Annotated in this window: 49 protein-coding genes, 1 tRNA gene and 1 pseudogene (2 of these 51 running past the window's edge); 25 read left to right on the top strand and 26 right to left on the bottom strand. The window is 43.5% G+C overall.

The features are described from left to right. Nucleotides 1–96 carry the end of a polysaccharide biosynthesis protein gene (locus NNX04_RS13550; RefSeq protein ID WP_261946116.1) on the top strand. 1,815 nt of this gene lie to the left of the window's left edge, so 96 of the gene's 1,911 nt are visible here — the last part of the coding sequence; the start codon falls outside the window, past its left edge; its stop codon occupies nt 94–96. 66 nt (nt 97–162) lie between these two features. On the opposite strand, the gene NNX04_RS13545 is transcribed toward NNX04_RS13550, so the two are convergent. From NNX04_RS13545 to tviB, 23 genes are all read right to left on the bottom strand, one after another. Beyond that, a complete protein-coding gene (locus tag NNX04_RS13545) occupies nt 163–711 on the bottom strand; it encodes a sugar transferase (RefSeq protein WP_261946115.1) in 549 nt (182 codons plus the stop codon). A 43-nt stretch (nt 712–754) separates the two neighbouring features. Next, nucleotides 755–1,288 carry a type II secretion system protein GspG gene (locus NNX04_RS13540; protein ID WP_261946114.1) on the bottom strand — a complete coding sequence of 178 codons (534 nt, stop codon included), beginning with the start codon at nt 1,286–1,288 and terminating at the stop codon, nt 755–757. 153 nt (nt 1,289–1,441) lie between these two features. Then, on the bottom strand, nt 1,442–2,395 hold the full coding sequence (locus NNX04_RS13535; protein WP_261946113.1) for a UDP-glucose 4-epimerase family protein: 954 nt from the start codon (nt 2,393–2,395) through the stop codon (nt 1,442–1,444). A 12-nt stretch (nt 2,396–2,407) separates the two neighbouring features. Then, nucleotides 2,408–3,643, bottom strand: a complete 1,236-nt coding sequence (locus tag NNX04_RS13530; RefSeq protein ID WP_261946112.1) for a hypothetical protein — start codon at nt 3,641–3,643, stop codon at nt 2,408–2,410. A gap of 5 nt (nt 3,644–3,648) precedes the next feature. Continuing rightward, nucleotides 3,649–4,848, bottom strand: coding sequence for a hypothetical protein (locus NNX04_RS13525; protein ID WP_261946111.1), 1,200 nt, complete (start codon nt 4,846–4,848; stop codon nt 3,649–3,651). Next, nucleotides 4,845–6,071 (bottom strand): hypothetical protein, encoded by a 1,227-nt coding sequence (locus tag NNX04_RS13520; RefSeq protein ID WP_261946110.1) that lies wholly within the window; start codon nt 6,069–6,071, stop codon nt 4,845–4,847. The genes NNX04_RS13525 and NNX04_RS13520 overlap by 4 nt, the downstream gene beginning before the upstream one ends. A 19-nt stretch (nt 6,072–6,090) precedes the next feature. Next, the gene (locus NNX04_RS13515; protein WP_261946109.1) at nt 6,091–7,221 is read right to left on the bottom strand and encodes an acyltransferase family protein; all 1,131 of its coding nucleotides are present in this window, start codon (nt 7,219–7,221) and stop codon (nt 6,091–6,093) included. Then, nucleotides 7,218–8,363 (bottom strand): non-hydrolyzing UDP-N-acetylglucosamine 2-epimerase, encoded by a 1,146-nt coding sequence (gene wecB / locus NNX04_RS13510; protein ID WP_261946108.1) that lies wholly within the window; start codon nt 8,361–8,363, stop codon nt 7,218–7,220. The genes NNX04_RS13515 and wecB overlap by 4 nt, the downstream gene beginning before the upstream one ends. Next, nucleotides 8,360–9,619 carry an O-antigen translocase gene (locus tag NNX04_RS13505; protein WP_261946107.1) on the bottom strand — a complete coding sequence of 420 codons (1,260 nt, stop codon included), beginning with the start codon at nt 9,617–9,619 and terminating at the stop codon, nt 8,360–8,362. Before NNX04_RS13505 ends, wecB begins: the two co-directional genes overlap by 4 nt. Next, a complete protein-coding gene (locus tag NNX04_RS13500; RefSeq protein WP_261946106.1) occupies nt 9,619–10,746 on the bottom strand; it encodes a DegT/DnrJ/EryC1/StrS family aminotransferase in 1,128 nt (375 codons plus the stop codon). Before NNX04_RS13500 ends, NNX04_RS13505 begins: the two co-directional genes overlap by 1 nt. After that, nucleotides 10,743–11,207, bottom strand: a complete 465-nt coding sequence (locus NNX04_RS13495; protein WP_261946105.1) for an acyltransferase — start codon at nt 11,205–11,207, stop codon at nt 10,743–10,745. Before NNX04_RS13495 ends, NNX04_RS13500 begins: the two co-directional genes overlap by 4 nt. Continuing rightward, nucleotides 11,208–11,603, bottom strand: a complete 396-nt coding sequence (locus NNX04_RS13490) for a sugar 3,4-ketoisomerase (RefSeq protein WP_261946104.1) — start codon at nt 11,601–11,603, stop codon at nt 11,208–11,210. It abuts the gene before it with no gap. Then, nucleotides 11,600–12,472 (bottom strand): glucose-1-phosphate thymidylyltransferase RfbA, encoded by an 873-nt coding sequence (rfbA, locus tag NNX04_RS13485; protein WP_261946103.1) that lies wholly within the window; start codon nt 12,470–12,472, stop codon nt 11,600–11,602. Before rfbA ends, NNX04_RS13490 begins: the two co-directional genes overlap by 4 nt. An 8-nt stretch (nt 12,473–12,480) precedes the next feature. Next, nucleotides 12,481–13,542, bottom strand: a complete 1,062-nt coding sequence (gene rfbB, locus NNX04_RS13480) for a dTDP-glucose 4,6-dehydratase (RefSeq protein ID WP_261946102.1) — start codon at nt 13,540–13,542, stop codon at nt 12,481–12,483. 265 nt (nt 13,543–13,807) lie between these two features. Continuing rightward, nucleotides 13,808–14,350 carry a dTDP-4-dehydrorhamnose 3,5-epimerase gene (rfbC, locus tag NNX04_RS13475; RefSeq protein WP_261946101.1) on the bottom strand — a complete coding sequence of 181 codons (543 nt, stop codon included), beginning with the start codon at nt 14,348–14,350 and terminating at the stop codon, nt 13,808–13,810. Continuing rightward, nucleotides 14,347–15,282 (bottom strand): dTDP-4-dehydrorhamnose reductase, encoded by a 936-nt coding sequence (rfbD, locus tag NNX04_RS13470; RefSeq protein ID WP_261946100.1) that lies wholly within the window; start codon nt 15,280–15,282, stop codon nt 14,347–14,349. The genes rfbC and rfbD overlap by 4 nt, the downstream gene beginning before the upstream one ends. Before the next feature lie 96 nt (nt 15,283–15,378). Continuing rightward, a complete protein-coding gene (locus tag NNX04_RS13465) occupies nt 15,379–16,704 on the bottom strand; it encodes a UDP-glucose dehydrogenase family protein (protein WP_261946099.1) in 1,326 nt (441 codons plus the stop codon). A gap of 61 nt (nt 16,705–16,765) precedes the next feature. After that, a complete protein-coding gene (locus NNX04_RS13460) occupies nt 16,766–18,202 on the bottom strand; it encodes a phosphomannomutase (RefSeq protein WP_261946098.1) in 1,437 nt (478 codons plus the stop codon). Nucleotides 18,203–18,215: 13 nt separating this feature from the next. Then, nucleotides 18,216–19,622 (bottom strand): mannose-1-phosphate guanylyltransferase/mannose-6-phosphate isomerase, encoded by a 1,407-nt coding sequence (locus tag NNX04_RS13455; protein WP_261946097.1) that lies wholly within the window; start codon nt 19,620–19,622, stop codon nt 18,216–18,218. 97 nt (nt 19,623–19,719) lie between these two features. After that, nucleotides 19,720–19,796, bottom strand: a tRNA-Arg gene (locus NNX04_RS13450). A gap of 127 nt (nt 19,797–19,923) precedes the next feature. Next, nucleotides 19,924–20,850, bottom strand: coding sequence for an XrtA system polysaccharide deacetylase (locus NNX04_RS13445; protein WP_261946096.1), 927 nt, complete (start codon nt 20,848–20,850; stop codon nt 19,924–19,926). Between the two features lie 109 nt (nt 20,851–20,959). Then, nucleotides 20,960–21,967, bottom strand: a complete 1,008-nt coding sequence (locus tag NNX04_RS13440; RefSeq protein WP_007639465.1) for an NAD-dependent epimerase — start codon at nt 21,965–21,967, stop codon at nt 20,960–20,962. A gap of 15 nt (nt 21,968–21,982) precedes the next feature. Continuing rightward, nucleotides 21,983–23,257, bottom strand: a complete 1,275-nt coding sequence (gene tviB / locus NNX04_RS13435) for a Vi polysaccharide biosynthesis UDP-N-acetylglucosamine C-6 dehydrogenase TviB (RefSeq protein WP_261946095.1) — start codon at nt 23,255–23,257, stop codon at nt 21,983–21,985. Nucleotides 23,258–23,486: 229 nt separating this feature from the next. Here tviB and NNX04_RS13430 point away from each other — a divergent pair, with 229 nt between their 5' ends. From NNX04_RS13430 to NNX04_RS13315, 24 genes and pseudogenes are all read left to right on the top strand, one after another. Further along, the gene (locus NNX04_RS13430) at nt 23,487–24,887 is read left to right on the top strand and encodes a TIGR03013 family XrtA/PEP-CTERM system glycosyltransferase (RefSeq protein ID WP_261946094.1); all 1,401 of its coding nucleotides are present in this window, start codon (nt 23,487–23,489) and stop codon (nt 24,885–24,887) included. Nucleotides 24,888–25,014: 127 nt separating this feature from the next. Then, nucleotides 25,015–25,551, top strand: coding sequence for an XrtA/PEP-CTERM system exopolysaccharide export protein (locus tag NNX04_RS13425; protein ID WP_007639470.1), 537 nt, complete (start codon nt 25,015–25,017; stop codon nt 25,549–25,551). 78 nt (nt 25,552–25,629) lie between these two features. Continuing rightward, a complete protein-coding gene (locus NNX04_RS13420; protein ID WP_151054893.1) occupies nt 25,630–27,147 on the top strand; it encodes an XrtA system polysaccharide chain length determinant in 1,518 nt (505 codons plus the stop codon). Nucleotides 27,148–27,162: 15 nt separating this feature from the next. Further along, nucleotides 27,163–27,948 carry a tyrosine-protein kinase family protein gene (locus tag NNX04_RS13415; RefSeq protein ID WP_007639472.1) on the top strand — a complete coding sequence of 262 codons (786 nt, stop codon included), beginning with the start codon at nt 27,163–27,165 and terminating at the stop codon, nt 27,946–27,948. A gap of 27 nt (nt 27,949–27,975) precedes the next feature. Beyond that, complete coding sequence (locus NNX04_RS13410; RefSeq protein ID WP_261946093.1) at nt 27,976–29,274, top strand: hypothetical protein; 1,299 nt, start codon at nt 27,976–27,978, stop codon at nt 29,272–29,274. Nucleotides 29,275–29,316: 42 nt separating this feature from the next. Continuing rightward, on the top strand, nt 29,317–31,953 hold the full coding sequence (locus NNX04_RS13405; protein ID WP_261946092.1) for a tetratricopeptide repeat protein: 2,637 nt from the start codon (nt 29,317–29,319) through the stop codon (nt 31,951–31,953). Nucleotides 31,954–32,081: 128 nt separating this feature from the next. Next, the gene (locus NNX04_RS13400) at nt 32,082–33,512 is read left to right on the top strand and encodes an archaeosortase/exosortase family protein (RefSeq protein ID WP_261946091.1); all 1,431 of its coding nucleotides are present in this window, start codon (nt 32,082–32,084) and stop codon (nt 33,510–33,512) included. A gap of 11 nt (nt 33,513–33,523) precedes the next feature. After that, nucleotides 33,524–34,663: a glycosyltransferase family 2 protein gene (locus NNX04_RS13395; RefSeq protein WP_261946090.1), complete on the top strand. Its 1,140-nt coding sequence runs from the start codon at nt 33,524–33,526 to the stop codon at nt 34,661–34,663. Further along, complete coding sequence (locus tag NNX04_RS13390) at nt 34,660–35,760, top strand: glycosyltransferase (protein WP_315973050.1); 1,101 nt, start codon at nt 34,660–34,662, stop codon at nt 35,758–35,760. Before NNX04_RS13395 ends, NNX04_RS13390 begins: the two co-directional genes overlap by 4 nt. Further along, nucleotides 35,757–37,145, top strand: coding sequence for a hypothetical protein (locus NNX04_RS13385; RefSeq protein WP_261946089.1), 1,389 nt, complete (start codon nt 35,757–35,759; stop codon nt 37,143–37,145). Before NNX04_RS13390 ends, NNX04_RS13385 begins: the two co-directional genes overlap by 4 nt. Nucleotides 37,146–37,554: 409 nt before the next feature. Next, nucleotides 37,555–37,701, top strand: a pseudogene (locus tag NNX04_RS22915) (DapH/DapD/GlmU-related protein); the annotation flags it as partial. Nucleotides 37,702–37,715: 14 nt separating this feature from the next. Beyond that, complete coding sequence (locus tag NNX04_RS13375) at nt 37,716–38,702, top strand: glycosyltransferase (protein WP_261946088.1); 987 nt, start codon at nt 37,716–37,718, stop codon at nt 38,700–38,702. An 89-nt stretch (nt 38,703–38,791) separates the two neighbouring features. Beyond that, nucleotides 38,792–40,066 (top strand): hypothetical protein, encoded by a 1,275-nt coding sequence (locus NNX04_RS13370; RefSeq protein WP_261946087.1) that lies wholly within the window; start codon nt 38,792–38,794, stop codon nt 40,064–40,066. 131 nt (nt 40,067–40,197) lie between these two features. Beyond that, nucleotides 40,198–41,091 (top strand): glycosyltransferase family 2 protein, encoded by an 894-nt coding sequence (locus NNX04_RS13365; protein ID WP_261946086.1) that lies wholly within the window; start codon nt 40,198–40,200, stop codon nt 41,089–41,091. Continuing rightward, nucleotides 41,088–42,188: a glycosyltransferase gene (locus tag NNX04_RS13360; protein ID WP_261946085.1), complete on the top strand. Its 1,101-nt coding sequence runs from the start codon at nt 41,088–41,090 to the stop codon at nt 42,186–42,188. The genes NNX04_RS13365 and NNX04_RS13360 overlap by 4 nt, the downstream gene beginning before the upstream one ends. Further along, nucleotides 42,185–43,180: a polysaccharide deacetylase family protein gene (locus tag NNX04_RS13355; RefSeq protein ID WP_261946084.1), complete on the top strand. Its 996-nt coding sequence runs from the start codon at nt 42,185–42,187 to the stop codon at nt 43,178–43,180. Before NNX04_RS13360 ends, NNX04_RS13355 begins: the two co-directional genes overlap by 4 nt. Nucleotides 43,181–43,211: 31 nt before the next feature. Further along, nucleotides 43,212–45,287, top strand: a complete 2,076-nt coding sequence (locus tag NNX04_RS13350) for an HAD-IIIC family phosphatase (RefSeq protein WP_261946083.1) — start codon at nt 43,212–43,214, stop codon at nt 45,285–45,287. Between the two features lie 8 nt (nt 45,288–45,295). Further along, nucleotides 45,296–46,579: an O-antigen ligase family protein gene (locus NNX04_RS13345; RefSeq protein ID WP_261946082.1), complete on the top strand. Its 1,284-nt coding sequence runs from the start codon at nt 45,296–45,298 to the stop codon at nt 46,577–46,579. Further along, the gene (locus NNX04_RS13340; protein ID WP_261946081.1) at nt 46,576–47,694 is read left to right on the top strand and encodes a glycosyltransferase family 4 protein; all 1,119 of its coding nucleotides are present in this window, start codon (nt 46,576–46,578) and stop codon (nt 47,692–47,694) included. Before NNX04_RS13345 ends, NNX04_RS13340 begins: the two co-directional genes overlap by 4 nt. Then, complete coding sequence (locus NNX04_RS13335) at nt 47,687–49,195, top strand: lipopolysaccharide biosynthesis protein (protein WP_261946080.1); 1,509 nt, start codon at nt 47,687–47,689, stop codon at nt 49,193–49,195. The genes NNX04_RS13340 and NNX04_RS13335 overlap by 8 nt, the downstream gene beginning before the upstream one ends. 30 nt (nt 49,196–49,225) lie before the next feature. Then, nucleotides 49,226–51,112 carry an asparagine synthase (glutamine-hydrolyzing) gene (gene asnB / locus NNX04_RS13330; protein WP_410004057.1) on the top strand — a complete coding sequence of 629 codons (1,887 nt, stop codon included), beginning with the start codon at nt 49,226–49,228 and terminating at the stop codon, nt 51,110–51,112. Between the two features lie 2 nt (nt 51,113–51,114). After that, nucleotides 51,115–53,316 carry a GNAT family N-acetyltransferase gene (locus NNX04_RS13325; protein ID WP_261946078.1) on the top strand — a complete coding sequence of 734 codons (2,202 nt, stop codon included), beginning with the start codon at nt 51,115–51,117 and terminating at the stop codon, nt 53,314–53,316. Beyond that, entirely contained in the window at nt 53,313–54,320 is a 1,008-nt protein-coding gene (locus NNX04_RS13320) for a hypothetical protein (protein ID WP_261946077.1), read from the top strand. Before NNX04_RS13325 ends, NNX04_RS13320 begins: the two co-directional genes overlap by 4 nt. Nucleotides 54,321–54,355: 35 nt before the next feature. Further along, on the top strand, nt 54,356–55,234 hold the full coding sequence (locus tag NNX04_RS13315; RefSeq protein ID WP_261946076.1) for a glycosyltransferase family 2 protein: 879 nt from the start codon (nt 54,356–54,358) through the stop codon (nt 55,232–55,234). 60 nt (nt 55,235–55,294) lie between these two features. Here NNX04_RS13315 and NNX04_RS13310 read toward each other — a convergent pair whose 3' ends face one another. The 3 genes from NNX04_RS13310 to NNX04_RS13300 all read right to left on the bottom strand — a co-directional run. Beyond that, complete coding sequence (locus NNX04_RS13310; RefSeq protein WP_191966501.1) at nt 55,295–55,987, bottom strand: PEP-CTERM sorting domain-containing protein; 693 nt, start codon at nt 55,985–55,987, stop codon at nt 55,295–55,297. 186 nt (nt 55,988–56,173) lie between these two features. Then, nucleotides 56,174–57,214, bottom strand: a complete 1,041-nt coding sequence (locus NNX04_RS13305) for an acyltransferase family protein (protein WP_261946075.1) — start codon at nt 57,212–57,214, stop codon at nt 56,174–56,176. 75 nt (nt 57,215–57,289) lie between these two features. Next, nucleotides 57,290–57,671, bottom strand: the final stretch of a protein-coding gene (locus NNX04_RS13300; protein WP_261946074.1) for a fibronectin type III domain-containing protein. The gene runs 812 nt beyond the window's last position; only the last 382 of its 1,194 coding nucleotides appear in the window; its start codon lies beyond the right edge, outside the window; it ends in the stop codon at nt 57,290–57,292.

Raw genomic sequence — 57,671 nt, 5'->3', positions numbered from 1 at the left:
TTACTGGCTGCTCCTGCAGGATATCGCTCAACTGAATCATTAAATGATTCAGTTTGGGCAAAAAAAGAGAAGAGCAACAAGTTGAGACTTGTTTGATGGTGTGTGTTTGCTAAAAAATTATTAAGAGCGGATTTAGCAGTGAAGTAAAATATGCTATTAAAACTATTTAATAGCATCCCCGTAGCCACCACCTAATACGGTGATAAAAATATATTTAAAATACGCACTTAAATTAAGCGATTCCAACATTTTTCTATCTGTTTTGGCTAATAAATCCGGTGTCGACATATCAATGTTTTTGACTTGCGCAAGGCCGGTTATGCCGGGTCTTACATTGAATACTGCCAGTGCCTCGCGTGCAGATATTAGTTCCGTTTGGTTAAATAGACATGGTCTTGGTCCAACTAAGCTCATGTCTCCAACCAAAACATTCCATAATTGAGGTAATTCATCCAGCTTTGTTTTGCGCAGAAACTTTCCCAGCGGCGTGACCGAAGCTGCTGGTGCTAAATGACTAGCCACATCTTTTGTATCCACCGTCATTGTTCGGAACTTAATCAGGACAAAGGGTTTTTTATTTTTCCCTACTCGCTGCTGAAAGAAAAGTGGTGAGCCAGTATCAAACATACCAACAATAAAAATAATAATAAAAACAGGTATGCCTATTAGTATTCCAAAAAAAGAAAAAAGAAAATCAAAAACTCTTATCATAAATTAACCCTCCTAATTAGATCTTGTACTGCAGAGTCAACTGCTACCAAAGTGCCGCATTTTTTGTCCAAAAACCATAAGCCCAACAATCTCTTAGTGGGTCTATTAGGGTGGGGAATAGTTTTTTTACTTGCTCACAATCATTAGGGTTTAAGGTAATTAACTTATAATTCGCACCATTCGAGCGATAAATATATTGATGGTTTCCGGAGTCAGTCCTACGTGGATCGGATGGGAGTTTCTCCAGATATTTCGGTACCAGCCCTTTGATCCATTGTTCGCTTGCTACACCATGATCCGTATAAAGACCATCGTAGCCATTGGAGCTGATGGGGTATTGTCTATTGTCTAGTTTATATCTTTCCAGTGCATAGATAATCTCGGTTAAGTCCCTAATACGCTGAGGTGTTGATTCGTTAATCTCAGGAGCAGGATATTGGGTGACAGGAATAATCTGATCGGAAGTTTTATTGGAGCCTTTTTCACAGGCCGAAATAAAAGAAATCAGAAAAAGAATAAGCCAAAATTTTAGGGGCGGAACAGACATAATGTTGATTTTCATTAAGCGGAATTTCATAAGTGTGGGAGGCTCTTTGTTGGACCCCACTTGCTCTTGCGGTAACAAAGGGGGGCATATCAATAAATCCGGTTACATAAATAATTAAAACGAATAGAAAATCTAAGTATTCATCCTAGTGATGAAAATAAAATAGCATAAATATGTAATATGTTATTTTGCCTTGTTTTTATAAGCGTTAATGGTGTTCACTATACCCTCATTTATTGTAAAGGGGGGGGTCCATCCAATTAAGTTTCGCGCTTTAGCTGAGTCGATTTGCAAATTCCCAGTCAATCGATCAATAACATTGCGCTTTCCTGTAACTGTCCCGGCAAATTTAAACAAAAATACTGGGATAGGTATTAGAAGTGGAGACCGATTGAAGGCAGCACGCATTCTTTTCAATAAGGAAGTTAACGATAAGTCTTCACCATCAGAAATAAGGAAGGTCTGGTTTGCTGCTGCAGGATGATCAATACTTGTGATGATAAAATCAACTAAATTTCCAAGATATACCATGCTCCGCTTATTGTTTACAGCTCCAAAAGGCAAGGGTATTGGAAGGGCCGCAATCTTAATCAATTTAAGAAAATTGGCTTTAACTCCGGGACCATAAATAAGGGGAGGTCTAATGATTACAACTTCCATGCCTGTTTCTTCAGCAATAGCTCGTAAACCATCCTCCGCTTCCATTTTGGATATTCCATACGGATCTTCAGGCAACGCCTTATCCTGCTCGGTAAAAGGTTTCTCGTTAGTGGATTCTCCGTTAACTTTCAGCGAGCTGATAAATATAAAACGTTTTACTTTTTTACTTGCTGCTCTTCTAGCCAGCTCCAATGTTCCGTCCACATTTACTCGTCTAAATTCAACGATCGGATCACTATCATTATTTAGCATAATGTGAACGCGCGCCATTGTATGAATCACGACATCAATGTCTCCCAGCATTTCCGTAGCATCAGCAAGGTTGCTAATGTCTTCGACAATTTTTTGGGACGCACTTTCCTTAATGGACGGATTATACTTACGTGACAATGTAACAACCTGATGCCTCGCGCTTGAGCAAACCTTATTTGTCAAACACTCACCCAGGAAACCGGTGCCCGTTATTAAAATATTCAAGATAATCTCCAGTTATAAATTTATTTCACTTAAAAATTTCCCAACTATCGATTTGGCCGTGTAGCGATCCTTGATGTCTATAGATGGAGTGCAAGTTCTTAATAAATTTTCAATAGGTATATTCTTAATTGTTGGCTGATAATCCACGAAATAAGTGATACCCGCTTCTTCTAATAAATCTGTAGTTGCTCCTGTGTTGCTAAAATTAATGACAGGTTTATCATAACTAATATATTGAACAACTTTTGATGACAGAAACGGGTTTGGCGAAAAATTGGCATCTATATTAATAACAGCATCAAAATTTTCATCGATCAATTTGCTTACCACAGGCATCGGCATGAATGGCCAAATATGCACATTATTAAACGAATTTTTTACTGCAACTTCTTTAATTTTTTTTAGCCCGGACTCTTTCAGCATTCGATAAAAGAAACCTTTTTTCTCATATAAAATATTTCTTACACCTCCAAAAATATGAACGGACACATTTTCATATTGAGAGAAAAATTTAAACATCTGGTCTGGCTTTCTATCGCCATACAATGAGCCTAGAAAAGCGAAATTATACTGCTTACCTTTTGTTGAAGACGCAATGTTATTATATGCATCAACAATATTTTTAGGATAATTTGACTCGCTTACCGGTATTGTGGAGTTACCCTGTGAGGTATGTGCTATCGGGTTGGGCAAAACAAAAAATCTACTAACATCAAAACCATTCTGCTTGTATAAAGATATACTCCGGCTATTAGTTTGAGTAATTATATTTCCGGATGCAATAACTTCACGCTCAATTGCCCCCAAATTTTTCTTACGTAGCTGTGCAATCCCCATTTTAGAATAATAAGGATTCACAGAGCCTACGTCTCCAAAAGAGCAAACGCATCGTATTCCATATTTCTTATTTATATGAACAGCTATAGAGTGAATGGATACTGGGTCACTTCTTAAAAATATTACGTTATAGTCAGCTAAATTAATATCTTCCAATATTCCGCAACATTTTTTAAGGAAATCCCCCCCTTCCACACCTGAAATTTTTTTTTGTAATTTATTAAATAAAAATCCTGTACTGATTGTATAATGTTGGTTGATACCAAAATCTCTTGGATTTATCGACATGTGTGGCGAAATCAAATCAACAGTCCAATTGTTTTGAATAAATCCTTCAATAATAGATCGAGAGACGATTCCCTCCGGGCTGTTTTTTAAAGCCACCTCAGTTCCTATAAAAAGCAATTTCATGTAATTTATTTACCTGTGATTAATGAATAAAAACGACGAGTTAAAAAGTCTCGTTTAAATTGATGCTCTATATCGGAGTAGAAAAGTGTCGAGCTTTTCTCTAGAGAAATTAAGGTGTCAACCACTTTCTTTAGCGAGTGATTGCTTTCTACGTAATCTTTACAGGAATTCCTGAATTCCATAGAGTGAATGTTTTCTCTTAACTGTATTTGGTCAAAAGATTTGGATTGTGGATTTTTTTCAAAGCCGCCCAAGTCGAAGTTTTTCGTTTGAGGCAACGGAGTGTATGACTCAGGATCGCCCACTTTTAAATAGGTAGGAGCAACAATAAAAGACGGTATCCCATGCGCAGCAGCTTCCAAAACTGAGGTGCCCATGGCGAAGGCGGCATCAGCTCTTTCAATTAATAAACTCTGTAAGGCCTGGTTAGTAATTTGGCCATGTCTTACTATCGCGATTTTTTTAGGCTCTATAACTAGGCGCTCTTCTTTTCCACCCCCCACAATATGCAAGACAATTTCCGTTTGGGAATATGAGCTCCATGTGTCCAGGTCTTGAATTAATCGATTTAACGAGCCTATTTTAAAATCAACCAATCTTCCTATCCAAAAAATTTCAAACTTATTCTTAGGCTTTAATTTTTTTTCAAAATTTCCGGGCTTCACTTCGAAGGAAACTGGTATCGGGAGAAATGCCAGTTTTGCATTCCCCTGTAAAAATTGGTTTGCGGTAGTGTAATTTTCATTGTCCATAAATAAAAGAGCATTTCTTTCCGTCGCCATGTTGAAAAGAGACTTTGCAAAATTTATTTGGCTGCGGAGAAAAACCAGATCAATAAATTTCTTAATTTTTGAATATGGCTTTAGCTCCTTGTAGAATCTAAAGGGAAGAATAGGAATACAATTTAGTGGATGGATTGACCAAAACAGAATTTTAGTATTTCTCTTTAATTTCAAATTTGAAAGCGCTTCATATGAAAAATTTGGAGGAATAAATATAGCATCGCAATCTACTGTGCAAGATTCCAGAACGGAGGATATTGAAACTAAATCCTCTGATGATCCACCTAATTTTATGAATGCGCCATTTGAGTAGTCTATTATCTGACTTTGTATGCCTCTTGACTTCAATTCGGACTGCAATCTATAAAATAGAATTTCTGCTCCACCTATAATTCGGCTAGGATTGTAAAAGGCGATTTTCAATGGGCAGCCCTCTTGGTTGCGGCAACAAATTTTTCAATAATTATGAAGACAAACAGTTGAATTGGATTTACATACTGTGACTGATAAAAATAGAATAAAAATAGAATAAAGATGCCAGCAATAAATAGTAAATAGCTTCTTGATAGAAAAGTTTTCCCTAAAACGTATAAAGGATAAAAAATAAAAGGTAAGGACAGTATTCCGAAAACATACACAATATACGGAAATAATGCCTGGGGTTTTAAATTAACCCCCTCGTTATAGAGCGCACCAATAACTTCATGCCGAATAAGAATTTGCTCTAATCCATACCTGTCTAACAGATCCGGAAGAGCCTGTGAATATGAATCCCCTGGTAATAAAAATACTCTGTCGAGACCATCTAGAATTGCTACTGAATTTAGAATAACCCTGGTGCTGGCGCTAGGATAGTTTATTGCTAATTCTTGATAATCCTGGCTCTGAGAGAAAACTGCTTCAATTAGCGGAAATAACTCGTTTGCAAATCGCTCAACAGAAAATACAAATCCCATGATTGATGCGCCGGCAATTAAGGCGACATAAATTTTCTTTTTGGTGCTGACGTTTGAAAGGCTTATTAACATGATGATTAAAAAGTAAAAAAAGCTTATTAAGGAAAATGTACTTAGTAAAATTCCCAATAAAAATATCTGCGTCATCCTTGAGGTAAAATAACGCTGATTAAAGCCGAGTGTGTAGACGAGAGTTATGAAAAATATATATGTTGCTGCATAGGAGGGTTCACTTGATAGATATGAAAGGCCTCTTCCCCCTTCAAAGCTAACATATCGAGGAAAAATAAGGGATAACCAATCTCCTAATCCCAGTAGTGTCAAAGCGGCTATAGATATGTGAATAAGAATAAAAAATTTATAAAACCACTTTGTCCCATATCCTAGGGAGTTATAAAGTAGAAACGCTAAAAAAAGGACAAGTAGTAACTTAAAAAGCTCTTGAACAAACTCTCTCTCTAGCTGTGACTGCAATATGGCAGTTGCTGACATTAGTAAAAAATATATCAAAGCAACAAAGAAATAATTAACTGATACCTTCTTAATTGCAAGAAGAAAAAATCCTAGTGCAAGAAGAAAAATGGGCTGCGTTTCCGCTAACGGGGGAATTAGTGGTATATACATCAAAGATATGAAAAGAAGCGCCAGATTTTGATATACGAGAGAGCTGGAGGTTTTGATTGTAGCCATCTTGGCGCCCAATAAGTAATTAAACGCAATGTTTAGGTGATGAAGCTTTTTTTGAGCTTCTACTAATAATCGTATTGGTTAATATATTGGATAACTTGGCGCTTAATCTTTTTTCTATAAGCTCATATGTTAAGAACGAGAAGACAAGAATTATAAATATTAGAAATATAATGTAGCCGATGTTGTTGGTGTAAGAGCTCATTCCATAATTATTTAATACTCTTGTTATTGAGAGACCAATAACAGTGTGAGTAATGTAAATAGAAAATGATATGTTGCCCAACCACATGAGTATTGAATTTGGTTTCCATCCTGCGCCTGATTTTTCAGCTATTGCAAGGCCAAGCACTAATGCTATAGCTCCCAGCCCAAATCCAAATATTCCAGGGCGCCCTGCGAATCCACTTAAATATTGCCAGATAGAAAATGAAACAAGTATTGCTGTTAGCGATAGCCCTAAATGTTTTGGAATGGAAATATTTAATAGAAATAATTTACCTATAATTGCACCCAGAAAAAATTCGAGTACGCATGGGTGTGGTGCTTGCTGTATGTAAAGAGAAAAAACTGGAGCTTTGCTTGCAATCTCTAAATAATCAATAGTATTTGATTTTATTAAGAAAAATATGACGATGTAGAAAAATATTATTGTCCATCTAAACCTATTAGTTAGCAGGCATAGAGAAAATAATAAATAGAAAAATATTTCTAAGTTAAGTGTCCATCCCACATCTAAAGTTGGATGAGGCAATACTGGATAAAATAGTAAGCTTAAGGCCGCACGCTTTAACTCTTCTATGGTTAGCCAATCTAAAGTTAATAAAAATAACACATACAATATGGTGCCAAATGCATAAAGCGGCCAAATGGGAGTAAATCTTTTAGCTAAAAAAACCACAGCGCTAAGTTTTCCTCCTTGAAGTGAATCGGTTGAATAAACCATAATAAACCCGCTGATAACAAAAAATATATCAACGCCCGCAAACCCATTTGCAAAAAATAAATTTAATAGGGACAACTCAAATTCATCAGTTACTGTTGGCTTGAAATGCCAGAGCAATACAATTCCGGCTGCTATTGCTCGTAAGGCCTGTATAAAAAAAATTTGTCCCTTTACTTCTGGAACGGTTTTATTCATTGTTTTTGTCATAATATATTCGTTTTGCTGAGCAAGGAGGAGTGTAAAATTTTTGTAATAGTCTCAGATGCTGTTCCGTCTCCATAAGGATTATGCGCCATATTCATTTGCTTATATTTAACTTCATCTGTGAGTAAAAGCTCAACTTCACTAACTATCTTGTCAGCATCAGTTCCTACTAATTTTACAGTTCCCGCCGTGACAGCCTCGGGTCGTTCCGTTGTATCCCTCATCACTAAAACAGGCACACCTAAGGATGGTGCTTCTTCTTGTATTCCGCCTGAGTCAGTTAATATTAAATAAGATTTTTTCATTAGATATACAAACGGTAGGTAGTCTAAAGGCTCGATTAGATAGACATTACAAATGCCGGTCAAAAGTCTATTTACAGGCTCTCTGACATTTGGATTTAAATGAACGGGGTAGACTATATCGATATCAGGGTTGTTTTTTGCCAAGGCTGATAGCGCCTTGCATATTTGTTCAAACCCTTGCCCAAAACTTTCTCTACGGTGCCCTGTAACTAACAAGACTCGTCTTTGTGGTGAGAGAAAATTAAAAAGGGAAGAAAATTTTTCTTCTAATACGCTATTTTCATCAAGGCGTTTGCTTGTACTTAGTAGGGCATCGATAACAGTATTGCCTGTAACATAAATAGTACTTTCCGGCACACCCTCTTTCAGAAGATTTAATTTAGATGATTCTGTCGGTGCAAAATGAATGTTTGTTAGCGCGCCTGTTAGCTTTCTATTCCCCTCTTCTGGCCATGGTGAATAAATGTTACCAGTTCGGAGGCCTGCTTCTACATGCGCCACAGGAATGCGATGATAGTATGCGGCCAGGCTTGTCGCAAAAGTAGTTGCTGTGTCACCATGCACCAATACCACATCAGGTTTAAAATCTGCAAAGACGGATTTTAAACCGGATAAAATTTTGCACGTAATATCAGTTAAATCCTGGCCTGGCTGCATAATATTTAGATCATAATCGGGCTTTATTTCAAATAACTCCAAAACCTGGTCAAGCATTTCGCGATGCTGGGCCGTCACACAGAACTTCGCCTCGAAACTTTTATTTTGAGCAAGTGCAATCACAACGGGAGCCATCTTTATCGCTTCTGGTCTGGTACCAAAGACGCATAATGTTTTAATCATATTCTGACTCCATCAAATAATAATTTTCTAACGGCAATTGCCACAAAAATCCAATAAAACAGGTAGTTCACTGTATAGGCGATAACTACACCACTTAATCCTAACTCTCGTGTGAATAGCCATGAGAGCGCCAAGTATGACAACGAAAAAATTATTTCTAGGGTGATGTAGGATGACGACATCGCTTTGCTGAGCATTAAGTAAGCTAAAATCCAGCTTCCTATTTTTAATATATCCCCGATCAGTTGCCATGCAAAAAGATCTCGCATGGGTAAAAATTCAGAAGTAAATAAAAGTAAAATTAAGTAGTCTCGGAGCAGGTAAATAAAAACTACTCCGATTATTACGGAGGGAAGTATTACTTTATAACCCTGAATAATTTCAGATCTGATCTCGATAGAATTTCTTATCTCTGATAATCGAGGCAGATAATAAACGCTTAATGTTGTGGTAATTAACATTAAATAAGCACCGCTTAATCTCCACATCGCTTCTAAATATCCAGCAGATTGCCAGCCGAAGTTTTCACCTATATGTTCACGTAAAATTATTTGACTCAGCGGCACACATATAACAGACGTTAATGCCATTGCGGCAAACTTACTTAAGTTTAATGCTATCTCTTTATCTATTTTTCCAAAAAGGTGCTCAATCCTAAACCAACTGGTTTTATAGCAAAAGGTTAATGTTGCGAAAAAAGAAACAGATTGGTATAGAGCTAGCGCAATTAATGCACCGTACAACTTGAAATAAACTGCCAGTATAGTAGTGATAATTAACGCCAGGATACTTCCAGAAATATTGGCGAGCACATAGCGATTTATTTCTTTTTTTCCATTCAATATTGCTATGAGTAAGGTATTCAGAGTGAAGAGAACAAGTGCTCCGGAGAACCATAAAAACACACCTCCATAATCCTCGCTCTTTAAAAACCATGAGGCTAACGGTTTATTAAAGATTGCAATGATGATGGATGTCATCAGCGAGCCAAACAAAACAATCGACCCTGCGGTGCCCCAGACAAGGCGCTGTTTTGCCTCATCCTGATGATATTCAGCTGTATACTTCGTTACGCCAGTATTAATTGCACCGCTTGCAAAGGTTGTAATCATCTGCACGGCATTTTGAAACTGGCCAACTGCAGCATATCCTGCAGGGCCAACATAAATAGCTAAAACTTTATTAATGCCTAGGAGGGTTAGCATTTTGATAACTACGGCTAGCCCATTGAGTAGGCTTGTTTTAATAAGTGTCATTATGTAGCCAAAGGAGTAAAGTGATTACAAATTTGTACCACTTGTTCCGCCTCTTCCTGAGTTAATGTTGGCCCCATCGGTAAACTCAATACCTGTTTGTGTATGGATTCTGTGACGGGAAAGCTAAGATTTTCCCATGCTACATAGGCTTTTTGTTTGTGCGGTGGAATGGGGTAATGAATTAATGTTTGTATGCCATTTTCCGCAAGAAACTGTTGAAGATTATCTCGATCCTCACTACGTATAACAAATAAATGCCATGCATGGCTATTAAGTGTTAGTGGTGATGCTCCCTCTGCGAGAGGTAATTTGATTGCTGGATTTTTAATCCCGTCCATATAAAATTGTGCGATTTGGCGACGGTGTTGTGTTTGCACATCCAAATATTTTAATTTAACGCTGAGTATGGCAGCTTGGATTTCGTCCAGACGACTATTTACACCTTGATACAAGTTTTTATACTTTTCATGTGAGCCGTAATTGCGCAAAGCAAAGAGTGTTTTTGCAAGTTCGTCATCGTTAGTGGTTATTGCTCCTGCATCGCCCAGCGCACCCAGATTTTTGCCCGGGTAGAAGCTAAAGCCAGCAGCATGTCCCCAGTTTCCTGCTTTGCGGTTATCGAAGCTTGCACCGTGAGCTTGAGCGCAATCCTCCAGCATCAATAAATTATGGTTGTTAGCGATATCCATTAATTTTGGCATATCTGCTAACTGGCCATATAAGTGTACTGCTAAAATCGCGCGGGTTTTTGGGGTGATTGCCGCTTTGGTGTTAATCGGGCAAAGGTTGTAAGTTGCTGGGTCTGGCTCAACAAGCACTGGGGTGAGGTTGTTCTCTGTTATGGCAAGAATGCTGGCAATATAAGTATTGGCAGGAACAATAACCTCATCGCCGTCTTTTAATTTTCCTTGCTCTTTCCATGCGCGTAACGTCAGGATTAACGCATCCAGTCCATTTGCTACACCAATACAATATTTTGTACCGCAGTACTCTGCAAATTCTTTTTCAAATGTGGTTAGTTCGTTGCCGCAGATATACCAACCAGAGTCTATTACTCGTGTGCAGGCATCTATAAGCTCAGAGCGGGACTGGGCGTTTATTGATTTAAGATCAAGGAAAGAAATCATTCTGTTACATACCTAATAATTTTTGCAGGGTTGCCTACTACAACTGCGCGATCAGGGACATTTTTAGTTACTACTGCACCAGCACCTATCATGGCGTACTCACCAATTACTATGCCGGGTAGAATAGTTGCATTTGCACCGATACTTGCTCCTTTTTTTACAGTGATTCCTTTAAACGTATCGGGATACACCTTGGAGCGAGGCATGGCGTCATTGGTGAATGTTGCGTTAGGGCCAATAAAAACATCATCCTCTATGCGCGATCCATCCCAGATAAATACGCCGGATTTTACGGTTACATTATTTCCAATAATCACATCGTTTTCGATTAAGGTATGAGCGCAGATATTACAATTACTACCTATTTGCGCTTTTTCAAAAATGACACTGTATTGCCATATGCGGGTGTCGGTTCCGATATTGATGCTTTTTACATCAGAGTAATCATGTATTTGAGGCATTTATACCATCTCAATAAAATCTGAATAGTTGCGAATATAATCTGATTCATCGTAGTGTTCGCTAGCAAGAACCAGTAAAACGCAGTTTTCGCTGAAGTCGTGCATTTCATGCCAAACCATTGGCTCTATACGAATTGCTTTGTTCGGCGCATCTAACCACACATCTTCTTTTGCTTGTCCGTTATCCAATAGCATGCGGCATTTTCCTGCCACACATACTGCTACTTGCTCTAACTCTTTGTGTGCATGGAAGCCGCGCGGAACATCATGCTTCATGTTGGTCAGGTAATAGACTCGCTTTACAGAGAACGGGATATTTTTTTGCGCTTCCAGTATCGTGAGTTGACCTCGTTCATCACCTAAGGAATTTAAATCTATATGTTTTAACAGACTCATAAAGATTCCACCGCCAGATCCAAAAGATATTGTCCATAACTATTTTTACTTAACTGGTTGCCAACTTTCTTTAAAGCATCGGCAGAAAGCCACTTATTGTGAAAGGAAATTTCTTCCAAGCATGCAATTTTGTAACCCTGACGATGCTCAATGGTTTGTACAAACATTCCTGCTTCAAGCAAACTCTCGTGAGTCCCGGTATCTAACCACGCAAAACCGCGCCCTAGTAATTCTACGTGTAAATTTCCCTGTTCAAGATAAGCTTGGTTAACGCTGGTAATCTCAAGCTCGCCGCGGTGGGATGGCTTAACGTTTTTTGCGATTTCTATAACAGCGTTGTCGTAAAAATATAAACCGGTTACAGCAAAATTGGATTTGGGTTTTGCGGGTTTTTCTTCGATTGAAATGGCTTTTTGGTTTTTATCAAATTCAACCACACCAAAGCGTTCAGGGTCTTTTACCTGATAACCAAAAACAGTGGCGCCACTTGGTCTCGCTGCTGCTTCACGCAGCATAGGGGTGAAGCCCTGACCATAAAAAATATTGTCGCCAAGGACTAGGCATACAGAATCGTTGCCGATAAATTCTTCACCGATAATAAAAGCTTGAGCTAATCCATCCGGGCTCGGTTGCACTTTAAATTGTAGGCGTATTCCAAATTGGCTACCGTCACCTAATAATCGCTCAAAACTCGCCAGATCTTCAGGTGTGGTGATGATTAAAATATCTTGTATGCCCGCCAGCATGAGCACAGAGAGCGGATAATAAATCATCGGCTTATCGTATATGGGGAGGAGTTGCTTCGAAACTCCTTTGGTAATTGGATAAAGCCTTGTGCCGCTGCCACCGGCAAGAATAATACCTTTCATATATCTTCCTATTTTGTGCCTAAACGTTCGCGCTGATAACTGCCATCTTGAACGCGGTGTGCCCATGGCAGGTTTGCTAAATACCACATAACGGTTTTACGGATGCCGCTTTCAAATGTTTCTTCCGGAGTCCAGCCGAGTTCGCGTTTGATCTTGCTTGCATCAATAGCGTAGCGAAGGTCGTGGCCTGGGCGATCTTGCACGAATGTTATGAGTTCTTTGTAGGATTTAATGTTTAGATTTGTAGCCGGATTTAATTCATCCAGCAGCTCACAAATTTTATTCACCACGTCGATATTTTGTTTCTCGTTATGGCCACCAATGTTGTAGGTCTCGCCGACTTTGCCTTCGGTAACGACTTTGTAAAGTGCGCGGGCGTGATCCTCGACAAATAACCAATCGCGGATTTGATTGCCTTTGCCGTATACCGGCAGGGGCTTGGCTTCCAGTGCATTGAGGATTACCAGTGGGATGAGCTTCTCGGGGAAGTGATAGGGGCCGTAATTGTTGGAGCAGTTGGTTACCAACGTTGGCAGGCCGTAAGTACGACGCCAGGCGCGTACCAAGTGATCCGAGCTGGCTTTGCTGGCAGAGTAGGGCGAGCTTGGCGCATAGGGTGTTGTTTCGGTGAACAGATCCACTGGCCCTTCCAGGTCGCCATAGACTTCATCAGTGGAAATATGGTGAAAGCGAAAGGCGGCTTTGCGTGTTTCCGGCAAGTCCTTCCAATAATTGCGGCTGGCTTCCAGTAATTGATAAGTGCCCACAATATTGGTTTCAATAAAGGCGGCGGGGCCATCGATAGAGCGATCCACGTGGCTTTCGGCTGCGAGGTGCATAACGGCATCTGGCTGGTATTGGTTAAAAATTCTATCCAGTTTGTTGCGATCACAAATATCTACTTGCTCGAAGCGGTAGCGCTCATGGCTATCGATACTGCTTAGGGATTCCAGATTGCCGGCGTAGGTGAGCTTATCAAGGTTGATTACTTCATCCCTGGTGTTGTTGATAATGTGCCGAATGACAGCTGAGCCGATAAAACCGGCGCCGCCAGTAACAATAATCTTCATTGATTAGATCCCACTGATAATTTGCTAATCCATACTTGAGCGGTGTATTACCCGCACAGTATTTGCGCTGACTTCCATAGGTATAGGCAATGGCAAGCAGTTCGCTGATTGATAGCGCAGAAAGGTATGATTTGAGAAGGCGCATTCTAGCAGGTTTAAATAATTTCGCAGCCAGTAAAGCTTTTGAACCTCTGTTTTTCAATGTTGAAAAATGATTGGTAGGCTCATTGCAGTGGCGGGTTGACGGTTTTTAATGCGGCAGGGGCTAATTATCCATGCTGGTCATTATCTTGGCGTTTCGATCCTTGTCGGATAGGTTCGGTGCTCCGTTTAGGGGCCAGTTAATATTCAGTTGCGGGTCGTTCCAGGCAATAATTCGCTCATGGTTTTTAGCGTAATGATTGGTCGCTTTATAAAGGCACTCAGCGACATCGCTCAGCACATAAAAACCGTGTGCAAAACCCTCGGGAATCCATAACTGCTGGCGGTTTTCTGCCGATAAATAAGCGCCCACCCATTGTTGGTATGTGGGGGATGCTTTTCTCAGATCTACGGCTACATCGAACACTTCACCGCGTGTGACTCTAACTAACTTGGCTTGTGCCATAGGTGCTAATTGGTAGTGGAGGCCGCGCAACACCCCTTTATAGGATAGCGAGTGATTGTCTTGTACAAAATTGACCTGCTGACCTAGTGCAAGCTCAAATTGCTGTTGATTGTAGCTTTCATAAATGAATCCACGCTCGTCCTCAAATAGTTGCGGCTGAATAATTATGACATCGGGTATAGCGGTGTTAATTATTTTCATGATGATTTATCGCTGCAGCTTATTTCATTGTCTGTACTGAATGTCTGTACTAAATGCCTGAGCCCATTGCGCCATTGGCTGGGTTCTATCCCAAAAAGCTGTTGGATTTTAGTGCAGTTGAGTGCTGAGTTTGCTGGCCTCGGCGCACTACCGATGTAATAGGTATCTGTAGTGGGGGCAAGTATTGGCAGGCGTGTGATAAGCCCGTGTGTCTGCGCAGTGGTCAGAATTTCCTGTGCCCATTCGAGGCGTGATATGGCAGGTTCCCCGGCGTAGTGATAGGTTCCCCATGGCAGTGTTGCTTTTGAAGCGTAGGTTTGCAGCAGGTGGACAATGGCGCTGGCTAGATCACTTGTGTCGGTCGGACAGCCATACTGGTTGGCGGCTATGCGTAATGTGGGGTTGGGTAAATCGAGTTGCTGTTTGGCTGCCGTAATGAGTTTCTTGGCAAAGTTATCGCTGTGCTCATCAAATAGCCACGCCGTGCGAATAATAATATGGTGGGCATTCGCGTTGCGTACGGCTTGCTCGCCGGCAAGTTTACTTTTGCCATAAACACTTGCGGGTTCTGTTGCATCGTCCTCTACGTAAGATTGCGCTAGTGGTTTATCGCCTGAAAATACATAGTCTGTTGACAGGTGAATAATCGGGATTTGTTGGTTGGCTGCTGCTTGTGCAAGCAGTTCTGCCCCCAGCGCGTTTGCCCTGTAGGCTTCTTCTTGCTGCTGCTCGGCAATATCTACCTGAGTAAAGGCTGCGGTATTGATGATGATACTGGGGCGGTATTCGTGCAGGCGCTGTTTAATGGCTGCGCTGTTGGTAATGTCCAACTGGGCGTGGTCAAGCGCGATATAGGCTAATTTTCTACTCTTAAGTTGTGCTGTTAGCGCCGTACCCACTTTGCCATTTGCACCGCTAATAAGAATAGTCATTGCTTTTTGTTGCCTGTTTTTGTGCGGCGTGTGCGTAGGTTATTGCCAGTAAGCCTGAGCATTCGGCTCGCTGGCAATAATCCCAAATAGCGGCTGTTACTGACGACCAACAGAATAATAGGTGAGGCCGCGTTTTGCTAAGCGTTTAGGGTCGTACATGTTGCGGCCATCAAAGATGGTTGCTTGGCTGAGCATCTCTTTGATTAAGTCAAAATCCGGTGCACGGAACGCTTGCCATTCGGTGACAATAACCAGGCTATCGGCATGTTTCAGGGCGCTTTCTTTGGTGCCGCAGAGCAGCAGGTCATCGCGATTGCCGTAGATGCGTTGGGTTTCGTTCATCGCTTCGGGGTCAAATGCCTGTACTTTGGCGCCAGCTTCCCAGAGTGCTTCCATCAGTACGCGTGCGGGGGCTTCGCGCATGTCGTCGGTATTGGGTTTGAAGCTCAGCCCCCACAATGCAAAGGTTTTGCCTTTGAGGTCACCATTGAAGTGCTTGTTAATTTTGGCAAACAAGGTGGTTTTTTGTTCGTTGTTACGTGCTTCTACCGCTTTTAAGACTTTGGCATCGAACTTGATTTGATCGGCAGTCTGGATCAGCGCCTGAACATCTTTGGGGAAACAGGAGCCACCGTAGCCAACACCAGGGTAAATAAAGTGGTAGCCAATGCGGGGGTCGCTGCCTATGCCGTGACGTACCGCTTCAATATCGGCACCCAGAATTTCGGCGAGGTTGGCCATTTCATTCATAAAGCTGATTTTGGTGGCCAGCATGCAGTTGGCGGCATATTTGGTCAGCTCGGCGCTACGCACATCCATCACGATAATTTTTTCGTGGTTGCGGTTGAAGGGGGCATAGAGTTCACGCATCACATCTTCGGCATCTTTGTTGTCAGTGCCGATAACGATGCGATCTGGCTTCATGCAGTCGGCAACTGCCGAGCCTTCTTTCAGGAATTCCGGGTTGGAAATCACATCAAAGGTCAGTTGCGATTTGCCCTTGCTTTCAAGCACCTCGGCCATTTTGGCTTTGACTCTGTCACCAGTACCGACCGGAACGGTGGATTTATCCACCACAATCTTGTGCGACTCCATGTGCTCGGCAATGGTGCTGGCAACCGCGAGTACATATTTCAAATCGGCGGAGCCGTCTTCATCGGGCGGTGTACCAACAGCGATAAACTGTACTTCACCGTGTTTAACACCCAATGCGGCGTCGATAGTGAAGCTCAGTCGGCCTGCGGCGAAGTTTTCTTTTACTAAGGGTTCCAGGCCTGGCTCGTAAATAGGGATCTGGCCTTTCTTCAAGGCTTCCACTTTGTCAGCATCCACATCGACGCAGACAACATCGTGGCCTACTTCGGCGAGAATTGCGGCTTGTACCAAGCCAACATAACCAATTCCAAATACGGTAACTTTCATGGTGAGTTTATTCCTTGTAAATAAGATGCTTTATAAGACAAAGAGAAAAAACGGTTCATATTCAGGTCGATGTTTGGGTCAATCTAACCTGAAGTTTATCAAGTACGTTTTTCACCAATGTGGCAGCGGTCTTTTGGTTGTCCGCCTCGGCATAACAGCGCAGCTCCGGGGCGTTACCCGATGGGCGCAGGTGGATAATCTCACCTGCGCGAAAGCTGATGCGCAGGCCGTCGGTAGTATTGATGGAATCGACAGTTTTACTGTTCATCTCCAGCAGGTTTAACAGGGCTGACTGATCCTCACTGGCTTCAGCCAGAAAAGCTTTGCTATTGCTGGTGGGGATGTTTTGGATTCTATCGCTGGCGGTGAAGCGCGCTGGCAGGGTGGCAACTTGAGCTGAGATTTTGGTGTTGGCCGCTGCCGCAATCAAGGCGATGCCCGGCAATAGGGCATCGCGGGTGGGCAGGGCTTTCAGTAGTTTGCCATTGAGTTGCACATCCGAGCCTAATAAAAAGCCGCCGTTCGCTTCAAAGCCGGCAATGGATGCGAAGTGCGGCGCGAGTTCTTCCAGCGCTGCAATCACATAGGGCGAGCCAATTTTGGTGCGAGTCACCTTGGCAAAGGCGCCACATTTCTCGATGGCGGTATTGCAGCTAACGGGAACGGCCAAGGCGCTGATCTCTAGTTGGCGCGCGCAGAGCAATCCGACAATGTCCCCGCGCAGCCACTGGCCATTTTCATCGGCGATCAGTGGTCTATCGCCGTCACCATCGGTGGAAAAAAGCGCATCAAACCCATATTCCTGTGACCAACGGCGGCCTTTTTCTACATCGGCCTCCGCCACAGCTTCGGTATCTATGGGCACAAAGGTATCGGTGCGCTCCAGGCTAGTCACTTGCGCGCCCAAGCTGCGAAATAGGTCGGCATAGAGATCGCGCCCGGCGCTGGAGTGTTCATAGAGGCCGATATGCAAACCCTGCATAATGCCGGGGGCAAAAACATCGCGGTAACGCTGGATATAGTTCGCGGCCGCCAGCGGGTTGATTGCGGGCAATACGGCTGTATAGCTCGTCAATTCGCTATCAGTGCTAACGATTGCCAGCTCATCGGCCTTGGTAATTTCACCGGTGGGTCGATAAAACTTCAGGCCGTTGCGATCAAAAGGGATATGGCTGCCGGTCACCATAATTGCCGGCACACTGTTTTGCATTGCCTGATAGGCCAGTGCTGGCGTGGGCAGAATACCGTAGTAATCCACGGCGATACCTAATGCCTGGGCAGCACCCGCGCAGGCGGCGGCCATGGCCGGACTGCTGGGGCGATTATCAATACCAATCGCGACACGGCTAACCTGAAATTCGCCCTGCATGACTCTCAGGAAACTTTGTGCAAAGCTTGCGACAACATCGTCGCTAAAGTCGCTCACCAGACCGCGCGCACCGGAAGTGCCGAAGCTGATGCCGCTCTCGCCAATAATCTGTTCTAGTGATTTTGTCATAATCAAGCCCGCCTCAACGTTCAGAGAAACGCACAATGTCGTCTTCGCCTAAATAGGCGCCGGATTGAACTTCAATCAGTTCAAGGGGAATCTTGCCGGGATTTTCCAGTGCATGCGCAGTACCCAAGGGGATGTACACCGACTGATTTTCAGACAGCAACGCCTCTTGTCCATCAATGCTCACCTTGGCGGTGCCGGATACCACAATCCAATGCTCGGAGCGATGATGGTGCATTTGCATGGAAACTTTTTGTTCCGGCATCACCGTGATGCGTTTTACCTGATAGCGATAGCCGGTATCGATAGAGTCCTGCTTGCCCCAGCGGCGATAGACTTCGCGATGCACGCGATGTTCCGGGCGACTGCTTTTTTTCAGGCTATTTACGATGGCTTTTACATCCTGGACGTGGTCTTTTGAGGCCACCAGTACTGCATCTTTGGTTTGCACCACAATGGTATTTTCCAGGCCGACCGTAGCGACCAGGCCAGTCTCGGCAAACACATAATTGTTGTGGCTCTCAAACGACAGCACATCGCCCTTGTGTGAATTGCCGTCGGTATTTTTTTCCGATACCTCCCACAACGAAGACCAGGAGCCGACATCACTCCAGCCTGCATTTAGGGGGATAACAACTGCGCTGTCGGTTTTTTCCATCACCGCGTAATCAATGGAGTCATCGGGGCACTGTAAGAAAGCTTCTTTATGGACGCGGATAAAGTCCAGATCCGGATCGACATCGGCCATCGCCAGGTCGCACGCCGTAAAAATATCCGGACGGTATTGTTTGAGGTTGTCCAGATACACGCTGGCTTTAAATAAAAACATGCCACTATTCCAGTAGTAATCGCCACTGGCAAGGTATTGCTCGGCGGTCTGCAAGTTAGGTTTTTCGACAAATTGTTTAACCGCATAAGCGGTCTCTTCACCGGCAATTGCCATGGAGCTTGACGCTTGGATGTAGCCATAACCGGTTTCGGGGGCGGTCGGCACTATGCCAAAGGTAACCAGTTTGTTTTGCTGTGCGCATGGAATGGCGGCTGAAACAATACGCCTGAACTCCTGCTCATCCACAATAATATGATCGGCAGCCAGAACCAGCAGCAGTGGATCCAAGCCTTTTTTCAGCGCAGCCATAGCCGCCAGGGCGATGGCAGGGGCGGTATTTCTACCGGCGGGTTCAAGGATAATATTGTTGTTGAGTTGGTTAATTTGGCGCAGTTGCTCGGCCGCAATAAAGCGGTGCTCTTCGTTGCAAATTACCAGCGGTGGCAGGGTATCCAAGCCATTCAGGCGTTTGACTGTCGCCTGTAGCATGGTGGATTTGCCATCCAGATTTAAAAACTGCTTGGGCATTAAATCGCGGGATAGTGGCCATAAGCGACTCCCTGAACCACCAGCCATTATTACGGGTAATATCATCACTGCCTCCTTGGGGGGGTTGTGTATGCCCGACACCTTGTTGTGTGTGGGCAGACAGAGCCAAACGGTGCCTAGAGTGTAAATGAAGAATAAAAAGTGGCGCACCCGACAGGATTCGAACCTGTGACCAACGGCTTCGGAAGCCGCTACTCTATCCAGCTGAGCTACGGGTGCTGAATGAAATAACTCTGTTCTTGCAGTTTTCGACCTGTCAACGACGACTTCTGCGCGATATTACCTGCAAATAATCGTCCAACCTTACCGTGAGGGGCGCGATTCTACTGTTGTTGATCAACGTCGTCTAGGTCGACGCTGGCGATTGTTTATTACCGGTGTTGGCGGCGAGCTCATGAATAGTAAGTATTTTGTGCACTTTGGCAGTGCCCAAGCTCTCGCTCATAGTGCCAAATTGGAAATCGCTAATCATTTGTTCCAAGCGTGGCAGGCAGCGTTTAAGGTTGGTGTAGTGGCGAAAGTTGCTGAACCAGCTGGCGTTAGGCACGCGTGGTTGTTCCGGGTCTATTTCCCAGGGGTGCAGATAAAAAATTTGTGGTTTGGTCTGATTCAAACTGGCGCGCGCAAATAACCATTTGGATAGTGCGTAAGGGTACTGACGAAAATAACCGCCACCTGCAGCTGGAATGGCTTGGCCCATTACTTTGGCGGTAGTAAGTGGGAATTCAAGCAGGCTGGCGCCGTTGGTGGTGATAATCCGGTAGGGCTCTTCGGGGCTCCCGGGAATGCCGTAGTTGTCATGGCGCGTTGGGAAAATGCTGGAGTCCCAGGTGAACCCCAGTTCGGCCAATATATCCAATGCCCATAGTGATTTGCGTGTGATGGAGTAGCTGGCAGCGCGATAACCGGTAATTGGGGTTTGCGCTAAGTCTTCCAGAATTTGTTTGGATTTTTCGGTTTCAGCGCGAAACACTTCCGGTGATTGGTTATAGATAAGTTGATGGCTGAAACCGTGGGATGCTATTTCATGACCCTGTTGTCTGATGGTTTTTACCAGCTGTGGGTATTTTTCCGCCACCCAGCCAAGAATAAAAAATGTAATTTTTATATTGTGATTTGCAAAAAGCTGCAATAACCGCTCAGTGTTCTGTTCAACCCGGGATGGCCAGTTATCCCAGTCACTGGGCTTTATCACCTTGGCAAACGCGGCGACGTGATAGTAATCCTCTACATCAACGGTCATTGCATGGGTGATGGTGTTTTTGTTCATCATTGGCTGCTCTTGGGTTGCAGTGGTATCCGGTCAGCAAAACGGCATCTTGCGATGCCGTTTTGATTTTTTAAGCCTCGTAGTTCTTCATTTAAACCTTGTGGCTCTTTATTTAGACCTTGTAATAATCTCTATACCACTTCACAAAGTTTTCAATGCCCACTTCTACCGGCGTAGTTGGTTTGTAGCCCACATCTTCAATCAGTGCATCCACATTGGCGTAGGTGTCCGGCACATCGCCCGCTTGCAGTGGCAGCAAGTTCTTGATCGCTTTTTTGCCCAGGCAATTTTCCAGCACTTCAATGTAGCGCAACAATTCAACCGGGTTGTTAGAGCCGATGTTGTAAATGCGGTACGGCGCGCTGGAGGTGGCGGGGTCGGGTTGGTTGCCGCTCCAGTTGCTGTTGGGTGTGGCAACGTTATCCAGGGTGCGCACTACGCCTTCCACTATGTCATCAATGTAAGTGAAGTCGCGGCGATGATTGCCGTAGTTGAATACATCAATCGGTTCACCGGCAAGAATCTTTTTGGTAAAGATAAACAGTGCCATGTCCGGGCGGCCCCAAGGGCCGTAAACGGTAAAAAAGCGTAGGCCGGTGGTGGGGATCTTAAACAGATGGCTGTAGGTATGGGCCATCAATTCATTGGCTTTTTTGCTGGTCGCGTAGAGGCTAACGGGGTGGTCGACGTTGTTGTGCACATCAAATGGCATGGAGGTATTCATGCCATAGACCGAGCTGCTGGAGGCATAGACCAGGTTGTCAGTGCCAAAGTGGCGGCAACCTTCCAGAATATTCAAAAAGCCGGTGATATTGGCATCAATATAGGCTTGGGGGTTTTCCAGTGAGTAGCGCACGCCTGCTTGAGCGGCGAGGTTAACAACGCGATCCGGCTTATGGGTTTTGAACACATTATCGATAGCGGCTTTATCTTCCAGATTGCAACGAATATCGGTAAACGCGCTATTGCCGGTCAGGTGTGCCAAGCGGTCTTTTTTGATTTGTACATCATAGTAGTTGTTGAGGTTATCGATTCCGATAACCTCGTCGCCGCGAGCGAGTAAACGTTTGGCAAGTGTGGAGCCGATAAAACCGGCGGTGCCTGTGACCAATACTTTCATGAGTTTTCCTTGAGCTTAGAGACGGGCATCTACCGCGTCTTTAGGGAGAATATGTTTTACATCAAACAGCACGTGGTTATCTTTACCTAGCGCGCGGATTTCCGCGGCGCCCATCGCACGAAATTTATCGTGGCCGACACACAAAATAATGGCGTCATAGCTGTTGGCTTTGGGTGACTCAATCAAGTCCAGGCCATATTCATGTTGTGCTTCGGCAGCGTCGGCCCAAGGGTCGAATACATGGACATTGGCGTTGTAGTTTTTGAGCTCATTAATAATGTCGATTACGCGAGTGTTGCGCAGGTCGGGGCAGTTTTCTTTAAAGGTCAGACCCATGATCAGGATGTTGGAGTCCACCACGTGGCATTTGCGTTGGGTCATCATTTTCACGACTGACTCAGCCACAAAGGTGCCCATGCCATCGTTAATACGGCGGCCAGCGAGAATCACTTCTGGGTTATAGCCCACTTGTTGTGCTTTGTGGGTCAGATAATAAGGGTCAACACTGATACAGTGGCCGCCGACCAAGCCGGGACGAAAGGGTAGAAAGTTCCATTTGGTCCCTGCGGCTTCCAGCACTTCAATAGTGTCGATATCGAGACGCTTGAAAATCAGCGACAGCTCGTTAATCAGGGCAATATTAATGTCGCGCTGGGTGTTTTCGATCACCTTGGCGGCTTCGGCAACCTTAATGCTGCTGGCTTTGTGGGTGCCGACTACTACAATTTTGCGGTATAGCTGATCGACGAACTCTGCTACTTCCGGTGTTGAGCCTGAGGTGATTTTGGTGATGTTGTGTACGCGGTGTTGTTTGTCGCCCGGGTTGATGCGCTCGGGGCTGTAGCCGGCAAAAAAATCCACATTGAATTTCAGCCCGGAAACTTTTTCGATGATCGGTACACAAATCTCTTCGGTGCAACCGGGGTAAACAGTGGATTCAAACACCACCACGGCATTTTTGCTGATGACTCGACCTAGCAGTGCGGAAGCTTTTTCCAGTGGTGTCAGGTCTGGTTGTTTGCTGTCGTTGATGGGGGTGGGAACTGTGACTATATATACGTCACGGCCTTTAATATCTTCTTCACGGGTGGTGTAGCTGATGAGAGTGGCTTCTGCCAACTCTTCGGCATTCAATTCAAGTGTGCTGTCAACGCCTTGGTGCAAAGCCGCAACCCGCGTTGGATTAATGTCAAAACCTATGGTGTTGAGCTTTTTGCCAAACTCCACGGCGAGTGGTAGACCGACATAACCTAAACCGATAATGCAAAGCGAAGGGTTGCTTGCGAGCATGGGAAAATTCCTTAGCGAAGGGTGAATCCAGAGGTGCGCTAAGTTACCACATTTGAGGTGAATTTTTGCATCACTCTACATGTATCCTGACACTTGTTGGGTTTGCCGTGAGGTGTTTGGTTGATGTGACAAAATGCCGTCACTATTGGTCGAGCTTTTGTAACACAATGTCGCTATAATGCGCGGCTTCAAAAGATTTACCCACACAATTCGCCTGAAGGAATCGCATTTGTCTTACATCAGACTTAATAAACATTATATTCATCTGCCTTATCTCTTCCTCGGTATTGCTGAAGCTATTTTATTGGGTTTGTCCTTTTGGGCGGCAAGCCAATTAATAGCGTCTGCCGATCCGGCTCGTGAGTTGGAATATTCGCCCTTGGCGCTGGTGATTTTCGCGGCGCTGTTGAGCTGTTGTACTTTATCGATGGGGGTCTATACCGCATTGGTGCGAGAGGGATTCTCGAGCATGGTATTGCGCACACTGGTTAGTTTTTTCCTTTTGGGTAGTTTGGGTTTATTTGTTATCAGTGCGCTATTGGGGGGACTGATCCCGCAGGCATTGATTTTTTGGGGGGTATTGATTTCAACCGCGGTTGTCATAGTCACCCGCTTTATCTTTGTAAAAATGGTTGATGCTAACCAACTCAAGCGTCGGGTCATCATTTACGGTGCAGGCGCCCGCGCGCAAAAGTTGCTCGAAGACCTGGCGCCAGAGGTCAATGCCTTAGGCGTGAAAATTGTGGGCTGTGTGCCTAGTGCCAGTGAAGTGCTGGCAGTGAACTCTGAATTGGTTATCGCCGAGCCCTCTGATTGGTTGGCCTATGTAAAAGCTGCGCAGATATCCGAAATTGTTATCGCCCCGGACGAGCGTCGTCGCAGCGGTGGTAATGCATTCCCGCTGAGTGAATTTCTCGATTGCAAATTGGCTGGTGTACCTTCCAGCGATGCACTGAGCTTTTGTGAGCGCGAGCTGGGCAAGATTGATATCACGCTGTTGCAGCCCAGTTGGATGCTGTTCTCCGACGGTTTCAAATACTCCAAACGACGCTCGATTGCCAAGCGGATTTTTGACCTGACACTGGCGTCACTATTTTTTCTGGTGTTGTGGCCCTTTATGTTGCTCACCGCCATTGCGGTACGTTTGGAGAGCCCCGGGTCTGTACTCTATTTCCAGACCCGCGTCGGGCTTAACGGGAAAAGCTTTCGCATTTACAAGTTTCGCAGTATGCGTCAGGACGCGGAAAAGAACGGGGCGGTATGGGCGAAGAAAAATGATGCGCGCGTTACTCGCGTCGGCGCTTTTATTCGCAACACCCGTTTGGATGAGTTGCCCCAGCTTTACAACGTACTCGTGGGCGAGATGTCTTTCGTCGGGCCGCGCCCTGAGCGCCCTGAGTTTGTGGTAGATCTTGCAAAGCAGATCCCTTTCTATGAAACTCGTCACAAAGTGAAGCCCGGGTTAATGGGGTGGGCGCAGCTTAAGTATCCCTATGGCGCCTCCGTCGAAGATGCCAAGAACAAGCTTCAGTACGATCTCTACTACACCAAAAACCACAGTTTTCTCATGGATATGTTGATCATGATCCAGACGGTGGAAATAGTTTTGTTAGGCAAGGGTGTGCATTGATCGATCTGCACCGCCATTATTATCGCAACTACTGCGAAGGAGATGTCTCGTGAGAAAAATCGTCTGGTTTGTTCAGTTAATAAGTCTGGTAGTTCTTGCGGGCTGCAGTAGCAGCAAGCCTTCCGATATGCCACCCCTCTCGGAGACGGGTTTACTTAGCGAGTACCGCATTGGTGTAGGCGATTCTATTCAGATTAACGTCTGGCGCAACCCCGAGTTATCGCTGGCAGTTCCGGTGCGCCCGGATGGCAAGGTCTCCATGCCGCTAATCGGTGATATTTTGGCAGCCAACCAAACCGCCACCGAACTTTCGGCAGCGATTACCACGGGTTTGTCTTCTTATGTACGCAATCCGCAAGTGACGGTGATTGTGGCCAATCCCAGCAGTTCTGATTTCCAGCGTCGCGTGCGTATTACCGGTGCGGTCCGGGCGCCCCAGTCTATCCCCTATCGCGAGGGTATGACGGTGCTGGATCTGGTACTTATGGCGGGCGGCCCGAACGAGTTTGCGTCGGCCAACAATGCCAAGCTCTACCGCCGTATCAACGGTGAGGTAAAGGTTTACCGCATTCGTCTGGATGACCTGATGGCCGATGGCGAGGTGGCAACAAATTATGATTTGCAGCCCTCGGATATTGTTAGCATCCCGGAGCGCGCCTTTTAATTTTCCTGGTTTTCTACTGTGTGAGTCAGATAACTAAATTGGTGAGCGCTCCGGTGCTTGCATATCAAGAGATGTTTCATGGATAAAGCCTATCTCAAAGACTTATTGAATTCATTGCGGGCGGAGTTGGTCAGGTTTCGCTACATCTGCGTGGTGCTGTTTATCGCCGTCAGTGCTCTGGTGTTACTGCTGGGGATTACCTGGCCTAAAAAGTTCACCACTTCAGCGGTGTTGTTTGCCGACCAGACAACCATTATTGAGCCGCTGCTGAAGGGCTCTGCTGAAATGACCAAAATTGATCGCTCTGAACAGGCGCGTGAAATTATCTGGACGCGCGGCATTATGCTGGCAGTGGCCAGAGAAGTCGGGATGGTCGATAAAAATGCAACCCAGGAGCAGGAAGAACAGGCAATTCGCCGGATTCGCAGTGGCCTCAGCGTGAAAGCGGAAGGCAATCGCTCCTATTTCAGAATCAGCTACATTGCCAATGATCCGGATCGTTCCTTTGAAGTCCTGAACACCGTCGTTAATGTGTTTATGGAAGATACGGTGAAGAAAAAGCGCGCAGAAAGTTTGGGTGCCTATAACTTTATCGATGCCCAGGTGCAGTCCTATAAAAAGCAGTTGGAGCAAGCGGAATCGCGCCTGAAAGATTTCAATTCGCAAAATACCGATGGTACCGAGGCTGAGGTTGCGTCGCGTATTGCGGGGCTGCGACAAGAAATTGAAATGTTAAATATCACCATTGAAGAATCCCAGGCGCGCTACAAGACTATCCAGCAGCAATTGGGTTCAGAAGGGCAATATTTACAGGCCAAGGGTCAGGTAGATGATTTGCGTCAGCGCCGCCAAACCCTTGCACTTCAGTTGGAGCAGCTACTGCTCAGCTACGAAGAAGGTTATCCGGATATTATTTCCATCCGCACGCAGATCGCTGAGTTGGATACAACTATCGCTCGCCTGCAAGGTTCTGGCGATATGTATGCCGACACGCAAAAAGCCGAAAATCCGCTGTATGAAGAATTGCGCAAACAGCTCGCCAACGCCGATGTGGAGTTGCGCTCACAAAAACGCCGTATGCAATCGCTGATGGCGTTGCAAGAGCAAGAGTTCGCTCGTCAACAGCGCGTCGCCGCCAATCAGGCACAACTTTCTGAATTAACGCGCGACTACGATGTTATTCGCAAAACCTATGACGATATGTTGCAGAAAAAAGAAGCTGCACGTCTGTCTATGACGCTCGATATAGAAGGGCAGGGCGTTAGCTATCGTATTCAGGAGCCGGCCACTTTCCCGCTCAAACCTTCAGGATTACATTTTATTCACTTCGCACTTCTCGGCCCGCTGCTTGGATTGTTATTGCCTATAGGTTTGTTGGTTGCCTACGTTATGTTTGATCCGCATTTACGTTCGGCGCGCACCTTGCAAAAACAATTGCCGGACGATATCCAGTTGATTGGTGTTATTCCCCATTATCGTTCACCACTGGGTGATCGTTTGTTGAAGAAGGATATGTTGTTGATATTGGCCGCCAGCGTACTCGCAATGACCTTGTATGTTGCAATCGCTGTCTATTGGCAAATAACCACAGGTTAATACCGGGTAGGTAACATGGAACAGGCAAAAGAGCGCAGTCTTAAACAGTTGATGGCAGGCGTCGACGCGTTGGTGGAGACGAGTGATCAATTAGTCAAAACCGCCGTACTTGAACATCGCAAGCGTGAAAAAATTAAAAACATGGAGCTGCCTTGTTTATGGACGCAAGACGAGCTTTATGAAAAGAAAGTTATCTTCACCGGTATGCGCCAACGCGAACTGCTAAATGCATTTCGTGAAGTCCGCATTCGTTTGTTGGAGCGCAGCAAAAGCGACAACATGGTGGTACTGGTCAGCTCTGTGTCTACCCATGGCGGTTCAAGTTTTGTTGGTTTTAATCTCGCTGCTACTTTCGCACTGGATCAACACAAGACCGCGCTTTATGTCGATTGCAATCCCTACTCATCGGCGGCAGACAAATATGTCACTCAAGAAGTAAATGAGGGATTAACCCAATATCTCACTGATTACACTGTGCCGTTAAAAAACATTATTTATCCCAGTGGTATTGAGCGGTTGCGGGTAATTCCTTCCGGGGGTTCCAGTGAATCAGCCGCTGAGTTTTTTAACTCAAAACGCATGGAAGTATTTGTGGCAGAAATTAAATCGCGCTATCCCGATCGTTTCATCGTGCTGGATGCTCCTTCGGTACAGCAGTCCACAGAGGCGCGAATTCTCGCCAAATACTGTGATCATGCGCTTCTGGTAGTGCCTTACGGTTCTGCTGTGACGGATGAGGTTCTCGCTGCAGTAGATGCAGTAGGGAAAGAGCGTTTTGCAGGGCTGGTGTTCAATAACTAACGCAGTAATTGTGTGAGGGATGCTCAAATGAACAAATCGCCAATTGCTTTTCTGGTTGCCGCCTATGCCAGTGCATCTGCACTTGCGGCACCAACTGAGGTTGCGGGCAGTGATTTTGGTGCAACTATATCCCTGAGTGCGCAGCAAACGGATAACGCGCTCAAAACCCAAACTGATGAACTGTCAGAGCAACAAAACCAGCTGATGGCAAGTGCGTTTGCGCTCTATAACAACGAGTATATTACGCTCAACTCGGACTACGCCGTAAGTCAAATGCGCTATGAAAAAGACAGTCAGGAAGAGCGAACCACAACTATTGGTAAAACCGATTTTGTTTTGGGTAAACCACACAATCCGTTTGATTTAAAAATTTCACACAGTCTGCAAAAGCTGCCCAAGTCATCCGCCGCACTTGAGCTGGAATCCAATACAGATGAAAAACAAATATTAAGTGTTCAACCGGGCTTTCGCACACGTATTACTGGCGCCGATAATTTTTTTATTAACGCCAATGCCACCGAAGTTGAATACCGTTTTGAAGAGCAAAAAAACTCATCGCGTACAGGCGGTAGCACTGGTGTAATTCACGCATTCTCGGCGGTCGATTCGCTCTCGGTATATCTCACCCAAAGCGATGTTGAATTTGAATTTAACCCTGATGTTGATTACAGCCAAACCATGGCTGTCGTGGCTTTGGAAACGCGTCTGCGCAAAATAAATTATCGGATTGAGTTAGGGCAGAGTCGTACAGACTCATCTCGTCTCGGCAAAAGTGATGATCCCTATTACGCCGTGCAAATGAATTATGACGCCGGTCATCATCAGCTCGGGCTAGCGTTTAATCAGCAAATTACTGATTCATCGCGTGGTTTTGATGCCAATGCGGCGCCGGGTGAAATCCCCGGTGGCAGCGATGTAACTGCTGATCAATTGGATCAGGTGTTGTTGCGCCATGCAGAGTTGCGTTGGTCTACTTCGGTGCTGTGTGAGCGCTGCGATTTTTACCTGAGCGTGTATCGCGATGAGCACCAATTCCAATCCCTGGAGCGCGATGAAGAGCGTTTAGGTGGTGCCTTGGGTTTGGGATACCAATTATCGCGCAGCGCAACACTGGGGTTTAATGCCAGTAGGGTCGAGAACAAATTTGCAGCCACGGTGAACGACAGCGAGTTCACTCTTGATCAAATAACGGTGTACTACAACTATGCATTTGCGGGTGGCTTTAACCTGCGGTTATTTGCCGCCGAATACGAGCGTAGTTCTGTAGATGCCAGCAACGAATATCAGGAGTTAAGAGCTGGAGCCACAATTGGCTACAGGTTTTAATCGCTTCACCAACCTTCATTAACAATAGGAATGGTAAATTCCATGAAAAAAATTGCACAGATTGCAGCCATTACACTGGGTGTTGCATTGATAGGATGTGGTGAAGACAAAAGCGAAAATGCAGAAACGGCATTGCGCCATCAAAATTCTGCCAAAGTCTATCAACAGCAAGGGCAGTTGCGTGCGGCGATGCTTGAAGCGCGTAACGCGATCCAGTTGGCTCCAGATTCGGCGGATGCGTACATTTCACTCGCGCGCATACTCAATACCACAGGCGCTTATTCATCCGTTGTAACCATGCTCGACAATGTGGTGGCAGAGTTGCCGGGCGTTTCAGCAGAGCTTGCCAGCGCCCATATTGAGATGAAAAAGTACCGTACAGCGCTCGATGTAATGCAAACGCATCCGGCCGCAGTCAGCGATGCTGCACTTCACTATCAACAATCTTATTTAACTGTCAAAGCTAATATTGCCCTGGGTGAGAAGGATGCTTACGCCAAAGCACTGGAGTCATTCAAGTCGCTGCCGAATAGCGCGCAGGATGCAAAATATCTGGAAGCCAGTATTCTGCTCGCACAAGGTCAATCCGAAGCTGCACTTCTATTATTGCAAGAAGTTGTAGCGCAAGATGAAACACATTTTGAAGCGCTGGTTTTGCTGGGTAATTTATCGCTTTATGAAAATAAATTAACCGCTGCAGAAGAATACTTAACCAAAGCGTTGGCGCTGGTTCCAAACACCGACGTCATCACAGTCGATCGCGCAAAAGTATTAACGCAATTAACAGAAGTGCTTATCCAGCAGGGTCGCACCAGCGAAGCTTACACCTATCAAAAACTGTTAGCGGATGCCAACCCTGAGCGTAATGTTGCCCAGCAAAAATTTAACGATGCGATGGAATTGTATCAACAGGGTAAATTCAGCGACGCCGAAAAGCTGTTGAAAGAATTACGTAAAGACTATCCAGATGACAGAAATACAGCGACGCTGTTGGGAATGGTTGAATTTCAACAGGGCGCAGATCAAAACGCGATAGATTTGTTTGATCAGTTTATTGACCCAGAAACTGCAGCGCCGTCAGTTATCCAGGCCGCCGCATTGGCAAAATTCCGCAGTAATCAAATGGATGAGGCGATTACCCTATTAAAAAATGCGGCCGAGCGTCAACCAAACAACCCTACTATTTTAGCAACCTATGGCTTGGCTCTGTTGGATCGCGACCCTGCCAGTGCTGATGGCGCTATCGCGCTGGAAAAGAGCCTCGCATTGGAGCCAAAACAGCAGCGCATTCGCATTGCCTTAGCTAAGCGATATATGGCGATAGAGCAGCCCGAACAGGCAATTGCACAACTGCAAAAAGCCTTTGAAGAGCAGCCAATGGATTTGATGGTGCAACAAACCTATTTTAAAACTCTGCTCGCAAATGGCTTTGATGATCGCGCAGAAGAAGTTTTAAAGGAGTTTCAGCGTCAAAACCCGGGTAGCCCGCGCGGTGCATTTTTGCAGGGCTGGTTTTCTCTGTATAAAAAAGATTACAAAGAAGCAGAAAAATTCTTTGAGCAGGCGTTATCTATTAAAGGGAATAACGAAAAGCAGTTGTCCTTTGCTGGTCTTGCCCAAGTTTACAATGAGCAAAAATTGCCGCACAAAGCAGTTGTTGCATGGCAATCTATCATTGAGTTAGATCCTAAAAACTTAAATTCATACCGTTTGTGGTTAGTTCAAATGGTGCGTTTGGATCGTATTAAAGAGGCGGTCAGCTTCTTGGAAAACCTGGAACAAAACAGCAGCGACTGGCAACCGTCCGCTGTGCTGGCTCAGTTGTTATCCTCGCAGAAACAAAATAAAGCGGCGCTGGTTCATTTGGAGCGTGCTCTGGAAAAAAGTAATAACGCGCAAAATGTGCAGCAAATAGCAGCCAATCTGTACACCACCTATGCTGGTGAATTGCTTGCGGCTGATAATGTTGGGGAAGCGAGAAATTATCTGCTCAAGGCAAGTGCATTATTTCCCGACAACATCACCTATCTTGCCGGATTAGTCGAGACAGAAATTGCAGCAGGTAATTATGCAGAGGCACAAAAACTGCTCGATCAATTTGAAAAAAATAAACAAACAGAGTCAGGGTTGCTTTATTTACAAGGGATGATCCGCAGTGCAGAAGGTAAAGCAGATGAAGCCTTTACATTTTATCAACAGTCCTGGCAATCCAAGCCAACTGAATTGGCGGCTGATTCTATTTATAAACATTATCTGGCACAGAATCAAAAAGAGCAGGCAGAAAAATTTGTTGGGGAATGGTTGGAAAAGTTCCCACAAAGTTACCGGGCCAGTTTATTGAAAGCTTTGGATGCCCAGGAAAACAATGACGTTCCCGCCGCTATTGAAGGCTATGAGAGTGCCTTACAAAAAGCACCCAATTCCCCCGTTATATTAAATAACCTCGCGTGGAGTTATTACCTTGAAAAGGATTCGCGCGCAGAAGAAACGGCAAAAAAGGCTTATGAGCTGGCTCCAAATTCCGCAGCGGTATTAGATACCTACGGATGGATTTTGGTAGAGAATGGCAAGGTAAGTGAAGGAATTAGTTATTTGGAACGCGCTGCCAATCTCGCTGCAGATAATACCGAGATCCAGGAGCATCTTACACAAGCGCGTGAAAGGCTTAAAAACCAGTAGGTATTTTTATATTAAGTTGTATAAAACACTGGGCCAGTTTTGGCCCAGTTTTGTTTATAACAAAAATCAAATTCCCGCTCTCCGAACAGATATAGGTATTACATTATGGACACTGAAGGATAAATGTGATGGAGGTTAAATTGCAGAAGCAGGACGTATGGCAGCGCGTAGCACCGTTTATGGTTATTGCTATTATAGTTGCTATTTACTTGCCAACATTCGTCGGTCTTTCAGCACAATGGACTCAATGGGATGAGTCGCTTTCGCATGCCTATCCGTTATTACTTTGGTTTTTGGTGTTGCTGTATAAAGTTGGGCCTCTATGTCATGCACGGCAGAATTTATGGATAGATTTATTGTTGGCGATTGGATTAGTCGTCGTATCCATTTGTTGGTTTTTGTTTAACACCATCCAGATAAAAATTCTGGAACAGTTAATTCTTTTGCCGATACTCTTTCTGGCTTTAGCTTTCGCTTTTGGCGTTAAAACATTATGGCAATTACGATTCCTGTTATTAATGCCTGTGTTCGCTCTTCCTATTTGGGATTACCTAAACAATGCTTTGGTTGAACTTGCCAGTGCTGTTGTAGGTGAAATGGTGCGCATGATTCGCATCCCGGCATTGATCGATGGCAGTAGTATTTTTATTCCTTCCGGTCACATTATGATTGCCGATGGTTGCTCCGGGCTGCGGTATTTAATTATATCGCTGGCGCTGGGTTACACCATTAGTTACCTCAATGGTTATCGTGAAAAAGGTCTGATACTTTCTCTGTTAATTGCGGGTGCATTGGGGTTGTTGGCAAACTGGATAAGAATATTTGTCCTGATTCTGGTGGGCTACTACACCGAAATGCAAAGCTCGTTAATGGAAGATCATGAAACCTTTGGTTGGATTGTTTTTGCGCTGATTTGTTTTCCCGCAATTTATTTCGCGCCCGTTATAAAGAGAGTGCAAGCAACCACAGGCGTTGCAGGTGAGTCTCTTGGGTTCAAAAGAGTTTTGCTATTAACTTTGTTATTAATGCCCGGTTTTTTAATGGGGAAATTGGTCGCTGCTACTAATGACACTACAGCGCCCACTTACAGTTTGGGCGATATAGGGTTTGTATCACATACATCGAGTTTACCTTTGCCTCCTTCGTTGCCTGCAGCAAGGCTTACGCAAAAATTTATTGCTCCGAATAATATTTATCTACAAATTAATCAATATATTCCTCAAACGCCACGGGATCGTTTGGTGCCCTACATCGCGCGCCAATACGATAGCCAATTTTGGTTACAGGAAAGCATAAAGGTTATTGTCGTTGGTGGTAAAAAAGTTCGCGTTGAACAGCTGCGACAAAAGTCCGGATTAAAGCGGGTTATACAGGCACAGTGGTTTGATGTGGGTGGATATACAACAGCAACAGTGGCGCAGGCCAAGCTGCTCCAAATTCCGGCTGTACTGAGTGGAAAGCAATATTTTTCGGTATTTACGTTACAAGCAGAATGCATGCAACTTGATTGTGATAAAACCCTCCAATCCCTGCTGCATTTTAGCGAATCAATTCAATAGAAAGGTAATTTATGGAACTGCTTTTTTGGTTGTCAGCATTGTTGATAGTTTATATCTACATCGGCTATCCGATTTTATTGCGCTATCTACCCAGGCGCCCACCTGTGCAATCGGCGGAGTTAAATGAGCTTCCTACTGTGACTATACTGATTCCGGCGTTTAACGAAGCCGCAGTAATTGGTCAGACCATTCAAAATAAGTTAAGCCAGGATTACCCCAGCGATCGTTTGGAGATTATTGTAATCTCCGATGAATCCGAAGACGCCACCGACGACATAGTGAAAGAAATCGCCGCACAAGATTCTCGTGTTCGCCTTGTTAGACAAGTGCCGCGTCAAGGAAAAACCTCCGGTCTAAATTTGGCAATGCCTCACGCAAACGGTGAGATAGTTATTTTTTCTGACGCCAATAGCCACTATCAGTCCGATGCCGTGCGTCAATTGGTCAACTGTTTTAACGACCCGGAAGTAGGTTACGTAACTGGAAAAATGGTTTATGTAAATGAAGAAGGTAACGTAATTGGCGATGGTTGCAGTGCCTACATGAAATATGAAAATCATCTGCGCAGCCTGGAAGCCAATGTGTCTTCCGTAGTTGGTGTGGATGGTGGTATAGACGCGATTCGTAAATCGTTGTATCAACCAATGAGTGCTGATCAATTGCCCGATTTTGTTTTGCCATTAAAAGTGATTACCCAAGGCAAGCGTGTTATCTATTGTGAAAAGGCGTTATTAAATGAAGAGTCACTTAGCAGTTCACAATCTGAATTTCGCATGCGGGTACGTGTTTCACTAAGAGCGTATTGGGCGATGTGGGATATGAAACACTTATTTAATCCGTTTAAGTACGGTTTATTCTCCTTGCAAATTACCTCGCATAAATTACTCCGCTACCTCGCTTTTATTCCATTGTTCCTTGCGTTGGTTAGCAATGGCCTTATTACCGGTGAGGGCTGGTTATATCAGTTGACATTCCTCGCGCAAATTATTTTTTATTCTGTTGCGGCATTCGTATCGCTGAACGATGGCACTAAAAACCGTTGGCTCGCGCTGGTTAATTATTTTTGCCTCATCAACATTGCAGCAGCCATGGCGTTCATCAAATTTATAAAACGCGAAAAAATTGTTATGTGGAAGCCGCGGGTAGGATGATGAAAGTAGCCCATCTTATCGATAGTGGTGGTTTGTACGGTGCTGAACAAGTACTGCTTACTCTCTGTAAAGAGCAACAGCAGCAAGGCCTACACCCGATAATTGTCAGCTGTGGTTTGCCGGGGGAAGCGCTAAAGCCTTTGGAGCACGCCGCGAATGATCAACACATTGATTTAATCGTATGGCGAATGCCGGCAGGTTTAAATCGTGCAGGCACCTTATTGTTATTGAATGAATTGAATAGTCGTGGTGTTCAATTGCTTAACTCCCACGGCTATAAGTTCAATATTTTGTTGGGAATGCTGGGCAAGAGCAAAATTGGTTTGCCGCTTGTCTCTACGGTGCATGGTTATGTAAAAGCAAAGTTCCCTAAAAAAATGTGGGTCTACGAATTTTTAGATCGCATTTTTCTTAAACGCTTCGATGCAATAGTGCTGGTCAGTGAAAAAATGCGTGAAATTCCCGCATTTCGTAACAGCAAAAAAGTGCATGTAATTAAAAATGGCATAAATTCCAAAGAGGCCTCGTTGCCCTCAACGCTTGAGGGCAATCCTTACCAATTGCTAGCTATCGGTCGGCTCTCACCGGAAAAGGGGTTCGATTACCTTATCAAAGCTGTTGCTGAAATAAATAAAACAGAAACTATTTGCCAACTAACTATTTATGGCGAGGGCAGTTTACGCAACTCGCTGGCAGAATTAATTAGTAGCCTTAGCCAACAAAACAATATAAAACTTGCAGGTTTTATTGCTAATGCCCAACAACATTTTCACCGTTACCAACTAATCGTAATGCCCTCTTTAACAGAAGGTATTCCCGTAACTTTGTTAGAAGCTATGCGCAATAAAACCCCGATTATCGCTTCAGCAGTAGGCGGTATTCCAGAAGTGTTGGGAGTTGACAGTTATGGTCTGCTAACTCCTGCGTCCACAGATTCTATAGTGAATAAGCTTCGCCAATGGTTTTCATTATCTAATGAAGAAAAAGAAGCATACGTTGAAAATAATTATCAAAAATATTTTTTGAATTTTAGTGCGCAAGGTATGGGTCTGCACTACCTAAGTCTCTATTCGGCCTTGAAAGGAGCGCATAAATGAAACCTTGGATGGAGTCTATTTATTACAAGAGTCCTGTATTTATCCAAAACATTGCAGTATCTGCAATGGGTTTTAAACTGCGTAGCGAGCGATACAAACCCGTAGGTCAATCTAAATTGACCGAGCTGTTAAAAACACAGAATTTTAATCAGGAGCAGATGCGCGAATATCAGTCACGTGCATTTGTTGCCATAGCTAGGCATGCTATTAACAATACAATTTTCTATCAGCGTTGGGCTCAGGACAAGGGACTTGAAGCTGGTGATATAAAATCGATAGAGCAGATCAATCTATTTCCGGTAATAGAAAAAGCATACATTCGTGAAAATTCACACGAGTTTAAAGCTCAACCTAAAAACCAAAATGCAAAACAAATCAAGCTGCACACCAGTGGAACAACAGGTACTCCTCTAACTGTATATACCGATGAGAACTCCCGCAGCGAACACTATGCGTTTTTCTCGCGACTGCGCTCTTGGTATGGGCTGCAACCAGTAGACCGCCGTGCAACTATGTTTGGGCGAATCATTATGCCTGCTGCAGATAAAAAGCCGCCCTTCTGGCGCTATGATGCAGTAAATAAAAATTTGCTAATGTCCTCATACCACTTAAAAAAAGAAAACCTGCTTTCCTACTATCGGAAGTTGGTAGATTTCAAGCCTCAGGAAATCTTTAGCTATCCCTCCAGTATTGTGCAGCTTGCAGATTTCATTATTCAAAATAATCTCCCGAAGCTTGATCTCAAATTATTAATGACAACTGCTGAGCATCTTCATTCCTTTCAGAGAGAGAAATTATTAGCAGCCTTCAATGCTCCTGTGGTCAACCAATATGGTTGTACAGAGATGGCGTTTTTTGTTTCTACCCTGCCGAACGGTGAATTTTGCTCACACCCGGAACATGCAGTACTAGAGGTAAAAACATCTGACCAGAGTATTCATAACATTGGTGAAGGTGAGCTTGTCACTACAGGCTTAATAAATTTTTCAATGCCCGTCATCCGGTATCTTGTAGGGGACAATGTAGTATTGGGTGAAGAAAACAAAAATGGCTTCAAAATACTCCAAGATGTTCAAGGAAGAGTAGACGACCTGATATACATGAAAGATGGAACACCAGTAGGAAGGTTGGATCCGATTTTTAAAGGTGGTACTGGTATTAAAGCTGCTCAGATTTTCCAAAATAAAGAAGGAGATATTGAGTTGCGTATTATTCCGGATAGTAGTTATTGCGAGTCATTAGGGGCTGCTTTAAAAGCAGAACTTATCAAAAGAGTTGGGGGTGATTGTTCGATTGATTTGATGTTGATTGATGAAATTGAAAAATCTAGCAATGGGAAATTTAAATCGGTAATTAGCAGATACAAAAATTATGTTAAAGCTTAAGAAAGTAATTGCTGTCGTGCTCGGTTCTTTCTACTTTAAATCTTATTCATATTTTAGAAAAATTAAATGTGAAGATGTAAAGGTTATTGGTGTCCCCCTGTTGAATATCGCGAGAGGATCGCAGCTTTCATTGGGGGCGAGGGTAACTCTTAATTCTTTTAATGACGATTACCACATTAATATGAATTCATCAGTAAAAATATTTATTGAGAATCAAGGGAGCGTGGTTGATATCGGAGAAGATACTCGAATTCACGGTTCTTGCATCCATGCATCAAAAAAAATCAGTATTGGGAAGCGCTGTCTGATAGCAGCAAATTGCAACATTGTGGATTCTCATGGACACAGAGTTGTTTTGGATGAGCCTTCTAAGAGGTACCGAACAGTTGATGAGCCGCGTGAAATCAATATAGGTAATGACGTATGGATAGGTATGAATTCCATAATTTTACCAGGCGTAACAATAGGCGATGGAGCCATTGTTTCTGCAAATAGCGTTGTTAATAAAGATGTACCGTCTAAAGTTATCGTTCGTGGAAATCCCGCAGAGATAGTTGAGGCTAAAGTATCATGAATTATGAAACACCTTTGAAGTGGGAGCCATTTGTATCAATTGTTATGCCTGCTTTTAATGAAGAAAAATATATAGAGTTGTCCCTAATAGCCGTTATGCAGATGGATTATCCGAAGCATAAACTGGAGATTATTGTCGTTGACAATGGGTCAACAGATAAAACAGTTGAAATAGCTAAACGTTATGCTGACAAGGTTATAGTTCATCCGAATGTAAAGGTTGGCGGTGTGAGAAATGAGGGCGTTCGTCAATCAAACGGAGAAATAATTGCATTTATAGATTCTGATTGCCTGCCTGCAAAGGGTTGGCTTCGTGATTCTCTGGACTATATGAAAGAAAACTCATGCGATGCCGTCGGCGGAATCTATCTGTTGCGAGAACACCCCTCTTGGGTAGAAAGTGCATGGTTGATAAACCCTAAGCCAAAAGATGGCGTCACTAATAGACTAGTGGGCGGTTCTATTTTGATTTCTAAAGATAGTTTCATATCTTGCGGAATGTTTGATGAAGCACTAAATGCTGGTGAGGATTATGCTCTTGCTAGAGCATTGAAAGAAAAAGGCTTTGTACTACATGAAGCTAAATCTTGTGCATTGGTGCATCTTGGGTATCCGACAAACTTACTTTCTTTCATGGCTCGCCAGTATTGGCATTCATCGAGCTATCTTAAAAGCAAGAAAAAAGGGGGGGCTGATTTCCTTTTTTTGATTGTTGCTGCTTACGCGGTTGGTATTTTATTGTTGCCACTATCCGCTTTGGTAATTCCGTCCATGCTGCTACCGGCAATTTCAATAATCTTCTTATTTCCTGGGATTCTTTCTGTAAAGCGCATCGTTGCATCAGGTTATAAGTCGCATAGGCTTGATAGTTATTTAAAAATCTATTTATTAGATTTTTGTTATCTCTTGGGTCGAGTCGGTGGGCTATTGAAAAGCTTGATGACGGAACTTAATTTAATTCCTGATAAAAAGTCACATTATTAGAAATATCGGATGTATCTTCATCAAAATTAGCTACTATGCTTCATGAGTTAGGTATAGCTCCGAAATATTTGTTAAAGGGGGGAGAAAAAATGAGAGCCCTACTGTTGGTTCTGCTAATAATTCCAGCCTTGAGCTTTGCTCAGGCAGTTAGTCAGGTTTCAGTTGAAAAAAACGCTGAAGGTCAGATTTCAAATGTCAGTATTAAGGGTAGCGGTTTTGGTGTTAAGGCTGTTCCAATTTTTTATGATCAGGCGGGTACTACTTATGAGAAGGGGGTTGCGAATTCATACTTCAATAGCTTTCTGCCTGATCGCATGATTACCCAGCAAGACACAATGGGAAGTACTAGTTCTCCTTGGAGCAACTCCTATGGCTCACTATATATTCGTAATGACCCTGCAATAGTGCGAGGGCCAGCGACTGGTAAGTATTATAATGGCTTAGGGGTTAAAGTTAATCTTCAGAATCCTCGTGTGCATCCCCGTGCAGGTACTCCGCAAGAATCAAAAAAAGTTTATATCAGCTGGTGGTTCCGCCAGCAAAATGAAACCCGCAATTATTTCCAGTTCGAGTTGAGCAGCATAGACCCTGAATTTAATCCAAAAGAAGGTGACGAGTTTACAGTTAATGCTGGTGAGCACTGGTCTGGTGTGACTACCATCTATGGCCGTGTTATTGCCTATTATCCTGCCACCAAAATTCTTCATGCTAACTATTACGGGCAGTACAACACTAATCGATTAACAGGGAACCGTTTAACGCTCAATGTGAGTAACAAGTCTGCAACCTTGGCGGTAAATACGCGTGGGCCTGGCTCTAACAAATATTTGCGTGTCTGGGAGAGTGATGGTACTGACGGTACCTTCAGATCGTCTTGGACTAATACGGAAGTCTATCAGGCTGATTTACGCAGTGTTCAGCGTTCCAATGTTTTGCCTCGCGAATGGAATCATATGGAATATTTTGCTGATCAAAATAAAAAATACATCAAAACTAAAGTGAATGGTGTTGTTGATGCAGAGGGCTATTACACGCTCGCCTCTGATATTGCAGGCCATTCGCCAACAATTGGCTTAATCGGTCAGGACAGCACTCAAACCGAAATGCATCAGGAAATTTGGATGGATGATATCTATATGGATGGTTCATTCAAGCGAGTCGTGTTGGGTAATGCACCTAAGTATGCGGATGTAACCCATCAAGAAGTCCAATTTTTTACCAGTTGGACGGATACTGAAATCAAGTTTTCGCCCTACTACGGATCATTGGATAGAAAGCTTCCCGCATACATATACATTTTTTCAGAGGACGACGTACCCAATTCTGAGGGTATTGCCTTTGAAAGCCCTCCAAAAATGGATTAATGAAAAAAGCCCCTGATCAGGGGCTTTTTTATTGTCTGTGCCAAGCCCCATTTCCCAGCTATGTAATGTAAGCAACCACCTATTTTGCTAAGATGCGCGCCTATTCTCGAGTTCGGAAAGGATTAGGTAGCATGAGTTACACTCCCGGTCTGGTATCGGTATTAATTCCTCTTTTTAATCGCGCCAAATATATTCAGGAAACGATTAATTCTGCGTTGTCGCAGGAATATGACAACCTTGAAATCATCGTGGTGGATGATGGTTCTACTGACGGTGGTGATAAGTTGGTAGAAGCCTTTTTCGACACAGGGCGAGTGCAATTGTTTCGTCATGCTGGCGGGGCTAATCGCGGCCAATCCATTTCACTCAATGTGGCACTGTCCAAAGCGCGTGGTGAGTACATCGCTGTGCTTGATAGTGATGACATATTTCTCCCTAACAAATTAAAAGACCAGGTTGGCTTCCTGCAGGCCAACCCTGATGTGGGATTGGTCTATGGCATGGGGTTTGGTGTTGATGCGGCGGGCAAGCAGATTTACAACATTCTCTCTGAAAAACACACCGAAACTAACGACCCGAATCGCATACTGTTAGATTGCTATTTTCACTTGCCCGTTGGCTCCCTGGTGCGCAAGTCTGTTTACGATCAGGTGGGTGGGTTTGATGAGTCACTTCGTGCTGGTCAGGATCACGACATGCAAGTGCGCATGGCAGAAGTGACCCGCTTTGGTTTTTTGCCGGTGCGAGTTTACTGCTATCGCCGTCATGGAGAATCCATTAGCCACCAGGGGCTGGAGCGCCGCTGGCGCAACGCGCTGATTATTCTGAACAAAGCAATAAATCGTTATCCCTACAGTAAGAGCACTATTCGTAAGCGTCGCGCAGTTATCAATTTCCGTTTGGCGCAAGCGCTGTTGCAGAGCAAAAAATCCTATTGGGAAGCCGGGTGGCGCTTTTTGTACGCGGGCTTGTTGGATCCAGCGCGAGCAATTGCTGTTGTTACAGGGAAGGAAAAAGTCAGATGAAGATTTTGTTAGTCATAGACAGGCTTACCAATCCCCATGCCGGAACCGAGGGCCAATTTTTACTGTTAATCAAGTTGTTGCAACAGGCAGGGTGTGAGCTACGGGTTTTGATATTGGCTGACAGCGAATGGCTGCGCGCCAATCCTTTGCCATGCGCAACAAGTATTGTTGGCTCATCTTCAGTGAAATCCTTAAAAACCTGGTGGCGAATCTATCGGGTGGCGCGTCAGGCAAAGGCAGATGGTTTCGATCTGGCGCATATTTTCTTTAACGACGCTTCGCTGATATGCCCGCCTATGTTTGCTTTGGCAGGCATCAAATCCATTATTTCTCGGCGTGATATGGGTTTTTGGTATACACCCATGTATCGCAAGCTGCTCCCCTTGACTGGCAAATACGTTGCTTGTGCGCTGAGTAACAGCCGTGCTGTTGCTGAAGTTACCGGCGCTGTAGAGCGTATTCCTGCAGCAAAACTCAGAGTCATTTATAACGGTTTTAACAGAAGTTTTAATTCATCAGCCAGCATTCCTGAATTGGAATCCTTGCGGGCGACAGGTGCACAGATTTTTGGTCTGGTTGCCAATATTCGCCCTATAAAGCGTATGCAAGACGCGATTAGTGCATTGGCCCGGTTAGACCTTAATCATAATCCGCACCTGGTGATAATTGGTGCTGGTGATGCCACTGAGTTGACGTCGCTTGCCAGCCAACTGGGTGTCGGTGAGCGAGTGCATTTTTTAGGTTCACGCAGTGATATTCCTGAGTGTTTGCAGTACCTATGCGCAGGACTTTTGTGTTCCGAATCCGAAGGTTTTTCCAATGCGATTGTCGAATACCAGTTTGCCGGGTTACCCGTCATTTGCAGTCGCACTGGTGGCAACCCGGAGGCTGTCAGCCATGGCGAAACAGGGTGGTTGTATGAAGTGGGTGATGTGCCTGCATTAAGTGCAGCAATGGCCAGTGTATTACAGGAACCAGAGCGCGCCGCCGCTATGGGGGCTGCAGCCAAACAACAAGCTGAGTCGCGTTATACCATCAGCGCCATGTTGAATCAGCATCTGGCGCTTTATCGTGAACTAACAGGAGCAGTGCAATGAAATCTGCCGTAATTGAATTGGCGGGCAAATTAGGCGGCTATCAGTTGGCGCGTTTGCTCACGCGCAAGCAACCAAAAATTTTGATGTATCACCGTTTTTCAGCAGAAAAAAAAGGCCATGAAGTTACCGCTGCTACTTTCGAGCAACAACTGCGCTTGATAAAAAAATATTTTCAACCCATGACCCTTGTAAATCTGGCGCTTGCTATTCAAAAAAATGGTACTGCACCTGCAAATGCAGTGGTGATCACGGTGGATGATGGCTATAGGGATTTTTACGAAGTGGCCTATCCGCTATTAAAGCGCTATCAAGTGCCTGCCACTTTTTTTGTGACTACCGGGTTTGTAAATGGTGATCTCTGGTTGTGGTATGACCAAGTTAAGTGGTTGCTAGAAAATAAGACTGACAATTCTAAAGAAATTTTTTTATCAGGTTTGAGCGTAGATCTGAGTGGTGATAAAGAAAAAACATGGTCTTTAATCGTAAATCACTTTCTAAATATTGATAATACTGACCGTTTGAATGGAATTGCACAATTAGCGATAGCTTGTAATCTCGAGATCCCCAAGATTGCACCAGATGATTACAAGGCAGTTAATTGGCAACAGCTAAAAGAAATGCAGCTTAATGGGATAGAAATAGGCGGTCATACAGTTACGCATCCATCGTTAGGAATGACTCGTTTGGATGAGGCAATTCAGGAAATAGAAAAGTCCAAGTTGCATTTAGACCAATATCTTGGGGAAGAGCCAAGAACATTTTGTTATCCAAACGGGCAGCCGCAGGATTACACGCTTGAGGTTAAAGAGAGTGTAAAGCGTGCAGGATACCTTGCTGCAGTTACTGCATTCTCGGATAGACATAATATTAATTTAGATAATAGTTGGCGCCGATTCACTGGGTCTGAGGATAACTTTCAATTTTCCAAATCTTTGTTTGGGGTTGAACATATTGGGAACTTGTTAAGAAGACACGAGAGAGCGTCAATATAAATTGATGTCAAATGGAGGCGTAAGTCATCTAATGAATGCTAAGCTGGCAAAAAAATTATTAAAAAATATTGATGAGATATCATTTCTGTTAATGGAAAATCATTTTTCAGATTATGTATTCCAAAATTTTGGAGTAAAGAAAGTTGAATCCAAGGAGGAGTTGCGTGTTAGTTTTTTAGTTCCTTTGTTGAAGCTGTTGTGTGCATTTCTAAATACTGGAAAGAAGGAGTTTCTATCTATCTATTTGGATGAGCGAAAGCGGTACAGCCCACATTTATCTGGGTTGGATGTTCAGCTGAGTTACCATCAGTACGTAATTGCCAAAGATCATGAAATGCTTGAGAAGATAGTTGGAGGCAACTCCCTATCAAAAGAGTATTGGTTTTCTTTGCATAAATCTCTTTTAAATGTAAATGTAAATGAAAAGGTGATAAAAGTTTTGGCAGTCGGTGATTGCCTTATGAATGAAATTAGAGTCTTTTCAGATCCTGTGGAACAGGGTAAAGATTTTTCTATAGATTTTCGATGTATATATTTAAGTGCTGGATCGGGCGGCGAATTAGATACCTCCAATATAATTAATTACGTAAACGATAATTCTATAGATATTATTGCTTTTAGTTTTTTCAGCTTTGAAGTAATGCCAGAGTATTCAAGAATCGTATCGCATTCTGAAAAAATGTCATCAGCCCAAATAATAAATTTTTGCGATGGCATGATTAGCAAGGTCACCGATTTTATTTTTGCGTTAAGAAAGCAAACGGATAAAACATGCCTCATACACTCAGTATCAGGCTTGCCTTTAGGGCGTTGGGAAAAGCGGCTTCCATTGCTGCCAGCATTGCCGCCAAAAAAGAAATTAGCAGTCGATTATCTCAATAAAAAACTGAAAGATCTTGTTGTGAACGTGGAGAATGTGATCCTGATCGATGAGCAGGCTATAGCAGACGATTTTGGAATAAAGCATTGTGCTAAGCAGATTGCTCCGCAGCGAATATATAAAGGCTTATTCCACACATCTTATTTCGGTAAGTATCTTGCAGATGTTTATATAAAAGAATGCGAAACTTTTCTGACGCTAAAAAAATGTAAAGTGTTGTTGCTAGACTTTGATAATACGCTTTGGTCAGGTGTGATGGCCGATGGCGAAGTGCGTCATTATGTCGAAAGACAGGAACTATTAAAGAGTTTAAAAGATCAAGGCATAATTCTTGTAGCTGTTAGTAAAAATTCCGAAGAAAATATTCGCTGGAATGAAATGGCTTTAAAGAAAGAAGATTTCGCGTTCTTGCAGATAAATTGGAATCCTAAAGCTGATTCAATTAATAATGTAAAAAAAGTATTAAATTTAGGAAAAGATAGTTTTGTTTTCATTGATGACAATCGGCACGAGCGAGCGTTAGTTGCAGCTGTCCACCCTGAGGTAACGATTCTTGATGCAGAGTTACCCCAAACTTGGGAGTCTCTTGCGAGGCTAAAAGATTATCCCAATACACAAGCTACTGACGAAGCGAAAAGGCGAACCGCTTTGTATCAAGAGCAATCAGCGCGCGCTAATGCATTAGGAGATGCGGGGGCAACATTAGAAAACTTAAAACTTTTGGAGTTGTGGTATGGCTTCAGCTCCGCAAACGTATCCGATTTAGATCGCATTCTGGAGCTGGTTAACAGAACTAATCAATTTAACCTCACTACAAAGCGCTACCCAAAAGCAGAAGTGGCAAAATTTCTGAATGATCCAAAATATCTTGTTTTATCGGCGTCTCTTGGTGACAAGTTCGGTAGTCTCGGGTTGGTTGCTGTTTGCATTATTATGTATGAAGGGCAGGAAACTGCCTACGTCGATACTTTTGTGATGAGTTGCAGAGCAATGGGCTTTGCTCTTGAGAAAGCCTTTATGTATGAAATTATCAAGTTTCTTAAAGCGAAAGGCGTTAAAACACTGACGGGTCAATTTATTCCCACAGATAGAAATTCACCTGCCATGTCCTTTTATGAAGATGTTGGCTTTCAAAGTATCAACACGGAAGGTGGTTATTTAGCTAACCTGGATGAGTACCCGCTACTTTCTGTAGATTGGCTGACCAAAAAAGCTGACACTATATAGGCTATTTTATGAATCATTTTGTAGGTGTTCATGGTGGCGCTAGCGCAAGCAAAAAAATAGTAATAGTGTCTGGGTTTACTTTTTTTCTTTTTATCATTTATCAGTTATTCTTTTTTTTAAATATACCGTCAAGAATTCCGGGTCTAGGTATAGTTCGACCAACTGTATTGTTATTCCTTATTCTTGCTGTATTACTGATTGCTCAGCGCGATAAGATAGCTCATAAATTTAATCAACCAATCTTCAAGGTATTTAGTGCTTTTTTGATTGTATTGATTGTTACCTTACCATTTGTAACCTACCCTGGTAGTGTACTTAGAACCAATCTGCAAATATTTATTAAAGCAATTGTCTTCCTCTACTTCTGTGCGCTGATTTTGGATACAGAAAAACGCTTAAAAATATCGCTTTTTATTTTTGTTGCCTGCCAGGTCTTTCGTGTACTGGAGCCGCTCTTTTTAAATATCACCACAGGCTATTGGGGTAGCTCTACCTATATGGGCAGTGGTGAATTTGCAAATAGATTATCCGGCGCACCTGCAGATGTAATTAACCCCAATGAATTGGGGTTTGTGATTGTAACTGCCATTCCCTTTTTACATTATTTTCTATTGCAGCGAGGATGGATAATTAAGTTATTTTATCTTGGTCTGCTAGCGATATTGCTCTATGCCTTGATACTAACCATGTCTCGCGGTGCTTTTTTAGCTCTCATTGTTGTTGGCTGGTTCGTTTTCAAGGAAAGCAAGCGAAAATTTATGCTTATAGTTTTCATTGTAATTGGAATAATTGCGGCATTGAGTGTCATGAATGATGTGCAACGTGATAGGTATTTATCTCTATTCTCATCTGAATCAAAACAATCAGCAAGCGCAGAGGGGCGTATTAACGGAATGATTAAAGAATTTGAACTTGGCTTGAAGCGCCCGATTTTTGGTTTTGGTTTAGGCACTACCGCGGAGGCCAAATACAATACTTTTGGCCGCAGACAAGCAAGTCATACCATGTATGGCGAGCTATTAATTGAGGTTGGAATTGTTGGTATGTACTTTTTTATGCGTTTTATTATTGCGATTCGGCGGCAATTAAAAGAGGGCATAGTGAGTGCAGAAACCTGTAGTGATTTTTACAAGACGCTATTTAAAATTTGTAATGTGGTCTTTTGGATGTTTGTGGTTTACAGCATTAACTACTGGGGATTAAGCCAATATTACTGGTATAACCTGGCCGGCATTGTAATAGCGGCGTCCATATTGATGAATATGAATAAAATCAAGGAATCAAACGCGTGAAAATATTATTGGTGGCGCGCTGGCCTGTTGGTGGAATCAGAACCTACTTTCGTTATATATACGCTCAAGACTTATATGCTAATTATGAGCTGGTTCTGTTGGCTCCAGACATAGGGCTACAAGACTTTTTGGCCGAATATTTTCCCGTTGGCCGTATTCGTTTTATTAAAGCTGCAAATTCTGACTCTGCACTGCGAAGAGAACTAAATTCTATACTACGCTCTGAAAAGTTTGATGTGATTCATTCTCATGGTTTTTCTGCTGGTGCTTTAGTTAGTTCATTAGCACAGCGGCTGCCTGCTCCACATATTATGACGGCGCATGACGTTTTCCGTGCTGATCAGTTTGTTGGTATAAAAGGCAAAGTAAAATCACTTTTATTGAATTTGGCTTACTGGAGACTTGATGGGGTTTTAACAGTTGGTCAGGACGCCTTAGAGAATTTTAAAGAATTTATACCAATGGTTTCACCCGAGAAAATTCATAACATTGATCATGGTGTTGATGCTCAACGTTTTGCTAGTGCCGAGCCACGTGATTTTCATAAGGAGTTAGATTTACAGAATCGCAATATCATTGGATTCTTTGGCCGTTTTATGTCACAAAAAGGCCTGCTTGATGTTATCAAGGCCATGAAAATTTTGTTAGAACGCCGGACATCCGAACAAATGCCAATTGTTCTAACTTTTGGATGGGGAGGATTTATTCGTGAAGATTATGCGCTCATAGATCAATTAGGTTTATCTGATTATTTTCGTCAGCTGCCATTTACCGATGATGTTCCTGCTGCTATTAAAGGTGTCGATTTGGTCGTTATGCCTTCACGCTGGGAGGCATGTGGATTATTGGCCATGGAAGTGTTAAGCGCGGGAACTCCATTAATTGCGAGCAATTGCATAGGCTTACGCTGTGTAGTTAAAAATACTCCTGCACTTGTTATCGATCCTTATCGGCCTGATCAACTTGCGAATGCAATAGAAGCGGAACTGACTAATTCTTCAGCTGAATCATTCGCAGCTTTTCAACCTCTAGCCGTGGAACGTTTTGCTTTGGCAAAACCCGCGCGAGCCTTGCATGAATACTATCAGCAGTTAAAGGAAAACGGTTGTGTATAAGCGTCTTGCCTTTAATACCGCCTCCAATCTAGGAGCCCTATTTATCAAGTTGGGTATCACTTTTGTGATGACGCCTATCCTGATTAAAAATATGGGTAACTATGATTATGGCCTGTGGGAAATGGTGGGTGCTGTTATTGGCTATATGGGCATGTTGGATATGGGGATTCGTCCGGCGGTAAGCCGTTTTGCTGCCCGCTTTATTGCTCAAAAAGATGAATCAGCTTTAATCACGCTGTATGCAACAGCATGGTATTTCTTGCTCGGTGTCGGGTTGCTGATTGCGCTTATTCTCGGCCTTGGAGGGATGTTTTTTGCTGAGCTAGTTGCCCCCGAAGAAAGCACAGACAATGTTCGTTATACCTGGTTTCTGCTGATATTGGCGGCGCAATTATTGATTACCTTTCCCTCCTATACTGCAGAGAGTTATTTGGAGGCTTATCAGGAATATTATTTAAAAAACAATGTCACTATTGTTAATTCAATACTGGGCAGCACCATCTTATTTATATTTATCACTCCTGAAAATGCTCTGGTACTACTTGCAGCAACCAACGCAATAGGAATCTGCTCAAAGTATCTTTTTTTAGTATGGCTTATGCAGTACCGCCGACCATTCCTGAGTTTGCGTCGAGCTTATTTTTCGTTGCTTCAATTAAAAGAACTGTTGCGCTTTAGTGTGAAAACCTTGGTGCAAGGTGTGGCGACTAAAATGGAAAATGCCACGGACAGTTTGGTAATCGGTTTTGTGATGGGGCCAGCTGCTGTTCCGCTCTACAGTATTCCGGCTAACCTCGTTAGCTACATTCGCCTTATTTCCTATAATTTTACCCATGTATTTATGCCTTATTTTAGTTCCCTCGGGGCATTGAATGATCAGCGAAAAATTCAGGAAGTTTATCTAACGGGAAGTAAATTCACTGTCGCACCCTGTTTAATTTTGGCGATTGGTGCTTATACATTAGGACCAGAATTTTTATCACTTTGGGTTGGTGATGAAATTGCACGCTCTGCCCAAGAATTCCTGGGTGTACTGATTGCCTTTTTGGTACTCCCACTGGTTAACCCTATGGCTAGCCGTTATCTCACCGCTATCGATAAACACGGCTTTTTTGCCAAGTGGCAACCAATAGTTGCTTTATCCAATCTCGGTTTGAGCCTGTTGCTAATTTATCCCTTGGGTATTTTAGGTGTCGCACTAGGCTCGTTAATACCCGCTTTGGTTTTTCAGCCAATAGTGCTTGGTGTGTGTTGTAAGCATCTGGGGTTTTCGCCTTTTGTGTATCTTCGCTTCGCATTATTGCCCTGGCTAATACCTTGTGTCGCCATGGCTGCGACCTTGGTGGCTGCCAAGCAATTTTTTGTTATAACTAACTACGGAATTTTACTGGCGATAGCAAGTGTGGCCTCTATGGTATTCATCGTGGTAGGAGCATTATTTGCATTGAATCAGCATGAGCGTTCCCAATTAATGGCTATTGTGAAGCGCAAAAAAAATTAAGGGTAAGGAAATATGTGCGGTTACGCCGGAATGGTTTTAAATTCAGCATCGATAAACTTGCTGGCGCCAGAGTTGCTCCAGGCTATGGGAAATAGTATTCGATTGCGTGGGCCTGATGATCAAGGAATTTGGCTGGATGAAAAAATCGGTGTGGGCCTGGTGCATCAGCGTCTTGCCATACAGGATTTATCGCCACTGGGTGCACAACCCATGCATTCGGTATCAGGCCGCTTTACGATTGCTTTTAATGGTGAAATATACAATTTTAAACAACTCAAAACGCGTTTAATTGCGGCGGGATTCCAGTTTAAAGGTGGGTCGGATACTGAAGTTATTCTGGCAGCATTTGAGGCTTGGGGAATTGAACCTGCCCTCAATGATTTTGTTGGGATGTTTTCAATAGCCTTGGTTGATCATCACCAAAAAGAATTATGGCTAATCCGTGATCGGATGGGTGAAAAGCCCCTGTATTACTACCATGCAGACGGTAATCTACTTTTTGCATCCGAGCTTAAACCCTTAATGTTATGCCCTTTCTTTAAAAAAGAAATTGAACCGGGTGCAGTGGGTTTGTTGATGCGACACAATTATATTCCTGCACCCTGGAGTATTTTTAAAAAGACGTTCAAATTGGAGCCAGCACATTATTTACGTTTTAATTTAGCGGATATAAGTGCGGCACCTGTAAAAGTAAGATACTGGGCACCTTCGCTTGAGTGGAATAAAAGCCTCGATGCGCAAGCACTGCATCAACAACTTGAGCCGTTATTGAGCGAGATAATTGCAGATCAAATGATTTCTGACGCTCCCTTGGGAGCATTTTTATCGGGAGGTATAGATTCGTCGACGATTGTGTCCTTAATGCAAAGGCAGTCGTCAAGACCAGTAAAAACCTTCTCGGTTGGTTTCAATGTCCCCGGTTTTAATGAAGCCGAACATGCAAAAGCAGTAGCCAGGCATTTAGGCACTGAACATAACGAGTTTTATGTTGAGCCTAAGGATGCACTTAATATTATTAGCCTGTTGCCGGATATTTATGATGAGCCTTTTGCTGATTCGTCACAAATTCCTACTTATATCGTAAGCCAGATGACACGCCGACAAGTGACTGTCGCCTTATCGGGAGATGGTGGCGATGAGCTCTTTGCTGGCTATAGTCGCTATGCGAGTTATGCGCGCAATTTTGCCTCCCGAAAAGCGGGCCTGGCAAATAGAATAATGAATGGTTTGCCCGCTCCTGTCATTGCTCGATTAACCCGTTTACTTAAGTCCAATCAACGGGAGTTATCGCCAGCACTGGTGTTGGAAAAAGTGCAGCGTTATAACCTGGGTTTTAATGCAGTTGATGCCCGTCATTATTATCAGAATCAGGTTGGTTATTGGCTCAACCCCGAAACAGAATTGAAATCTGCTGAACGTCTACACTATGCATTGGATGATATGCCACTGCGTGAAGACTCAACTTCAACTTTTCAATGGTGCGATATTAATTCTTATCTGCCGGATGACATTCTTGTAAAAGTAGACCGTGCTGCTATGGCGAACAGTTTGGAAACTCGTGTGCCTTTATTGGATCATCGATTGGTAGAACTCTCTTTAACTGTGCCAACAGCGATTAATGTAGTCAACGGAGTTACCAAACAACCCTTACGTAATATTTTGTATCAGTATGTTCCGCGCGAATTGGTTGATCGGCCAAAACAAGGTTTTGCGGTTCCGGTGGGGCATTGGTTAAAAAATGAATTACGTGAATGGGCAGAGGATTTGTTATCTGAAAAGTCGCTTGCTGATAGCAATGTATTTAATAGCGACTTGATTCGTCAGAAATGGCAGGCACATCTGACTACCAGTCATGATTACTCCTTCCATTTATGGTCAGTGCTGATGTTCCAATCCTGGCACAGGAAATATATGTAATTATGACAATCACTGTTTCCACGGAAATTATTACTGCTGCGCTGCTAACTGAAGTTGCTGGTTTGTATGCGGCGGATAAATATAAAAAATCCTTATGGGAATGGCAGTTTTGTCCGCGGTTTGGTCGAGATGTACAATGTATTGTTGCGCGGGATGATGATCGTATAGTTGGTTTTAATGCGACTATGCCCATAAAACTCGTCACAGAGTCCAATCAGGCTGTGGATGCTATATGGAGCTGTGATTTTATTGTTGCGCCTGCATACCGTGGTAAGGGATTAGGGCAATCTATAAAAGACGAAATGGCAAATGCATTCAAAATGCCAATCATGTCGTTGGGTATTAGCGACAGTGCGTTTCCATTATTGTTGAAAAAAGGATGGCATTCTCCTGCGCGTCTTGATGTTTGGGATTTATTGAATCATCCCAGAACATTAAAACAAATTATGTTGTTCAGTTGGTCAAAAATTTGTCGGTCATACTTGTCTCTTACTGCAAGAAACTTATATAGAAAATATCTTGTTGAAGAACTAAGCCAGCTGCCGCAAAAAGCAGTTATCCAGCATTTGTGGAAATTACATCGAGAGCATTCAAACGATGTAGAGATTTTACGAAATTACGAATATTTAAAGTGGCGTTATGTTGATTGTCCATTTAATGTGTATCGCTTTTTACATGTCGGTTCTGCCAATAAAGGTGCACAAGCCCTTATCATTTTTCGTATTACACCAGGTAACAGCCTGGAAGTGGTCGATTTTGTTGGTTCAAAAAAATCCGAGGTAGTTTCGGTAGCATGTTCATTTTGGTTGCGATGTTATGCATCAGTCTTTGCAATTCACTGGAATACTTCTATTTCTGCGCTACGCCCTGGGTTGATTGCGAATGGATTCGTTAAAAAAAGTTACGGTTCACGTTTTGCCACACTATCTGATCATGTGAAGGGCAATTGGGGACTAGTTGCTGGTGATTCTGACGGTGACTTTTTGCGCGTTGCCAAGGAGCAGTTTGTTTTTCCTACAGTTGTAGATAATGTATTTACGGAAAATTCTGCGGCTCTCCCTGCTGTGAATCTCCCTGGAAAACCGATTTATTATTCTCCTAATGCGTTGGTTTATCGGCAGATCACCGAGCAAGAGTTTTATGCTATGGAGGCTGCTTGGCGTGAATTAATGGACAGGGCGGATGCTAATTCACTGTTCATGAGTTGGCAGTGGATGGTGAGTTGGTGGCGGCAATGGGGTAGTTACTTAAAATTAGATCTGAGTATTTTTCTTGTCTTCGAAAAAGATCGCCTGATTGGAATATTGCCTTTTTATAAATATAAAAGGGTTCTTATGGAGAATTATCAGTTTATTGGAAATGCCTGGGGCATTTTTCCTACTGTCCGATCAGAGTATATCTCTCCTATTTTTGATCGTGAAAAAGAAAAAAAATTATATAAAAGTTTGCAGGCATATATTCTATCCCGGTCTTGTAATACTAGTTATATATTTTCTGATACGCCAATAAATCAAATGCCAGAGTTAAGTTATTGGCAGCATAAAAAAGATTTTGGTTATAGAACTCCTGTATCAGGAGACTTTGATCATTACATCGCATCATTAGGACGAATGACTCGCCTTAAGGCATTTAATCGCCGAAGTTATCTTGAGGAACATTATGCACATGTAGAATTTGTATTGATTTCTCTTGAGGAAAAGAAACTGGATGAATTTTTCAATCATTTAAATTCTTTCCATCTGTTGCGTTGGGGCAAGCCTTGTTTTGAACAACGTGCAGTAGAGTTTCATAAGCAACTATTGCAAAGTGCTCTTGGTGTTAATGCTTTATTATCTTATTTGGTGGTTGATGGTTTGATTGTTTCTGCGTCGTATAATATTCAGATAGATGATGTCATTTATAATATTCAATCTGGGTATCTGGAAGATTTTGATAAAAAAATCTCTCTCGGTACGTTGCATATGGGTTGGCTTTTAGAATATGCATTCAAATCTTCCGAAGTGAACTATTTTGACTTTCTTGCTGGTTTCGGGCGCGCCGAAGATTATAAAAAGCATTATCGGGGCGATTTGACCCAATTCTATACTTTGCAATACTTTTCCTCGCCGTTGGTAGGTGCTGTATATTGTAGTCGCCTTTGGTTGAAGTTTTATACCAAAAAAATAATGAATCTTGTTAGTCGCTCGCAAAGGGGAGGTATATGAATTTTTACATTTACTATTCTCGCGCTGGGTTAGGGTTAGCGAAGGATGCAAAAATATTAGAAGATGCCTTGCTGTTGTTGGGACATGAGGTAATCGTTAATGAAGTGCCTTTGCTTAATAAGACTTTTACCGGAAGGTTTTTTGAAACTCTGGTGACAATATTAATGCGTTGCGGGGTTTTATTTTTTTATAGAAAACTACAGCGGTTATTGTTGGGAAAGCCGGATATTGTTTCTATCCATCTGGAAAAAATATTCTATTGGAAGTTATTTTCTCATCGAAAGCAGATATTGATACCTAATCAGGAATGGTTCAACCCCCGATATTTTTCTTTGTTGGATTGTATTGATCACGTCTGGACTAAAACCTGGTTCGCAAAAGATATTTTCTCGGAATTTAAATCAAAAGTGGATCGCATAGGTTTTTGCTCTAATGTTGATTCGCACTGCTGGGTTGAAAAATCTGCCAATTACTTTTTCTCTCGGGTAGGGTTAAGTCGTTTTCGTGGTGCAGATAAGCTAGTAGAGGTTTGGCGGCTTCACCCAGAGTGGCCAATATTAAAATTGGTAATAGATGTTTCATGCCGACCAGAAAATCCCCCGCAAAATGTGGAGTATATTGATATTTTTTCTAGCGCTGAAGAATATACCGCTTGTGCAAGCTCTGCCTTGTTTCATATTTATGCAACAGAGACTGAAGGGTTCGGCCACTCGATTGTTGAAGCTATGGGATACGGCTCGGTAGTCTTGGTAACAGATGCCCCGCCTATGAACGAAATAGCAAATTCAGAGTGTGCGTTGTTAATAGGTGCTAGTTATTCCGGGCAGAAATGGTTTTCCCCTCGATTTTCTGTAGAAGTTTCTGCACTTGAGTCAGCAGTAGACTGTGCGCTGCAGTTGAGCTCTGAAAAAATCCAACAGCTCACGGGGAATGCCCAGCTAAGGCCCACGGCCTTGAAACAAGATTTTTATAACAATCTGGCAATAGCAATTAAAAAACTATAGTTTCGCTCACTTTAGTTGGTAAAGGCCGCTTATTTATGGATAAAACTATGCTCATTTCGATCATTACTCCAACCTATAATCGGGAGGCATTCCTTCCTGCCGCGATAGAGAGTGTTCTTGCACAAAGCTATAAAGAATTTGAGTTAATTATTGTAGATGATGGCTCTACCGATAACAGTCGTGAGTTAATTAACGCGTATGCTGACAAAGACCCGCGGGTTAAATATTTGTATCAGGAAAACCAGCGTCAAAGTGTTGCGCGTAATTATGCGTTGTCTATTGCCAAGGGTGATTTTATTTGTTTCCTTGATTCAGATAATTATTGGCCACACGATAAGCTTGAAAAGTCTCTCAAGGCGTTTGAGCAACATCCTGAGGCGGATATTGTTTATGGGGATTGCATTACTATCGATGAGCAAGGCAATGAGTTACATCGTAACAATATGCGCCGTTATTCCGGGAACATAGCTGCACTTTTGTTAAAAGATAACTTTGTCAGCATGAATACCACCATGACTCGCCGTAAGTGTTTCAATGAAATGGGGGGAATGAGCGGTAAGCGTCGTGTAGCGGATGACTATGATTTGTGGCTTAAATTTTCTTCGCGTTATCGCTTTCAATATATTCCTGAGTTTTTGGCTTATTACCGTGTAATGGAGAATCAGATTTCCAGCAACAAAAAGCTACGCTTTGAAACCAACGAAAAAATTATTCTGGATTTTCTTGCTGCTTATCCTGATGCGGTTAGCGAGCAAGAGAAAAAAGCAGGGTTGACCGCATTTTATACTCGCAAGGCTCGCCATTATGCAGCTAGCGATAAAAAAGAGGCCTATAAAGCTATTCGCATAGCGTTAGGTATTAGTCCTTTTTCATCGGGGGTGTGGCGATCTTTTGCGAAAATAGTGGTGTCGTAAACATTATACCCATAAAAAAACCCAGCTTAACGCTGGGTTTTTTTATGCTTTGAAGGCTAATTAAGCTTTCAGGCGGCGTGCACCAAACAAACCAAGCAAGCCCATGCTCATCAAGAGCAGAGTAGTTGGTTCTGGAACTGCTGTGACACGAACACCAATCAACAGGTCATCGTGGTTGTCGTCATCACCAACATAGGGCCCTGTATCATCAAGGAACAGAATTGCGTCATAGCTGCCAGCATGAGCTGCCTTAGCATTAGGCCCCTGACCGGTAAACATGGCGTTTAGAGCAACTGCAAAAGAATACACTCTGTTGTTGGTACCGAGAGTGGCCCCTTGAGCATTGCTTACGCTCAAGTTATGAGCAGGCAGCACAGAAGTTGGTGGTACATAAGTGGTGAAAAGGAAGTCGAACAGAGCATCTTTTTCTACATAAGTAGTAATAGTGCCTTTATTAGACAGCTTCAATGGTGCTTCAGCGTCTCCAGGAACAGAGAAAACATTGTTCCAGCTAGACTCTTGACCCAAGTAGTAGTAGGTCACTGCCAATTTGGCGTTAGCTTTAAGGCTACCAGCGATAGTGTAGGTATCTGGTGTGACATAACCTGGGGTAGTGAAGTTGTTGTTGGTGTATGCATCGATATCAGGAGCATATGCACTGCTACCGCTATCAACAACTGAAATCAAGCTTGCGCTCGCGCTCAATGAGCTCAGAGCTAAAAGCGCTGCCGCTGCAAATTTAATAAGTTTCATGAGGGTCATCCTTTAATGTGTTACCAATGAGTGATTTTAAAGTAGCCTAAGCTGCATGCGGATAAAGCAGAAATCGTGCCTACACTATTAAATTCAATAAAATCAAACATATATACATAAATATGCGTTTTATGACGACAGCTGATGTAAATTTTTTCGACTGGTTTACAGGTTGATTGATGCAGGTTAGGCATTTCTGTCTAGAGCTTTTGATGGGGTGTCGCGAGTAATAGCAAAAAGCTGTTCGAGGCGTCTTTTAACCCACTTGGCGCCCTTGGGTTCTATAAATCGATAAATCAGGTACGACAGAATGAGCATAATTGCGGTAGTGACAAGGATTGCTACTGGCTCGTTGAGTTGAGGTTTCAGCCAATCAATTAATAATTTTCCGGCGTGATTGTGGAGTAAGTAGAGGGGGTAAGTTAGCCCGCCTAGAATGGTGTAGATATTAAGTGATGACAATGTAAATTTGCTTAGGGCGATCAATAGAAAAAAACCATGAAAAATCCCGGCAATAATCGCGGCGATTACCCACTCATAAGGTTCGCTGGAGTGCATGAACCCCGCTGCTTGATGATAGCTTTGGTAGCTGCAGAGTAAGCTTGAAATGATCAATGTAGCATTGGTAGCCGGGGTGTGCTTCTGATTCCAGAGCAGATACAGACAGATACCCGAGATGAAGTAACAGGAATAACCTGGGTTAATAACCCAACCCATTTTGGATGGTTGGCCGAATAGCAAATAGCTTAAGGTGATAGCCAGCCAAATCGGTAACCACAACGAATAGCGGGTAAATAACCTAAATATCATCAATAAAAATATGCAGCCGTAGAATTTAAGTTCTACTTGCAGCGTCCAATAGACGCCATCGATATTGTTAACGCCTACGTAATCATTGAGCATGGTCAAGTTAAGAAGAATATCTGTAGTACTTGGTGTCGATGCTCCCAGCGCGAACATTATCGTCGTGGTAAATAATACGCCTATCCAAAAAGCGGGATACAGTCGTGCGGCGCGCGAAATCATGAATATCAGGGGTGAGCGACGCTCTGCTGATGCTGCAATTACAAAGCCGCTTATCATGAAAAACAGTGGCACACCCAAATAACCAAATTGCGTGAATTGGGCTATTTGAGGGAATGTAGGGTTTGGTTGTGCTGTGTAGTGATAGAGCACTACTGCCAGTGCGGCAATAAATCGGAGTAAATCGAGCGCCTGTAACCTCATGTGACTTCCTTAAGAGAGATTTCGGGCGCTGATTATCTATTATGTTTATAGAAGATAGCTAATTTTGCAGTCGTACTATCGCGGCGATAAGGTGATGAAGCGACTATAGAGTCCGTTGGTATCAAATGCAGCGATTTGAAATAGACCGTCTGTTGATGCATTGGTGGTTTCATAGCTTGTTGCATATTTATCAGTAATGATCTCACGAATATATACGCTGCTATTAATCGGCTTATAACGTAATTCGTATCCACCGATTTCATCCAATTCCAGATAGTCACCATTTTCGCGTTGTGATGGTGTAATCCACTCTACGCTAACTAAATTATCGCTGCTTGAGCTGCTCGCATTCGCTTCGCTACTTGAGCTTACTGCGGTTGCGCTGCTGCTAGTCACTGCACTCGTACTTGAGTTGCTTGCATTAGCTTCGCTACTTGCACTTATCGACGCCGTGCTG

This window comes from Cellvibrio sp. QJXJ (genome assembly GCF_024452345.1).
GTDB lineage: Bacteria > Pseudomonadota > Gammaproteobacteria > Pseudomonadales > Cellvibrionaceae > Cellvibrio.
This window is presented reverse-complemented; position numbering and strand designations above follow the sequence as displayed.

Coding starts and splice junctions, on each gene's coding strand:
- NNX04_RS13545 (WP_261946115.1), bottom strand. CDS start 711: ATGATAAGAGTTTTTGATTTTCTTTTTTCTTTTTTTGGAATACTAATA.
- NNX04_RS13540 (WP_261946114.1), bottom strand. CDS start 1,288: ATGAAATTCCGCTTAATGAAAATCAACATTATGTCTGTTCCGCCCCTA.
- NNX04_RS13530 (WP_261946112.1), bottom strand. CDS start 3,643: ATGAAATTGCTTTTTATAGGAACTGAGGTGGCTTTAAAAAACAGCCCG.
- NNX04_RS13520 (WP_261946110.1), bottom strand. CDS start 6,071: ATGGCTACAATCAAAACCTCCAGCTCTCTCGTATATCAAAATCTGGCG.
- NNX04_RS13515 (WP_261946109.1), bottom strand. CDS start 7,221: ATGACAAAAACAATGAATAAAACCGTTCCAGAAGTAAAGGGACAAATT.
- wecB (WP_261946108.1), bottom strand. CDS start 8,363: ATGATTAAAACATTATGCGTCTTTGGTACCAGACCAGAAGCGATAAAG.
- NNX04_RS13505 (WP_261946107.1), bottom strand. CDS start 9,619: ATGACACTTATTAAAACAAGCCTACTCAATGGGCTAGCCGTAGTTATC.
- NNX04_RS13500 (WP_261946106.1), bottom strand. CDS start 10,746: ATGATTTCTTTCCTTGATCTTAAATCAATAAACGCCCAGTCCCGCTCT.
- NNX04_RS13495 (WP_261946105.1), bottom strand. CDS start 11,207: ATGCCTCAAATACATGATTACTCTGATGTAAAAAGCATCAATATCGGA.
- NNX04_RS13490 (WP_261946104.1), bottom strand. CDS start 11,603: ATGAGTCTGTTAAAACATATAGATTTAAATTCCTTAGGTGATGAACGA.
- rfbA (WP_261946103.1), bottom strand. CDS start 12,472: ATGAAAGGTATTATTCTTGCCGGTGGCAGCGGCACAAGGCTTTATCCA.
- rfbB (WP_261946102.1), bottom strand. CDS start 13,542: ATGAAGATTATTGTTACTGGCGGCGCCGGTTTTATCGGCTCAGCTGTC.
- rfbC (WP_261946101.1), bottom strand. CDS start 14,350: ATGAAAATAATTAACACCGCTATACCCGATGTCATAATTATTCAGCCG.
- rfbD (WP_261946100.1), bottom strand. CDS start 15,282: ATGACTATTCTTATTAGCGGTGCAAATGGCAAAGTGGGTACGGCGCTA.
- NNX04_RS13465 (WP_261946099.1), bottom strand. CDS start 16,704: ATGAAAGTTACCGTATTTGGAATTGGTTATGTTGGCTTGGTACAAGCC.
- NNX04_RS13460 (WP_261946098.1), bottom strand. CDS start 18,202: ATGACAAAATCACTAGAACAGATTATTGGCGAGAGCGGCATCAGCTTC.
- NNX04_RS13455 (WP_261946097.1), bottom strand. CDS start 19,622: ATGATATTACCCGTAATAATGGCTGGTGGTTCAGGGAGTCGCTTATGG.
- NNX04_RS13445 (WP_261946096.1), bottom strand. CDS start 20,850: ATGATGAACAAAAACACCATCACCCATGCAATGACCGTTGATGTAGAG.
- NNX04_RS13440 (WP_007639465.1), bottom strand. CDS start 21,967: ATGAAAGTATTGGTCACAGGCACCGCCGGTTTTATCGGCTCCACACTT.
- tviB (WP_261946095.1), bottom strand. CDS start 23,257: ATGCTCGCAAGCAACCCTTCGCTTTGCATTATCGGTTTAGGTTATGTC.
- NNX04_RS13425 (WP_007639470.1), top strand. CDS start 25,015: ATGCCACCCCTCTCGGAGACGGGTTTACTTAGCGAGTACCGCATTGGT.
- NNX04_RS13420 (WP_151054893.1), top strand. CDS start 25,630: ATGGATAAAGCCTATCTCAAAGACTTATTGAATTCATTGCGGGCGGAG.
- NNX04_RS13415 (WP_007639472.1), top strand. CDS start 27,163: ATGGAACAGGCAAAAGAGCGCAGTCTTAAACAGTTGATGGCAGGCGTC.
- NNX04_RS13410 (WP_261946093.1), top strand. CDS start 27,976: ATGAACAAATCGCCAATTGCTTTTCTGGTTGCCGCCTATGCCAGTGCA.
- NNX04_RS13405 (WP_261946092.1), top strand. CDS start 29,317: ATGAAAAAAATTGCACAGATTGCAGCCATTACACTGGGTGTTGCATTG.
- NNX04_RS13400 (WP_261946091.1), top strand. CDS start 32,082: ATGGAGGTTAAATTGCAGAAGCAGGACGTATGGCAGCGCGTAGCACCG.
- NNX04_RS13395 (WP_261946090.1), top strand. CDS start 33,524: ATGGAACTGCTTTTTTGGTTGTCAGCATTGTTGATAGTTTATATCTAC.
- NNX04_RS13390 (WP_315973050.1), top strand. CDS start 34,660: ATGATGAAAGTAGCCCATCTTATCGATAGTGGTGGTTTGTACGGTGCT.
- NNX04_RS13385 (WP_261946089.1), top strand. CDS start 35,757: ATGAAACCTTGGATGGAGTCTATTTATTACAAGAGTCCTGTATTTATC.
- NNX04_RS13375 (WP_261946088.1), top strand. CDS start 37,716: ATGAATTATGAAACACCTTTGAAGTGGGAGCCATTTGTATCAATTGTT.
- NNX04_RS13370 (WP_261946087.1), top strand. CDS start 38,792: ATGAGAGCCCTACTGTTGGTTCTGCTAATAATTCCAGCCTTGAGCTTT.
- NNX04_RS13365 (WP_261946086.1), top strand. CDS start 40,198: ATGAGTTACACTCCCGGTCTGGTATCGGTATTAATTCCTCTTTTTAAT.
- NNX04_RS13360 (WP_261946085.1), top strand. CDS start 41,088: ATGAAGATTTTGTTAGTCATAGACAGGCTTACCAATCCCCATGCCGGA.
- NNX04_RS13355 (WP_261946084.1), top strand. CDS start 42,185: ATGAAATCTGCCGTAATTGAATTGGCGGGCAAATTAGGCGGCTATCAG.
- NNX04_RS13350 (WP_261946083.1), top strand. CDS start 43,212: ATGAATGCTAAGCTGGCAAAAAAATTATTAAAAAATATTGATGAGATA.
- NNX04_RS13345 (WP_261946082.1), top strand. CDS start 45,296: ATGAATCATTTTGTAGGTGTTCATGGTGGCGCTAGCGCAAGCAAAAAA.
- asnB (WP_410004057.1), top strand. CDS start 49,226: ATGGTTTTAAATTCAGCATCGATAAACTTGCTGGCGCCAGAGTTGCTC.
- NNX04_RS13325 (WP_261946078.1), top strand. CDS start 51,115: ATGACAATCACTGTTTCCACGGAAATTATTACTGCTGCGCTGCTAACT.
- NNX04_RS13320 (WP_261946077.1), top strand. CDS start 53,313: ATGAATTTTTACATTTACTATTCTCGCGCTGGGTTAGGGTTAGCGAAG.
- NNX04_RS13315 (WP_261946076.1), top strand. CDS start 54,356: ATGGATAAAACTATGCTCATTTCGATCATTACTCCAACCTATAATCGG.
- NNX04_RS13310 (WP_191966501.1), bottom strand. CDS start 55,987: ATGAAACTTATTAAATTTGCAGCGGCAGCGCTTTTAGCTCTGAGCTCA.
- NNX04_RS13305 (WP_261946075.1), bottom strand. CDS start 57,214: ATGAGGTTACAGGCGCTCGATTTACTCCGATTTATTGCCGCACTGGCA.